The organism is Nonomuraea sp. NPDC051191, assembly GCF_044455665.1.
Taxonomy (GTDB): Bacteria; Actinomycetota; Actinomycetes; order Streptosporangiales; family Streptosporangiaceae; genus Nonomuraea.
Window position 1 is genome coordinate 1 of record NZ_JBITEZ010000010.1, and the last position, 56,761, is coordinate 56,761.

Sequence of the window (56,761 nt, forward strand, 5' to 3'; positions counted from 1 at the left end):
AACGACAGCTGGTCGACCATGCCGTTGAACACCGAGGCGATCTCACCGAGCAGCCCGTCGGCGTCCTCGGGCAGACGGGTGCGGAAGTCGCCGTCACGGACCGCCGTCAGCCCGCCGAGCAGCTGACGCAGCTCCGTCTCACCCACCTCCGACGGGCCCCGGACGCGTTTGCCGCGCCCGCCCGAACGTGCGGTGCCGACCGTGGGGTCGCTCATGTCGTGTTCCTCGTTCCGTGCTCGCCCGGCATGGAAGAACTTCAACCCTGGGTAGCGGAAGAGTAGCCGCCTGCGCCCAGACGCGCGCTAGCCCCGAAGTTAGCCAAGAATGCCCCCGCGCGCCCGCCGGTCACCCGGAACGTTCCGCGGCGGCCCTGGCGGCGGCCACCGCCTCCTCGACGGTGTCGTGCACCGGGACGTGCGCGAGCACCCCGGTGATGTCCAGCAACCGCGCGGGAAGGGGCTGCACCGCGGCCAGGCGCACCGCGCCCGACCTCCCGAGCTGGTCGGTGGCGAAGGCCAGCAGGACGTGCAGGCCCGAGCTGTCCACGAACGGCACCCGCGCCAGGTCGAACACGACGTGGCCGGGCTCGGGACGTTCCCTGAGGAAGCTCTCGAACTGGCCCCGGTTGGTGGCGTCGAGTTCGCCGGACACCACGATCACGGTCACGCCCGGCCGCTCCCGGCGCAGGAGCGTCAGCGGTGGCATCGCCGTGGCCCGCCGCGCGTCCGGCGGGACGCCGCCGGCGGAGGAGGCGCGCCGCCCGGCGCCAGGCCATGACCGGCCCCGGCGGAGGCCGGAGGTGTCGAGAAGCCGCGTCCCGCGGGGGGCGGAGCAGTCACGCAAGCAGAATAGCCTCCCGGAGTCGCCGGGGACATCCCGTCGGTGACCGCGCCAGTGCCCAGTGGCCGTGCTGGTGACCGTGCTGGTGACCGTGCTAGTGACCGTGACCGTGGCCGTGGCCGACGAACGCGCCCGCCGGCTTGCCGGGCGGCACGAGGCCCAGCGAGATCACGGCCGCCACCCCCGCGACGACCGCGCACAGCACGAGCCCCGAGGTGAAGCCGCCGACGCCCGCGCCCGGCCCCAGGCTGGACGCGGCGACCGTGGACACCACCGCCACCCCGATCGAGCCGCCCAGCTCGTGGAAGGTGTTGATCACCCCGGAGGCGACGCCGTTCTCGCCGGGCGGGACGTTGGCCATCGTCGTCGTGGTGGCGGTCACGAACGCCGGCCCGATCCCCACGGCGGCCAGCACGAACCCCGGCACCAGAGTGGTGAACGCCCCCGCCTCGGGGGAGACCCGCGTCATCAGCGCCGCCCCCACGGCGGTCAGCGCGAACGACGCCACGGCCACCGGCCGGCCGCCGACCTTGCCGATGAGCCGGCCGCCGAGGTGCGCGCCGAGCGTGATGGCGACGGCGACGGGCAGGAACGTGAGCCCCGTCCGCAGCGGGCTGAAGCCCAGGACGTGCTGGAGGTAGAGGGAGCTGAGGAAGAACAGGCCCAGCATCAGGCCGGTCGCGACCAGCATGACGAACGCACCCGAGACGACGGGCCGCCTGGCCAGGGTCTCCACCCGCATGAGCGGCGCCCGCACGGACCGCTCGACCAGCACGAACGCCACGTACGAGAGCGCGGCCCCGGCCAGCGGCAGCACGGTTCCCACGGCGCCCCAGCCGCCGTCGCCGGCCGCGACGAGCCCGTAGATCAACAAGGCGGTCGCCAGGGTGACGAGCAGGGCGCCCACGACGTCCACGCGCCCGCCACCGTGAGCCCCCGGGACGTGGCGGGCGGTCGGGACCACGGCCGGGACGGCGGCCAGGACCAGCAGACCCACGGGCACGTTCACGAAGAACGCCCACATCCAGCCGGGCCCGTCGGTGAGGACGCCGCCGAGGAGCACGCCGATGGCCGCGCCCGAGCCGCCGACGGCCGCCCAGACGGCGAGCGCGCGGGCCCGGCGTTCGCCCTGGAAGACGGTGGTGACGACGGCCAGGGCCGCGGGGGACAGCAGCGCCGCGCCGACCCCCTGGAGGGCCCGTCCGGCGATGAGCGTGGTGCCGTCGCCGGCCAGGCCGCAGGCCAGCGAGGCCGCGGTGAACAGCGTCAGCCCGGCCAGCAGCGTGCGGCGGGGGCCGACCGCGTCGGCGAGCCGCCCGCCGAGCACCATCAGGCCGCCGAAGCACAACGTGTACGTGGTCACCACCCAGGTGAGCGCCTCACGTCCGAGCGCGAGGTCGGCGCCGATGGTGGGCAGCGCCACCTGCACGACGGTGATGTCGATGATCAGCATGAACTGCGCCAGGCACAACAGCACCAGCACCGCCCAGCCCTTGCTCCGAACGGGCGCGGCAGCCCGCGTCCCGACGTGATGACTCATCCGTGACTCCTTAACTCGAACACTGATGTTCAAGTTAAGCACAACAAAACGGTACGCCGGTAGGGTGTCCCGGCGGCCGGGGACGTGCGGGGAGCCGGAAGGGCGGGAGGTTATGCCGAAGCGGGCGCGGCGAGGAGGGAGAGCATGGTGCGGGTCAGGACCGGCTCGACCTGCTCGGCGGCCAGGCGCCCGGCCTCCCGCTCCTGGGCCGCGCTGTGGATGATCGCGAAGAACGTCGTCACCAGCCACTCCAGCGGCAGGTCCGTACGGAAGTCGCCGTCGTCCTGGCCGCGGGCGATCAGTCGCTCCACCCGGCGCAGCGGGCGGTCGTGGTGCTCGCGGATGCGTTCGGTGGGCAGCACCCGGTCGGCGGCCACGAAGAGGCGGCGGTGGCGGTTGAGGATCTCCCACGACGAGTGCAGCAGCCCGGCCATCGCCTCGGGGGCGGGGGCCGTGTCGAGGGACTCGTCCGCCAGCACGGCGTCCGCCAGCCCGACGGTGTGATCGAGGACGGCGTCCACCAGGGCCTCGCGGGAGGGGAAGTGGCCGTACAGGGTGACCCGGCCGACGCCGGCGGCCTTGGCGATCTCGGCCACGCTCGCGCCCGGGTCGTCGCTGAGCAGCCGCGTCCCGGCTTCCAGGATGGCGGCGATGTTGCGTTCGGCGTCGGCGCGCCGGGCAGGGACGGGCTGTCGGGCGGCGGTCTTCCCCATGCACCCAGCCTACGACGCCCGAGGCCGGAGATCGGCGGCGCCCTCCGGCGCGTCACCGGCCACAGACCGGCCTCTTACCGGCCACGGACCGGCCGGTCAGAGGGTGAGGGCGTGGTCCAGGAGGGACTGGAGCGTGACGGCTCCGGCCACGCGGCCGCCGTCCACGATCGCCACCAGGGGGCTGCGGGTGCGGGCCATGAGCGCCGACAGTTCGAGCACCGTCGCCTTCATGTCGGCCACCGGCAGCTCGCGCGGCCGCTCCGGAAGGCACTCGCGGACGGTACGCGTGCCGAGCCGGTGCAGGAACCGGTCGGCGTGGGCCTCGTCCACCACCCGGGCCAGCGCCGGGTCGTCCTGGCAGTAGGGCGGCACGGCCAGCCGCAGCACCTGCGTGCCGGGGAGGATGCTGTGGGGGCGGCCGTCGTCGTCGATCACGATGAGGCCGGGCAGGTCGCGCTCGGCCAGCAGCCGGGCGGCGTCGAGCGCCGACGTGTCGAGCGTGACCGTCGGGAAGTCCGCGACGAGATCGCGTGCGCGCATGGGTGATCGTTCCTCCGGCCCACAGCCTAGCCAACCCCCCCTCCCACTGTCGTGGGGGCCGGGGTCAGGAAGGGAGACGCAGGTAGCCGGGCGGGACGTGGACGGTCAGCCAGACGCCGTTGGCGCTGCGCAGGTTTGTGTCCGTACGAGTGCGTCGCCGAGCTCCGTACGGTGGTACAGGACCGAACGGCCGGTCCGGACGCGGCCGACCAGCCCCGCGTCGAGCAGCACCTTGAGATGGCGGCCGACCGAGCCCAGGCCCTGGCCGGTGAGCGCGACGAGCTGCGTGGTGCTCATAGGCGTCTCCAGCAGCACCAGCACGCCCGCCCGCGCCCCGCCCAGCAGCCTGCCCAGCGCGTCCGGCGCGGGCGGGGGGCCGACGTCGGCCAGCGGCCCCGAGCAGGGGTAGACGATCGCGCAGCGGCGGGAGCCGTGCCAGCTCACCCAGCCCTGGCGCGGCGTCACCGGCACGAACATCAGCCGGGCGCCCGGCAGGTCGCGCGGCGGGTTGTCGTGGACGCTGACCCGCAACCGGCCGTCGCCGAGCCAGCGCAGGCCGGGACGCATGCCGTCCAGGGCCGCCGCCCAGCCGCCCCGGCCCAGCCGCGCGGTGCGGGCCGTGACGTCGGCCTCGATGATCCGGCGGCGCCGCGCCCAGGTGGGCAGCACCGTCTCCCGCCACACCCACTCCAGCCGGGCGGCCATGCGCTCGGGCAGGTCGTCGCGGCGCAGCGCGGCGGGCACGGGGCCGCCCAGCGACTCGGTCAGGTCTTCGCGCGCCCGCTCGGGCGGGGTCTCGCGGACGCTCGCCACCTCCTCCTCGAAGGCGGCCTCACCCTCCCCTTCGGGCGTCGGCGTGAGGAACGTCGCGTTCCACGTACGGCCCAGCGCGGCGCGGACGAGCAGCGCCGTGACCGGGTCGGCGGCCTGCTCCGCGCGGTAGGCGGGCAGGTGGGCGGCCAGCCAGGCGTCCTCACCGGGGTGGGCGGCGACGCCGCGGTCCAGCGTCTTCAGCGCGGCGATCGTCTCGGCCAGCGGCGACAGGACGAACCGGCCGCCCGCGAGGGTGTCGGCGTCCACCTGCCAGAAATCCACGTCATCCCCTCCTTTCGCCGCCTGCCGGACGTTGTTTCGCGGGTGCGCGAAACAGTATCGCCCGTCGCCGCCGGTCACGGAGACTGCCGTTCCATGCGTACGTACCGGGATCTGTTCGGCAGGTCCGGATTCACCCCGCTCTTCCTGGTCTCGTCCGGGCAGGTGGCGGGACAGACGGTGAGCGGGCTCGCCCTCGGCACCCTCGTCTACGCCGACACCGGATCGCCGCTGCTGTCGGGGCTGGCCATGTTCGGCCCGGCGCTGGCCCAGGTGGCGGGGGCGGCGACGCTGCTGTCGGCGGCCGACCGGCTGCCGCCGCGCGCCGCCCTGTCCGGGCTGGCGCTGGTGTCCGCGCTCGCCGCCGCCGTGCTGGCCGTCCCCGGGCTGCCCGTGTGGGGGATGCTCGCCGTCGTGCTGGCGCTCGGCGCGCTGTCCGCGCTCGGCGGGGGCGTCCGGTACGGGCTGCTCAACGAGCTGCTCGACCAGGACGGATACCTGCTCGGCCGGTCGCTGCTCAACATGTCCTCCGGCATCGTGCAGATCGCCGGGTTCGGCGCGGGCGGCGTGCTCGTGACCGTCCTGTCGCCACGCGGGACGCTGCTCGCCGCGGCTGCCCTCCACCTGGCCGCCGCCCTGGCCGGGCTCGGGCTCGGACGGCGGCGCCCGCGCGCGGCCGGACGGCCCTCGCCCGCCGAGACCTGGCGCGACAACGCCCGCCTGTGGTCCTCCCGCCCGCGCAGGAGCGTCTACCTCGCCCTCTGGCTGCCGAACGGCCTGATCGTCGGCTGCGAGTCGCTGTTCGTGCCGCTCGCGCCCGAACGGGCCGGGCTGCTGTTCGCCTGCGCCGCCACCGGGATGCTCGCCGGCGACGTGCTGGCCGGCCGGTACGTGCCGGCGCGCTGGCGGGCACGGCTGGTCACGCCGCTGTACCTGCTGCTCGCGCTGCCGTACCTGGCGTTCGTGGCCTACCCGTCGCCGGTGCTGGTCGCGCTCGCCTCGGCCGGGTTCGCCGCCACCCTGCTGCTCCAGGACCGGCTGATGGCGCTCACGCCCCCGGAGCTGAGCGGGCACGCGCTCGGGCTGCACTCCTCCGGCATGATCGCCACGCAGGGGGTGGCCGCCGCGCTCGCCGGCGCCCTGGCCGAGCGCACCTCGCCGGGGACGGCCATGGCCGTGCTGGCGGCGGCCTCGGCGGCGATCACCCTCGCGCTGGCGCCCCGCCTGCGGTCCGCCCGTGTCGCAACCTCTGGGGAAGGTCCGGCGAAGATACCGTTGACCAGGGGAAATCGCCGGGGGAAGGACACATCATGACGCAGACGGACGACTTCGTGCTCGACGTCACCAGGATCCGCGAGCAGGTGCGCCAGAAGATGGACGAAGGGCCGATCACGCAGACCTTCGGCCGCGACCCGGCGAAGGTCATCGAGATCCTCAACGACGTGATCGCCACCGAGGTGGTGTGCTGGCTCAGGTACACCAGGCACGCCATCTCGGCCAAGGGCATCGACCGCGCGCAGGTGGCGGCGGAGTTCACCGAGCACGCCAAGGAGGAGCTCGACCACGCGCTGCGCGCCGCCGAACGCGTCAGTCAGCTCGGCGGCGAGCCCGACTTCGACCCGGCCAAGCTCGTCCAGCGCTCGCACACCGACTACCAGGTGCCCGCCGACACCGACCTCAAGGCGCTGCTGGAGGCCAACCTGTGGGCCGAGCGCATCGTCATCTCCACCTACCAGGAGATCATCCGCTGGCTCGGCGAGGGCGACCCCACCACCCGCCGGCTCATGGAGTCGATCCTGGAAGAGGAGGAGGAGCACGCCGACGACCTCACCGACCTGCTCGGGGTCTAGAACCTGGCTTGGGCGGCCGTTGGGCGGCCCGTGAGCCGGCCAGGGTAAGGGCCGGGCATGAAGAGCCTGGTCAACGCGCCCGTCACGCACACGCCGCCGTCCCGTGAGATCGACGTCGAGACGCTGAGCCGCCGCCTCGCCGAGGCCGTGGACGGCGAGGTGCGCTTCGACGCGGGCAGCCGCGCCGCCTACGCGCGCGACGGCTCCAACTACCGGCAGGTCCCGATCGGCGTCGTCGTGCCGCGCCACCTGGACGCCGGGGTCGCGGCGGTGGCCGTGTGCCGGTCCAGGGACGTCCCCGTGCTCTCGCGCGGCGGCGGCACCAGCCTGGCCGGGCAGTGCTGCAACGCGGCGGTGGTGATCGACTGGTCCAAGCACTGCGGCGCGGTCGAGTCCGTCGACGTGGCGGCCCGCCGGATCGTCGTCCAGGCCGGGGCCGTGCTCGACCAGGTGGACCACGAGCTGGAGCCGCACGGGCTGATGGTCGGGCCCAGGCCGTCCAGCCATCGGGCCTGCACGATCGGCGGCATGATCGGCAACAACTCGTGCGGGGCCTCCGCGCAGGCGTACGGGAAGATGTCGCAGTCGGTGCTCCGCCTGGAGATCCTCACCTACGACGGCGTGCGCGCCTGGGTGGGGCCGACCAGCGACGCCGAGTACGACCGCATCCAGGCCCAGGGCGGCCGCCTGGCCGAGATCTACCGCCAGGTGCGTGACCTGCGCGACGAGACCATGGAACTGGTCCGCACCCGCTATCCCCGGCTGGAACGCCGCATCTCCGGCTACAACCTCGACCGGCTGCTGCCCGAGAACGGGTTCGACCTGGCCCGCGCCCTGGTCGGCAGCGAGGGCACGCTGGTGACCGTGCTGCGCGCCGAGCTGAGCGTCGTGCCGTCCCCGCCCGCCAGGGCGCTGGCCGTGCTCGGGTTCGAGGACGTCTTCACCGCCGCCGACGCCGTCCCCGCCGTGGCCCGGCACGCGCCGATCGCGCTGGAGGCCATGGACGAGACCATGTACCGGCTGGCCAAGCTGGAGCACCCCGGCGACGCGGCGCTCCAGGACCTGCCCGAGGGCGGCGGCTGGCTGCTGGTGCAGTTCGGCGGGGACACGCCCGAGCAGGCGCGCGAGCGGGCCGAGACGATGATGCGCGACGTGGGGGAGCGGGCCGAGGCGCCCACGCCCACGCACGCCTTCCTCGGCGACCCGGCCAGGGAGGACCGGTTGTGGCGGTGGCGGGAGTCGGGGCTCGGCGTGGAGGCGTACCCGCCGACCGGGCGGCAGACGTACGAGGGCTGGTCGGACGCGGCCGTGCCGCCCGAGCGGCTGGGCGCCTACCTGCGTGACTACGAGCGGCTGCTGCGCGCGCACGACTACCAGGACTCCGCCCTGTACGGCCACTTCGGCCAGGGCTGCGTGCACGGCCGGCTCCCGCTCGACCTGCACACCGACGACGGCATCGCCAGGTACCGGGCCTTCGCCCGGGAGGCCGCCGAACTGGTCGCCTCCTACGGCGGCTCGCTGTCCGGCGAGCACGGCGACGGCCAGGCGCTGGCCGAGCTGCTGCCCGTCATGTTCGGCGAGCAGGTCGTGGAGGTGTTCGGCCGCTTCAAGGCCATCTTCGACCCGCGCGACCGGATGAACCCGGGCAAGGTCGTCCACCCCCGCCACCTGGACCAGAACCTGGCCCAGCGCCGCTTCTACCCGCTCGAACCACGGCAGACGTTCTTCCAGTACCCCAACGACCACGGACGTTTCGGGCACGCCGCCACGCGCTGCGTCGGCACCGGCACCTGCCGCAAGCACACCTTCGAGGGCGGCGTGATGTGCCCCAGCTACCGGGTGACCCGCGAGGAGGAGCACTCCACGCGCGGGCGCGCCCGGCTGCTGGAGGAGATGGTGCGCGGCGACGTCATCACCGACGGCTGGCGCTCGGCCGCCGTGCGCGACGCGCTCGACCTGTGCCTGTCCTGCAAAGGCTGCCGCTCCGAATGCCCGGTGAACGTGGACATGGCCACCTACAAGGCCGAGTTCCTCGCCCACCACTACCGGCGCCGCGTCCGGCCGCGCTCCCACTACTCGATGGGCTGGCTGCCGGTGTGGGCCGCGCTCGCCTCGGCCGCGCCCGGCCTAGTCAACGCCGCCGGCTCCGCGCCCGGGCTGTCGCGGCTGGTCAAGGCCGTCGCGGGGATCACGCCGGAGCGTGACCTGCCGAGGTTCGCCCGGCAGCGGTTCACCGACTGGTTCCGGCGGCGACCCCGGGGCGGGCCCGGCACGCGGGGGCGGGTGGTGCTGTGGGCCGACACGTTCACCGACCACTTCGACCCGCACATCGGGCGGGCCGCCGTGGACGTGCTGGAGGCGGCCGGGTTCGAGGTGGTGGTGCCGCCCGTGACGCTGTGCTGCGGGCTGACGTGGATCAGCACCGGGCAGCTCGGGATCGCGCGGCGGGTGCTGGCGCGTACGGTGGGGGCGCTCGCGCCGTGGGCCGAGGCCGGGGTGCCGGTGGTGGGCCTGGAGCCGAGCTGCGCGGCCGTGTTCCGCTCCGACGGGCCCGAACTGCTCAACACGCCCGAGACCCGGCTGCTGTCGGAGCGGTTCCTGACCCTGGCCGAGCTGCTGGAGACGCGGGCGGCCGACTGGCGACCCGACACGGCCGGCGGGCAGGCGATCGCGCAGGTGCACTGCCACCAGAGCGCCGTCATGGGGTACGACGCCGACCGGGCCGTGCTCGACCGCTTCGGCATCCGGACCAGCGTGCTCGACTCCGGCTGCTGCGGGCAGGCCGGGAACTTCGGGTTCGAGCGGGGGCATCACGAGGTGGCGCAGGCGTGCGCCGAGCAGGGGCTCTGGCCGGCCGTACGGTCGGCGGAGCCGGACGACGAACTGCTCGCCGACGGCTTCTCCTGCCGCACCCAGATCGCCGCCGCCGGCACCGGACGCCAGGGCCGCCACCTGGCCGAACTCCTCGCCACGGCCCTCGTCCACCGGCCCTGACCCGGCCGGGCACACCCGCCATCAGCCCGCCAGGCCCTGACCCGGCCGGGGACGGCCCGCCGTCAGTCCGCCAGGCTCTGGGACAGGCGGCGGGGCAGGCCGGTGTTGCGGGGGCGGCCCACGCGGTGGACGGCCAGCTCCAGCGCCTCGCGCTGCCCCACCAGCACGACCCACGCCTTGGCCCGCGTCACCAGCGTGTACAGCAGCTTGCGCCGCAACATGATCCCGCCGGCCTCGGCCACGATCGGCGCCACCACGAACGGGTATTCGCTGCCCTGGGAGCGGTGCACGCTGATCGCGTAGGCGTGGGTGAGGTCGTCGAGCTCGCCGAACCCGTACTGGACGGTCTCGCCGTCGTCGGTGCGGACCTCGACCACACGGTCCTGAGGGAGGACGGCGGTGACCGTGGCGGTCTCCCCGTTGAAGACGCCCTTGTCGTAGTTGTTGCGGATGGGCATGACCCGGTCGCCCACCCGGAACACCGACGCCCCCGACCAGTGCTCGGCCTTGTCGTCGGCCGCCGGGTTGAGCCGGTCCTGCAACAGCCGGCCGAGCGTCACCGCGCCCGTCTCGCCCTTGCGCATCGGGCACAGCACCTGCACCTGGTCGGGCGAGACGCCCTGCTTGCGGGGGATCGCCTCCATGGCCAGATGGGCCACTCGCTCGGCGACCCGCGCCGGATCGTCGAGCTCCTCGAACCAGAACCCGCCGCGCCCCGGCGTCGCCGGCATCCGGCCGGCCCGGATCAGGTGGGCGGCCTCGACGATGCCGCTGCCGCCCGCCTGACGGAAGACGTGGGTGAGCCGCACGCGGGGGATGGCCTCCACGCGCAGCAGGTCGGCCAGCACGTCGCCGGCGCCGATGCTGGGCAGCTGGTCGCTGTCGCCGATGAGCAGCAGATGGCTGCCCGGCGGGACGGCCGCCGTGAGCCGCGTGGCCAGGTGGAGGTCGAGCATCGACGCCTCGTCGACCACGATCAGGTCGGCCTGCGCGGGCGCCTCCTCGAACAGCGTCGAGGGATCGGGGTCGGGCTGGTGGGCCAGCATGCGGTGGATGGTCATCGCGGGCAGGCCGGTCAGCTCCGACAGGCGTTTGGCCGCCTTGCCGGTGGGGGCCGTGAGCGTGACCGTGCCGCCCGAGGCCCTGATTGTGGCGGCCACGGCCCTGACCGTGTGGCTCTTGCCGCAGCCGGGCCCGCCGGTGATGATCGAGACCGTGCAGGTCAGCGCCATGTTGACGGCCGCGCGCTGGTCGTCGTGGAGGCTCTCGTCCTCGCGGAAGGGGCGCAGCGGCAGCGTGGAGGGGGCCCGCATGAGCCTGGTGAGCTGCTCGGTGAGCTGCCGCTCGCGGGCGTGGACGTGTTTGGCGTAGGCCACCGCCCGCCCCGGCTGCTCCTCGTCGGCCTCGACCACCACCCGCCGCTCGGCCACCAGGGCGTCGACCATCGGCCCGACCGCCTCGGGATCGAGCTCGATCAGCTCGGCCGCCCGCGCCACCAGATGGGGCACCGGCACGAAGCAGTGGCCGTCGCGGACGGCCGCCGACTCCAGCCGGTCGAGCAGCGCCGCCTTGATCCGCTGGGGGCTGCGCTCGGGCACCCCCCGCTGGAGCGCGATGCGGTCGGCGACGCGGAAGGCGATGCCCCTGACCCGGCCGATCAGCCGGTAGGGATCGGTGGCCAGGACCTCCTCGGCCTCGCCGCCGAACACCTGGTGGATCTTGGCCGCGAGCAGCGGGCTGACGCCCAGCCCCTGCAACGTCACCATCAGCGCGGCGACGGCCTTCTGCTCCTGCCACGCCTGGACGATCTGCGCCTGCCGCAGCGGCCCGATGTTGACGACCTCGGTCAGCCGCCCCGGCTCGGCGTCGATGACCTTGAGGGTCTCCTCGCCGAAGTGGTCGACGATCGCGTACGCCAGCCGCGGCCCGATGCCCCGGATCAGCCCCGACCCCAGGTAGACGCGGATCGCCCGGACCGTCGCCGGCACCACCCGCTCGCAGGAGGCCACCGCGAAGCGCCTGCCGTGGCGCGCGTGGTGGCTCCAGTCGCCGGTGAGCCGGAGTGTCTCGCCCGGCTGCGCGCCCGACAGCGCCCGGCCCGTGGCCACGAAGTCGGGCACGCCCTCGGCGCTCATGCGCGCGACGGTGTATTCGTCGTCCCTGACGTAGACGAGCTGCTCGACCGAGGCCTCCACAGCAGCGATCAAACCACCTGCCACCGACAGTCCGTCACATGGCGCTGGGATAGGTCTCCGGCTCGACGTCGTCCCAGGGCTCGGCGTGCAGCGGGTGCAGGGCCTCGGTGACGTCCAGATAGATGAAGGCGTCGTAGCGGTCGCCGAGCGCGGTGGGCACGTAGTTGCCCCACTTCTCGCGCTCGGGCCGGTAGACCACGCCGATCGCCCGGTGGTCCAGCGGCTGGTCGAACCAGTGCGGACGGGGCCGAGGAGGCGTCACGAACAGGGCGCGCTCGCCTCCGAGCGCGTCGTGCAGCAGCGCCTCCAGCGATCCGGGCCTGGCCGGCGGGACGGGCATGACGTGCGCCCGCGTGCCCCAGCCCGCCCCGGCCACGACCGTCCCCCGGTAGCCGCCGAAGCCGACCAGGACGACGTCCTCGCCGTGCCGCTCGCGGGCCAGCTGCCCGAGGTTGGTCATGCCCGCGGCGGCCATGTCGGTGGCGCGGGCGTCGCCGACGTGCGTGTTGTGCGCCCACACCACGCCCTTGGCCTCGTGGAAGGCGGTCAGCCGGTCCAGGGTGTCGGCCATGTGCACGTCCCTGATGTTCCACGAGTCGGGGCCGCCGCCGACCATGGCGCGGTAGTAGCTCTCCGCCCCGGCGACGACCTCGGCGTTCTGCCGGGCCGCGAAGCCGTCGTCGTCGGCGGGCGCGGCCGCCACGAGCGCCCTGAGCAGCTGCACGACCTCGTTCTCGCAGGAGTCGGGGACCAGGCGGGTCTCCAGGCCGTACCGCTGAGGGTCGTGGCCGTAGGACTCGAAGCAGTACAGGGCCTCCATCACCGTGTCCAGCTGGTCGGGCAGGTTGTCGGCGGCGTAGCGGCGCACGGCGCGCAGGGACTCCCACAGGCTGTAGACGTCGAGGCCGTGGAAGCCGACGCGCTCCGCCGGCGGCAGGGCCGAGTTCCAGCGGCGCAGCCAGCGGCAGAACTCGGCGACCTCCTCGTTGGCCCACATGAACGCGGGCCAGCGCCGGTAGGCGTACAGGGCGTCGAAGGGGTCCTCGCCGTCGCGGGTGACCGCGCGGTCGACGCGCTCGCAGTCGGGCCAGTCGCCCTCGACGGCGACGAACCCGAAGCCCTTCTCGGCGATCAGGCGGCGGGTGAGGGCGGCCCGCCAGGTGTAGAAGTCGTGCGTGCCGTGACTGGCCTCGCCGATCAGCACGAGACCGGCCTCGCCGACGCGGTCCAGCAGCGGGTCGAGGTCCTGTTCGCCCGACAGCCGCAGCGCCGAGCGGGTGACGTCATCCATAGCCGTCCTCCTCTGCCGGCCGGAAGACGCCCAGGCATTCGCGGGCGAGCTCCAGCTCCTCGCGCACCTGGACGACCAGGACGGGCACGGCGGCGTCCGGCCCGCTGACCGGGCCGTCGTCGTGCCGGTTGCCGAGCTCGGGCGGCCGCACGCCGAGCAGCCCGAGACGGCGGCAGACCGCCTCGCGCACCTCGGGCTGGTCCCACCCGATCTCGCCGGTGAACACCAGCGCGTCGATCCTGGGCAGCGACGTGGCGGCGGCGGCGATCTCCCGGCTCACGCGGTGGCAGAACACCTCCAGGGCCAGGGCGGCCTCGGCGTCGCCGGCGCGTTCCGCCTCGACCAGCTCGCGGGTGTCGCCCGACCGGCCGCCGGACAGCCCGAGCAGCCCGGAACGGCGTTGCAGGCCCTCGCCCAGCTCGTCGGCCGACAGGTGGCCCTGCGACAGCAGCCACATCAGCATCCCGGGATCGACGCTGCCCGAGCGCTTGCTCATGGGGACGCCGTCCAGCGGGGTGAACCCCATCGAGGTGTCCAGGCTGCGCCCGCCCGACACCGCGCACACCGACGAGCCGCCGCCCAGGTGGGCCAGCACCAGCTCCAGCTCGGCGAGCGGCCGGCCGAGCAGCTCGGCCACCCGGTCGGCGGTCCAGGCGTAGGACAGGCCGTGGAAGCCGTAGCGGCGCAGGCCGTACCGGTCGCGCCACTCGCGCGGCAGGGCGTAGACCGCGGCGGCGTCGGGCAGGCCGGCGTGGAAGGCGGTGTCGGGGCAGAGCACGTGCGGCACGGCGGGAAGCTGCTCGCGGGCCGCCTCCAGCAGCGCCAGCGCGGGCGGCAGGTGCAGCGGCGCCAGGCTCACGACGCCCCGCAGCGCCTCCACGGTCTCGTCGTCGGCGAGGGTGGGCGCGCGTACGACGTCGCCGCCGTGCACCAGTCGGTGCGCCACCGCCCGGATGTCGCGGTCGAAGTGGCCGCCGAGGAAGGCCGCCAGCTCCTCGCGCGCCGAGCCCGGGTCGGCGGCCCGCTCGGCGTGCGCGCTGTCCAGCACGCAACCGCCCTGCACGAGGTCGAGACGCAGGCTCGACGACCCCGCGTTGACGGTGAGCACCGCCTCGGACTCCGCCACCTGCTCGTCGAACTCGTCGAACGCTCGCCCCATGCACCCCTCCGCGGCCCGACTCCTCCTCCCGGCTACCCGCCGCCGGGGGGCCGACACCTGGACACCGTCACCTTTACCGCCACATGTCCGAGCCCGTGATTGTCCGGGGCGGTGGCCGGGTAGGCGAGCGCCTATGGACATCACCGAGCAGGTAGGCGTGCAGGTAGACGTGCAGGTCAACGGCGTGCCGCACACCGTGGCCGTCGATCCCAGGATCTCCCTGCTCGACCTGCTGCGCGAGCGGCTCGGCCTGACCGGCTCCAAGAAGGGCTGCGACCACGGCCAGTGCGGCGCGTGCACGGTGCTCATCGACGGACGCCGGGCCAACTCCTGCCTGGCGCTGGCCGTGGCGGTGGACGGCTGCGAGATCACCACCGTCGAGGGGCTGGCCTCGGGCGAGGAGCTGCACCCGCTGCAGGCCGCGTTCATCGAGCACGACGCCTTCCAATGCGGCTACTGCACGCCGGGCCAGCTCTGCTCGGCGGTCGGCATGCTGGGCGAGCCGGGGCCGAGCGCCGTCACCGCCGACCTGCTCCTCGATCCCGGCCTGACACCCGAGGAGATCAGGGAACGCATGAGCGGAAACCTGTGCAGGTGCGGCGCCTACCCCGGCATCGTGGCCGCGATCGGCGAGGTGGCCCCGTGAAGCCGTTCGACTACGCCCGCGCCCAGAGCCCGTCGGACGCGGTCAGCAGGTACGGCCCCGGCACGATGTACCTGGGCGGCGGCACCAACCTGGTCGACCTCATGCGCCTGGGCGTGGCCGCGCCCGACCACCTCGTGGACGTCAGCCGCCTGCCGCTGGACGCCATCGAGCCCGTACGCGACCGGCTGCGGATCGGCGCGGCCGTGCGCAACAGCGACCTGGCGGCCGACCCGCTCGTCCGCAGCCGCTACCCGATGCTCTCCCGGGCCGTGCTGACCGGCGCCTCCGGCCAGGTCAGGAACATGGCCACGGTGGCCGGCAACCTGCTGCAACGCACCCGCTGCCCCTACTTCCAGGACGTGACCAGGCCGTGCAACAAGCGTGAGCCCGGCACCGGCTGCCCCGCGATCGAGGGCGACCACGCCAACCTGGCCGTCCTCGGCGCCTCCGACGCCTGCGTGGCCACCCACCCCTCCGACATGGCCGTGGCGCTGGCCGCGCTCGACGCCGAGGTGCACGTCACCGGCCCGGCCGGCGACCGGATCATCCCCATGCCCGGCCTGCACCGCCTGCCCGGCGACGCGCCCGAGCGCGACACCGTGCTCGACCCCGGCATGCTGATCACCGCCGTCGAGCTGCCCGCGCCGCCCCCGGGCGCCTCCCTCTACCGCAAGGTCCGCGAGCGGGCCTCGTTCGCGTTCGCGCTGGTGTCCATCGCCGCCGTGCTCGACGTGCGCTGGGACGGCGTGGTGACCGAGTGCCGCATCGCGCTCGGCGGCGTGGCCCACGCGCCCTGGCGGGCCGAACGCGCCGAACGGGCGATCATCGGCGGCCCGGCCACCGGCGAGGCGTACCTGCGGGCCGCCGAGGCCGAGCTCGACCAGGCCCGCCCGCTGCCGCGCAACGCGTTCAAGCTGCCGCTGGCGCGCAACCTGATCGTCCGCACGCTGGAGGAGCTGACGCCGTGAACCGCATCGAGGGGCGCGTCAAGGTCACGGGGCTGGCCACGTACGCCGCCGAGTACCCGGTCGAGGGGGTCGCCCACTGCTACCCGGTGCAGGCCACGATCGCCAGGGGCCGGGTGGCGCGGGTGGACGCGGACGCGGCGCTGGCCATGCCGGGCGTGCTCACCGTGCTGTCCGTCGAGGACCCGCCCGGCCTGTCCGGGGACGCCGACCCCGAGCTGGCGCTGTTCCGCGGCCGGGACGTCGTCTACCGGGGCCAGCTCGTGGCCGCCGTCGTCGCCGGCACCTACGACGAGGCCCGCGCCGCCGCCGACGCCGTACGCGTGACCTACGAGCCGCAGGCCCACGACGTACGGCTGCGCGCCGACCATCCGGACTTGTACCGGCCGGACGTCGTCAACCCGAACCTCGCACCGGACACCGAGAAGGGCGACGTGGACGCCGGGCTGGCCGCCGCCGCGGCGACCGTCGACGTGACGTACACGACGCCGCCCCTGCACAACAACCCGATGGAGCCGCACGCCGCGGTGGCCCTGTGGGCCGAGGACGGCCGGCTCCTGGTCTACGACGCCACCCAGGGCACCAGCGGCGACCGGGACACCATCGCCGCCACCTTCGGCCTGCCCGCCGAGCGGGTGCGGGTGGTGTCCAGGCACGTCGGCGGCGGCTTCGGCTCCAAGGGCACCACCAGGCCGAACGCCGTGCTCGCCGCCCTGGCCGCCAGGGCCGCCGGCCGCCCGGTCAAGGTCGCCTTCACCCGGCAGCAGATGTTCGACCTCACCGGCTACCGCACGCCCACCGTCCAGCGGCTGCGGCTCGGCGCGGACGCCGACGGCCGGCTCACCGCGGTCGAGCACACGGCGTACGTGCAGACCAGCAGGCTCGTGGAGTTCGCCGAGCAGGCCGCCGCCCCCGCCCGCGTCATGTACGCCACGCCCGCGCTGCGCACCGCCCACCGGGTCGTCCGCCTCGACGTGGCCACCCCGTCCTGGATGCGCGCCCCCGGCGAGTGCCCCGGCATGTACGCCCTGGAGTCGGCGATGGACGAGCTGGCCGAGGCGGCCGGGATCGACCCCGTCGAGCTGCGGATCGTCAACGAGCCCACGACCGAGCCGGAGAGCGGGCTGCCGTTCAGCTCCCGCAGCCTGGTGACCTGCCTGCGCGAGGGCGCCCGCCGTTTCGGCTGGGACCGCCGCGACCCGGCGCCCGGCGTCAGGCGCGAGGGGGAGTGGCTGGTCGGCACCGGCGTGGCCGCCTCCACCTACCCGGCCAGACGCGGGCCGTCGCGGGCCACCGCGACCGTGCGCGACGGCGACTTCGTCATCCGCGTGGCCGCCGCCGACATCGGCACCGGCGCCAGGACCGTGCTCACCAGGATCGCCGCCGACTGCCTCGGCGTCGCCCCTGACCGGGTGCACGTCGAGCTCGGCGACAGCGACCTGCCCCAGGCCCCCGTCGCGGGCGGGTCGATGGGCACGGCGTCGTGGGGGTCGGCCGTCGTCCGGGCCTGCGAGGCGCTGCGGGCCGACGGCGGCGAGGGGACCGCCGACACCGCCAAGGAGGTCAAGGCCGACGAGGAACTGGCCCGGCACGCCTTCGGCGCCCAGTTCGCCGAGGTCAGGGTCAGCTCCGTGACCGGCGAGATCCGCCTCTCGCGGCTGCTCGGCGTGTTCGCCGCCGGACGCATCCTGGACGCCAAGCTGGCCAGGTCGCAGTTCGTCGGCGGCATGACCATGGGCATGGGGATGGCCCTGCTGGAGGAGACGCTGACCGACGACGAGTTCGGCGGCTTCCTGCACCGCGACCTGGCCCAGTACCACGTGCCGGCCTGCGCCGACGTGCCGGAGATCGAGGCGGTCTGGATCGACGAGCAGGACGGCCTGCTCAACCCGATGGGCTCCAAGGGCATCGGCGAGATCGGCATCGTGGGCACCGCCGCCGCGATCGGCAACGCCGTTCACCACGCCACCGGCAGGCGGGTGCGCGACCTGCCCATCACGCCCGCCAAAATCCTGGCCTGACCGTCGGGCAGCAGGTTTCGACCGGCCTCCGCCAAGGAAGAGGAGAACATCCAACGAGGAGGCCGAGTGAAGAACGAGTCGCACGAGGAGCGCGCCGACCGCAACTTCGTCGAGCTGCTGCAGGGCGCCCGCGTCGCGGTGACCGGCGTGCAGGTGCTGTTCGCGTTCCTGCTGACCGTGCCCTTCTCACCCGGCTTCGTCAAGCTCGACCAGACCGACCGCTGGCTCTACTTCGCCGCGCTGGTCAGCGCCGCGATCGCGTCGATCTGCTACATCGCGCCGACCGCCCAGCACCGCGTGCTGTTCCGGCAGGGCCACAAGGAGACCCTGGTACGCCGGTCCAACACCTACGGCCTGTTAGGCGCGCTCGCCCTGGTCGTGTCGATGACCACGGCCACCATGCTGGTGATCGACTACCTGTTCCACTCCACCCTGGCCTGGATCACCGCCGGCATCCTGGCCGGGCTGGCCGCCTGGACCTGGTTCGGCCAGCCCGCCCTCGACCGCAGGAACGATCAGTCCTCCTCCGAGGGCGGCATCTCGGTCTCGTCCCGCGACGACTGACGCGAATAGGCCGCCCGCGCCACCATGTACGCCGCCACCGACACGGTGATCACCTGCGAGGCCCCCACGATCAGCAGCGGCCCGGCGTTCCACCAGGTGGGCCGGTGCAGCCACATCGCGACCAGCACCAGCAGCACGCTGAGCACCTGCGGCTTGGTCCCGGCGTGCATGCGGTCGAGCGTCGTGCGGAAGCGCACCAGCCCGGCGCCCGCCGACAGCGCCAGCCCGGCCCCGAGCACCAGGCAGGCCGCCGCCGCGACGTCCATCCCGCTCACCGCGACCGCCCCGGGAAGAACCGGGCCAGCGACACCGACCCCACGAACCCCAGCAACGACAGCACCTGCAACACCGGCAGGTCCGAGTAGTCGTCCCTGACCACCGCGAACAGGCCCACCGCGCACATCGACAAGGACGTCAGCACGTCCAGGGCGACCGCGCGGTCCAGCATCGAGGGCCCGCGTCCCACCCGCCACAACGCGGCCGCCGCCCCGCAGGCCAGCAGCGCCATCGTCACCAGGTACACCGCCGTCACAGCAGCTCCTCCCGGTCGGCGCGGGTCCCGAACGCGGCCACGATGCGCGACTCCAGCCCGGCCACGTCCCTGCGGACCGCGTCCGGGACGCCCTCGCCGGCCAGCCCGAGCACGTGCAGCATCAGCTCTCTCCTGTCCATGTACGCCTCCACCACCAGGCTCCCCGGCACCGTGGACAGCGCCACCATGATCATCACGGTCATCGACTCCGACGACGTGCGCAGCGGCACCAGGACCAGCCGCGTGGGCGGCTCGCCCGGACGCACCACCCACAGCACCACCCGCGCGGTCGAGAGCACCAGGTCCCATCCGAACCACAGCAGGAACCGCACCAGCGGCAGCGGCCGCACCCTGATCCCCGGGTCCAGGACGGGCAGCGGCAGCAGCCAGGCCACCACCAGCGCGGTCGCCAGCCCGCCCAGCACGTTGCCGGCCGACACCTCGCCCCACAACGTCACCCACACCAGCGTCAGCCACGCCACCAGCGGCAGCGGCACCCGGCGGCCGAACAGCCGCGGCGCGAGCGGGTTCGCGCTCACCACGGCGTCCCCAGCACCGCGGCGATGTACGTCTGCCGCTCGCTCAGCTCCGCGGCCACCCGCTGCGTCAGCGCCGCCAGCGGCCCGGCCAGCACCGTGAACGACAGCCCGAACGCCACCAGCGCCGCCGTCGCGCCCAGCAGCACGGGCGGCAGCGCGGTCGTCGTCACCACCGGCTCCTCACCCGTCGCCTCCTCGCTCTCCATCACCTGGCCGGCCCGCTCCTCGCGCGGCGCCCGCCAGAACGCCTTGCCCCACGTCTTGGCGATCGCGTACAGCGTCAGCAGGCTCGTGACCAGGCCGCCCGCCACCAGGACGACCGCCGCCGGCCCGCCCTTGGCCAGGCCCGCCTGCACCAGCAGCAGCTTGCCCAGGAACCCCGACATGGGCGGGATGCCCGACAGGTTCATCGCGGGCACGAAGAACAGCACCCCCAGCAGCGGCGCGGTCCTCATCAGCCCGCCGAGCCGGTTGACCGACGTGGTGCCGGTGCGCCGCTCGATCAGCCCCGTCACCAGGAACAGGCTCGTCTGCACGGTGATGTGGTGGACGATGTAGAACACCGCGCCCGCCAGGCCCGCCACCGTCGACAGCGCCACCCCGAACACCATGTAGCCGATGTGGCTGACCAGCGTGAAGGACAACATGCGTTTGATGTCGGTCTGCGCCACCGCGCCCAGCACCCCGGCCAGCATCGTGGCCAGCGCCACGCACATCAGCAGCGTGGAGACCGGCCCGCCGGGGAACAGCAGCGCCTCCAGCCGGATGATCGAGTACACGCCGACCTTCGTGAGCAGCCCGGCGAACACGGCCGTGGCCGGCGCGGGCGCGGTCGGGTAGGAGTCCGGCAGCCACGCCGACACCGGGAAGATCGCCGCCTTGATCGCGAACGCCAGCAGCAGTGTCAGCTCGACCAGCAGCTTGACCTGCGGGGGCAGCGTGCCGAAGCGCTCGGCGAGCTGCGCCAGCGACAGCGTGCCCGTCGCGCCGTAGGCCACCGCCAGCGCGATGAGGAACAACATCGACGACGCCAGCGCCATCAGCGTGTACGTGGCCCCCGCCCGCATCCTGGACTCGGTCCCGCCGAAGGTCAGCAGCACGTACGAGCCGCTCAGCAGCATCTCGAACGCCACGAACAGGTTGAACAGGTCACCGGCCAGGAACGCGTCCGCGACGCCCGCCACCATCACCAGGAACGCCGGATGGAAGATCGCCATCGGCGCGTCGTGCTCCGCCTCGTCGTAGGCGTTGGCGATCGAGTACACCATCACGCACAACGTCACCGCCGACGACACCACCAGCACCAGCGTCGAGAGCCGGTCGGCCACCAGGCAGATCCCGACCGGCGAGGGCCAGCCGCCGAGCTGGGTCACCAGCGGGCCGTGCGCGTCGGCGTGCGCCAGCAGCAGCACCGACACCGCCAGCGAGATCCCCAGCGTGGTCACGCTGATGGCGGACTGCAGGTGCCGCAGCCGCCCGCCGATCGCCAGCTTGATCCCGGCGGCCAGCAGCGGCAGCAGCACCGGCACGCACACCAGCCCGCGCAGCTCGACCAGGTCACCCATGGGCTCCGCCCCTGCCCGTCACTAGTCGTCGCCCTCCAGTTCGGGGTCGTTCGCGAGCGCCTGGCGGGCCCGCTCCGCGCGCATCGCCGAGCGCATCTGCCTGCGGGCGTCGCGCTGCCTGGCCCTGATGCGCTGCCGCAGCTCCTTCTCGCCGGCCGCCTGCTCGGCCCGCCGCCGGGTGTGCTGGCGCCGCAGCTCCTCGATGCGCTCGGCGTTGTCCCCGGCCGAGGCCTCCTCGCGCAGCCCGGCCTCCTCGAAGCCGCGCTGCAGCTCCTCCTCCGACAGCCCTTCGGCCATCCGGGTGCGCATCCACTCCTCCAGCTCGGTGTGCACCCGGGCGATCCGCCGCTCCAGGTCGGCCTCCTGGAGCCGCTCCCGCTCGGCCTGCTCGGCCTCCAGCCGGGCCAGCTCGGCCCGCTGCTCCACGACCAGCCGCCGGTAGTCGTCCTGGCGGGTGCGCAGGGCGTGGCTCAGCTCGCCGCGCCTGGCCCGCAATCGCACGCGCCGGTCCTCGGTGTCGTCCTGGACCTCGTCGCTGCCGGTGAGCTGCCACGACCGGTGCACCATGGCCAGCACGAATGCCGTCACGCCCAGGGTGATCACGATGGCGGTGAGCACCATCGCCTGCGGCAGCGGGTCGGCCATGGCCCGCACCGGCGTGCTGCCGAGGATGGGCGGCCCGCCCGCGTTGCCGCCCGCGGTGATGATCAGCAGGTTCACGCCGTTGCCCAGCACGACGACCCCGGCCAGCACCCGCACCAGGCTCCGTTCGAGCAGCAGCGTCACGCCCGTCGTGATCATCACACAGCAGCACAGCAGCGGCGCCAGGGAGATCGTCACGAGCTCTCCTCCGCCTCGATCTGCCGGTCCAGCTCGGCGCCGAGACCGCGCAGCACGTCCTGGACCATGCCGGTGACCGAGACGTACACGCCGAGGTCGAAAACCAGGCCCGTGGACACGTGCAGGGTGCCGACCAGCGGCAGGTGCACATCGGTCGCCAGCATGTCCAGCGCGGCCCGTCCGAACAGCAGCCCGGCCAGCGCCGTGCCGGTCGACATGGTCAGCCCGACGCCCATCAGCACGCCCGCGTGCACCGGGAGCGCCGCGGCCAGCTCGTACCGGCCGCCCGCCAGGTAGCGCACGGTGATCGCCAGCCCGGCCACGATGCCGCCGGCGAACCCGCCGCCGACCCCACTGTGCCCGACGAACAGCAGGAACACCGAGAGCACCAGCACCGTGTGGAAGGTCAGCCGGGCCACCACCTCGAAGGCGACGGCCCGCTGCCCGCGCGGCAGCGTCGAGGACAGCCAGCGGGTGCGCTCGGCGGGCACCCGGCCGCGGTCGTCCCGCTCGATCTCGTACGTCCTGCGCCGCAGGAACACCAGGCTCGTCACGCCCAGCGTCAGCACGACCAGCACCGTGCTCTCGCCCAGCGTGTCCCAGGCCCGGATGTCGAGGATGATCGCGCTGACGATGTTGCGCGCCCCGGCCTCGCGCGCCGCGGCGGGCATCAGCGACCCGACGGCCCAGGTGCCGCGCGCGCTGGTGGCCAGCAGGCCCGCCCCCGTGACCACCACCCCGACGGCCAGACCGAGCCCGAACCGGAACAGGCGCGGCAGCCGGGCCCTGACCGGCCTGACCGGCAGCCGCCGCAGCACCAGCGCGAACACCACCAGGACCAGCGTCTCGGCGAGGAACTGGGTCAGCGCCAGGTCGGGCGAGCCGTGCGCGAGGAACAGCAGCGCGGTGCCGTACCCGATGACGCCGACGACCGCGGCCAGCAGGATGTAGGCGCGGGCGAACAGCGCCAGCGCCGCCGCCGCGGTGATCAGCACCGCGAGCACCGGCTGCTCCACGCGTTCCCAGGCGACGACGGGCACGGTCAGGTGCGGCATGCCGCCGTACGTGACGGCGAACAGCCCGACGCCGACCGTGGCGACCAGCGTGAGCACCAGGTAGTCGGGCAGCGAGCCCCGCTGGACGAAACCGGTCGCCTGGATGGCGAAGCGGTCCAGCCGCCGCACGACGGCCCAGTAGATCTGCGTCGAGTCCAGCACGTGCAGCGCCGCGCCCGCCCTGGCCACCGGCTCCCTGGCCAGGAACAGCAGCACGCCGGCCGCCAGAGCCACGGCCGACAGCAGCAGCGCGGGGGAGAACCCGGCCCACATCGCCAGGTGCGCGGCGTGGCCGGGGTCGCGGAAGGTGCCGGTGTAGCCCGACATCGCGCCGCCGTACCAGGGGGCGAAGGGCGCCAGCGCGAGGCCGAGCACCGACAGCAGCGCGGCGGGCCCGAACATGGCCGCCGCCGTCCGGTGCACCGGCGTGGCCGGCACGCCCGGCTTGGCGGCGAAGGCCCCCCACAGGAACCGCAGCGTGTACGCCGCCGTCAGCGCCGACCCCGCCACCACCCCCGCCAGCACGAGCGGCCGGTCCAGCAGCGCCTCCAGCGCCGCCTCCTTGCCGGCGAACCCCGCCAACGGCGGCAGCCCCGCCATCGACGCCCCCGCCAGCACCGCGACCGCGCACACCCACGGCATCGACCGGCCGACCCCGCTCAGCTCGCGCAGCTCGCGGGTGCCGGTCGAATGGTCCACGACGCCCACGACGAGGAACAGCGCGGCCTTGAACAGCGCGTGCGCCGCCAGCATGCCCACCCCGGCCAGCGCCGCGCCCTGGGTGCCCGAGCCGAACAGCGTCATCAGGAAGCCGAGCTGGCTGACCGTGCCGAAGGCCAGCAGCCGCTTCAGGTCCGTCTCGCGCAGCGCCCGCCAGCCGCCCAGCAGCATGGTCAGCACCCCGAGCGGCACCGCGACGGCCCGCCACAGCGGCACGTCCCCGAACGCCGGCCCGAGCCTGGCCACCAGGTACACCCCTGCCTTGACCATGGCCGCCGCGTGCAGGTACGCCGAAACCGGCGTCGGCGCGGCCATCGCGGCCGGCAGCCACGTGCTGAACGGGAAGATCGCCGACTTCGCCAGCGCCCCGGTCAGGACCAGCACCAGCCCGGCGGCCAGCGGGCCGGCCTGCGGCGGCCGGGCGACGACCCCCGACAGCTCGTACGTGCCCGCCGCCTGCCCGATCACCACGAACCCGGCCAGCATCGCCAGCCCGCCCAGCGTGGTCACCGTCAGGGCCTTCATCGCGGCCCGGCGGGCGGCCCGGCTCTCCGGGTGGTAGCCGATCAGCAGGTAGGAGAAGACGGTGGTCAGCTCCCAGAACACGTACAGCAGGAGCAGGTTGTCGGCTGTGACGAGCCCCAGCATCGACCCGGCGAAGGCGGTCATCGCGCCGCCGTAGCGGCCCAGCCCCTCCTCGTCCGCCGGGAAGTAGCGCGAGCTGTAGACCAGGACCAGCACGCCCACGCCGGTGACCAGCGCCATCATCAGCACGGTCAGCGTGTCGGCCCGGAAGGACAGCTCCAGCCCGAGCGCGGGCGCCCAGGAGGTGTCCTCCCGCGCCGGCAGCCCCCGCACGCCCAGCCACACCGTGTACGCGAAACCGGCGCCGGGCGCCACGGCCAGCAGCAGGAGGGAGGCCCGTCCCATGCGCCGGGCCAGCCAGGGAGCGCAGACCGCCGCGAGCGCGTGCAGGATCAGCAGCGACTCCATGGGCTCCTCGGGCGGGAATTTCCGGCTACGTCCGCCCAATCTCTCCCGCTCGGCCGTGCCCGGCCGCGCAGGCGCGGCCAGGGTTGACCCGAACGTCACCAGTCCCACACCCGCCCATGAGCGGGTGGAGGACTCAGACCTTCGCGCAGGCGCCGGGGCGCGGCGCGCGGGCGGTGATCACGTACCGGTCGATCTGCCGGTCCAGGCAGGATGAGCTGCCCTTGTACGCTGTGTGCCCGTCGCCGTCGTGGGTCAGCAGCACGCCGTGCTCCAGCTGCCCGGCCAGCCGCCTGGCCAGCTCGTACGGCGTCGCCGGGTCACGCGTCGTGCCCACCACCACGATCGGCGGCGACCCGTGGGCGCGCACCTTCCTGGTGAACCGCCTGCCCTTGACCGGCCAGTACGCGCAGCGCTGCTCGGGATGGTCCAGGCAGTTGACGGCCGCCAGCGCCTCGGTGCTGTTGTCGTAGCTCCCGTCGGGACGGCGTCCGTGGTTGACGTCGGCCAGGGCGAGCATGGCCGTGCCGTCGCCCTTGAAGGCGAGGGTGAGCGCCTGGCGCAGGTAGGGCCAGCTGTCCTTGGCGTACATGGCCTGGGTGACGCCGGCGCGCAGGATGGCCTCGTTGACCTGCCTGCTGTCGCCGTCGTTGCGCAGCGGCGCGCGGTCGGCCCGCTTGTAGAGCGCCTCCAGCCGCCTGGTCGCGGCGGCGACGGTGTGCCGGGGGAACGGGCAGTCCGCGGCCCTGAAGCAGTCGCGCAGGAACGACTCGCGCGCCACCTGGAACCCGCGCTCCTGCGCCGCGCCGAACTCGGCGAGCGTCTGGCCGGGGTCCTCGGCGCCGTCGAGCACCATGGCGCGGATCCGGGTGGGGAACAGGTCGGCGTAGCGGGCGCCCAGGTAGGTGCCGTAGGAGAAGCCGAAGTAGGTCAGCCGGGCCTCGCCCAGGGCGGCCCGCATCACGTCCAGGTCGCGGGCGACCTCGCCGGTGCCGACGTGCGCCAGGAGCTGCTTGCCCGAGTTGGCCGCGCAACCCTGGGCGAAGATCTTCGCCCACGCCTTGGCCCGCTTGACCTCGGCCGCGTTGTCGGGGGTGGGGTCGGCGGCGAAGTAGGCGTCCAGGCCGAGGGGGGACAGGCAGCGCACGGGGGCCGAGGCGCCCACGCCGCGCGGGTCGAAGCTCACCACGTCGAAGTGCTGCCGGACGGCGGCCGACATGACGGTCTTGTCGGACTTCAAGATGGTCGTTCCGGCGCCGCCCGGCCCGCCGAAGTTCAGCACGATCGAGCCGATCTTCCGGCCGGTCGCCGGCAGCCGGACCATGGCGATGCTGATCCGCCTGCCGCCGGGCCTGGCGTAGTCCAGCGGGACCGCCAGCTTCGCACACTGGAACCCGCTGCCGCACCCCGACCAGGCCAGGCGCTGACCGTAGTAGGCGTTGACCCCGCCGGGCGTGGCCGCGTCCGCGGTGCCCGCCAGGCCGGCGGCGGCGATCAGACCGGCGAGGACGGGCGAGAGAATCGTGATTAAACGTCGCATAATCAAAAATTGACGGGAATACCTTGCGAGCCCCTTTAAGCAGGGTGGAACAGATCATTTGCAAGAAGCGCGCCGGGCTGGGTATCGAGCAGGTCATCCGCACGACTACCAGGGGGAACAGGCCGCCATGTCGCAGCAGAACCGTCCCGTCGAGGGCGAGCACACGTACGAGCAGCACGTCACCTCGACCGACGAGCACGAAGAGCGGCCCGGCCGCAGCCTCGTCACCACCGACCACGACGTGATCCGCGAATGGGCGCACGAGCGCGGCGCCAGGCCCGCGACCGTGCCCGGCACCGAGCACCAGGGGAGGGCGGGCGTGCTGCGCTTCGACTTCCCCGGCTACGGCGGGGGCGACCTGGCGGAGATCACCTGGGAGGAGTGGCTGGAGACCTTCGACCAGCGGAAGCTGAACTTCATCTACCAGGAGCACAAGAAGGACGGCCGGCAGAGCAACTTCTTCCGGCTGGAGAACCCGGACCGCCAGGACGCCTGACGCCGGAGGGCGGGCCCGCCCCCGCCCTTGGAGGAGCCCGCCGTTCAGCCGCCCTCGGAGACGCGGCGGGTCACCTCGTCGGCCAGCCGGTCGAGCGAGCGGCCGAGCAGCTCGCGCACCTCGTCGGACCTGGCGCTCGTGCCGGGCTCGTCGAGCAGCGACAGGTGGACGGTCACCTCGCTCGTGCCGGCCGCCGAATCGCTCACCTGCAGCCAGCCCGCGTAGTCGGGGTGGTCACGGCCGCCCCACTCCACCCGGAGCTGGTCCTCCTGGGCGCGGAACAGCCCTTCGTGCCGCCCGCTGCCGGGGACCAGGTCGCCGCCCGCCTCGACGGTGCCGGCCCCGCTGTCGTTGACCCACAGCCCCCGAGGCAGCCACCGGTCCATCAGCTCGACGTCGGACGCCACCCCGAACACGATCATGCTGTCGGCCGGCATCCCGCGCGTCGCCTCGAACTCCGCCATCACAGGCCCCCGTTCCCCCCGAATGCCGCCGTACCGGGCGCGGACCGCGCCGCCTGCCGCCGGCAGCCGAACGCGGCGACCATACCCGTGGCATCCGCTCGCAAACAGGCCCTCGCGGGGCCCGTCTCTCCAGCTACGGTGGCTCCGGTGAAACCGTGGCGAGAGGGGAGAACGGCGCGATGACGGAGCTGCCACGAGTGCCGCCGGAGTTGTTCCGGTTCGCCACCACGGAACGGGCGGATCTGCACACGGCCCTCCTCGACGTCCTCGGCACGGCGGCCGAGAACCTGGAGCCCGCGCCGACCGCCGACGAGGTCCGCGACCGCCTGCGCGTCCGCGGCTGGTACGCCCCCGTCGGCGACCACGACCTCACCGGCGCGCTCGGGCAGCTCGCCGGCTGGGGGCTGGTCGAGGTGGTCTTCGACCACGCCGGCGCGTTCGCGACCGCCGAGGAGTACGAACGCCGGAACCTGCGGTACGCGCTGACCGCCCAGGGCGAGGCCGCCCACGCCGGGCTGCGGCAGGCGTCGTCGGCGCCGGCCTCGGCGGGAGCCTTCCACACCGCCGTGCTCGACGCCGTCGCCGACCGGCTGGAGGAGCTGGAGGCGCTGCTGGCCGACCCTGACCCCGGCCGGGACCGGCGGATCTTCACCTGCCTGCGGGAGCTGGAGTGCCACCTCGACGGGCTGCGCCGGGACACCGTTCGGCTCAACGGCGAGCTGCGCGGGCTGCTGCGCGCCGACGGCGCCGACCTTGGCACGTTCCACGAGGCCCAGGCGGCCACGGTGGCCTACCTCCAGGAGTTGGTGACCGGGCTGGAGCAGCGCGGCGAGACCGTGGCGCGGGCGCTGCGCGGCGTGGCCGGGCGCGGTGTCGGCGTCCTGCACACCCGCGCGCTGGCCGGCGCCGACCTGCCCCGGGTCCCCGGCGCCGACCTGGCCACCCCCTGGCTGGCCGCCCGCGCCGCCGCCTGGGCCGACCTGCGCCAATGGTTCGACCCGACCGCCCCGGGCACCCCTGAGAGCGGCGCGGGGAGTGGCGTCGGGCCCCGGCTGCGGCGGTTGCACGACGTGGCCAGTGAGGCCATCGCCACCCTGCTCGGGCTGCTCGACCGCGTCACCGCCGCCCGGCTCCCCTCCTCCGGCGCCGCCGCCGACTTCCGCGCGCTGGCCCGCTGGTTCGCCACCGCGCCGGGCGAGGACGACGCCCACCGGCTCTGGGACGCCGCCTTCGGCCTCGGCCCGTCCCGGCACGCCCATCTCGGGCACGCCGACGCCGAGCTCGTCCCGGCCGGGACACCGTGGGCGGAGGCCGGGCCGGTGGCGGTCTCGGCGCTGCTGCGCTCGCGGGGCAGGACCGAGCGCATGGGCCGCACCGGGCGGGTCCGGGACGTGGCCGCCCTGCGCGCCGAGCGCCGCGCCCGCGCCGAGAAGGAGCACGCCGGGCTGGAGGCGGCATGGCAGGCGCTGGCCACCACCGGCTCGGTACGCCTGTCCCAGCTCGGCGCGCTCGACCACGACACCCTGGGCAGGCTGCTCGACCTGCTGGGCCGCGCCCTGGCCGCCCGCCCCGACGCCACCGGCCTGCGCCGGGCCGTCACCTCCGACGGCCGGGTCGAGGTCGTGCTGCGGGCCCCCGGCGACGGCGCGGTCGCGGTGCTGCGCACGTCCGAGGGCTGGTTCCGCGGCCCCGACTACCTGCTCGACGTGCGCTCCCCGGGCGTACCCGGCCACGGGAGGGCGGAAGGGGCATGAGCCGCCTGGCCAACCAGCTCGTCAGGGCGGAGAAGGAGGAGATCGCCCGCGCGATCAGGACCCTCCTGGCCCGGCCGTTCCTGTCGGCGGACGACGAGCCCGCCGCCTTCGCGGTGATCAGGAAACGGCGGGAGCCGCTGACCCGGTGGTTCGACTACTTCTGCGGCTGGCGGCTGGTCGTCGAGCCCCGCGAGGGCTACGCCCGCCTGGTCAAGGTCGGGTCGCGGCCGACGGCCACCCGTCCGGCCCGCCGACGCCGCGCGGGCGGGGCGCCGTTCGACCGCCGCCGCTACACGCTGCTGTGCCTGTGCGCGGCCGAGCTGCTCGCCGCGCCGGTCACCACGATCGGCATGCTGGCCAGGCGGGTGGCGCGGGCGGCGGCGGTCGAGGCGGGCGTGCCGGCGTTCGACCCCGTCGGCGCCGACGAGCGGGCCGCCTTCGTCGACGCGCTCAAGCTGCTCGAACAGCACGGCGCGATCACCCCCACGGACGGCGCGACCGACGCCTACCTCGGCGACGAGGAGGCCAAGGTGCTCTACCGCGTGGACACCACCCGCGTGATCAGGCTCCTCGCCGCCCCCGTCCCGCCCTCCCGCATGCCCGGGGCGGACACGACCGCTCTCACCCTTGAGGTCCGTTACGGCGGTGACGAGCCCACGGAGACCCAGCGTGCCCTGTGGGTCCGCCACTCCCTCGTCCGCCGCCTGCTGGACGAGCCCGTCGTCTACCGCGACGAGCTGACCCCGGCCCAGGCCGCCTACGCCGCCTCGCCCACCGGCCGCCGGATGATCCGCAGGGCCGCCGAGGAGGCCGGGTTCGTGCTGGAGGAGCGCGCCGAGGGCTTCCTGCTGGTCGACACCGAGGCCACCGCCACCGACACGCGGTTCCCCGACGACGGCAGCCACGCCAAGGTCGCCGCCCTGCTCCTGCTCGACCTGCTGGTCACCGCCGGGCCGCTGGCCGCCGCCCGGCTCGACGAGGAGGCCGCCGAGCTGCTGCGGCGCTTCCCCCACTGGGCCAAGGCGTACCGGTCGGAGGGGGGCGCGGCCCGGCTGGCGGCCGACGCGCTGGAGGTTCTCGCGCTGTTCGGGCTGGCCCGCCGTACCGGCGACCGGGTGGCCGCCCTGCCCGCCGGAGCCCGCTACCGGGTCGATCGCGGCCCGGCCGACACGGAGGACGCATGACCCTCACCGAGCCCACGCCCGCGCGCACCGCCCCGGGCACGGAACGGCGCTGGATCCCCGTACGCGCCGGGATCCTCAACGTGTGGCGCTACTACGACGAGGTGTTCGAGTTCCACCGGGGCAGGCTGCTGCTGCGCGGGCCCAACGGCAGCGGCAAGTCCAAGGTGCTCGAACTGCTGCTGCCGTACGTGCTGGACGCCAGCCTCAAGCCCAGCAGGCTGTCCACGTTCGGCGGCACCGAGCGGACCATGCACTGGAACCTCATGGGCGACGGCGCGAACGGCGTCACCCGCGTCGGCTACGTGTGGCTGGAGTTCCAGCACTCCGACGGCCGCTGGTTCACCTGCGGCGCGCGCCTCCAGGCCACCGCCCACACCAAGAACGTCACCGCCGCCTACTTCACCACCGGCTCCCGCGTCGGCCTGCCCGGCGGCGTCCGGCTCACCGGCGACGGCGGCCAGCCGCTGACCAGGGCCCAGCTCACCGACGAGCTGGGCGAGACGGGAACGGTCCACGAGTCCGCCGAGGTCTACCGCGCCGTCGTCCGCCACACGCTCTACGCCGGGCTCAACGAGCAGCGCTACGACTGCCTGCTCACCGCGCTGCGCCAGCTGCGCACCCCCAAGCTCTCCGAACGCCTCGACCCCGGCCTGCTGTCCGACCTGCTGTCCAGCGCCCTGCCGCCGCTCGGCGAGGGCGAGCTCCACGAGATCGCCGACGGGTTCGAGCGGCTCGACCGGCGGCGCGAGGAGCTGCGCCTGCTCGACCGCGACGTGGAGGAGGCCGACCGGCTCGCCGGCGTCCAGCGCGGCTACGCCCAGAAGGTGCTGCGGGCGGCCGCCGCCGCGGCCCTGTCCGCCGGGCAGGCCGTCGACGCCCTCGCCGCCGAGGCCAAGGCCGGACGCGAGGCGCTGCGGCAGGCCGACGACGAGCTGGCCGCCGCCGCCGTCCGGCTGTCGGAGGAGGAGGCCCAGGAGCTGGCCCTGGCCGCGCAGATCGACGGGCTCAAGGAGAGCGAGGCGTACCGGGCGGGGCGCGACCTGCACCGGCTGCGCACGCAGGCGCAGGAGGCGCACGAGTCGGCGGCCCGGCTGCGCGACCAGGCCGGGGCGGCGGCCCGCGCCGCGTCGGGCAGGCAGGAGCTGTCGCTGCGCGCGGCGGCCGTCGCCCGCGCCGCCACCGGCCTGGCCGACCGCTCCCGCGCCGAGGCCCGCCGGGCCGCCGAACGCGCCGGGCTGCTCGCGGTCCACCTGGAGTGCGAGCGCCCGGTCCCCGAGCCCCAGGGCGGCGGCGTCCTGGCGGAGGGGGAGCGGGGCGACGACGGCGAGGAGGCCGTACGCCGCGCCCGTGAGCTGCTGCGCGCCGCCGTCACCAGCCGCGCCGGCCAGATCCGCGAGGTCAGCGTGGCGGCCGTCGAGCACGAGGAGGCGATCGGCCGCCGCACCACCGCCGAGCACGACCGCGACCGCGCCCGCGACGACCTGGCGGCGGCGAGCGCTGCCCACGACCTGGCCGGCGCCACCCGCGACGAGCGCGCCCGCGACCTGGCCGCCGCCCTGGAGGAGTGGGCCCGCGGCTGCGTCCAGCTCCGGCTCGACCCCGAGGAGCTGGCGGCCCTCGCCGACCGGCCGGAGCAGGCCGACGAGCTGGTCGGCGCGGCCCGTACGGCGGCCGAGGTCCGGCTGGCCGCCCGCGAGCACCACCTGACCGGCCTGCGCGACCGGCTGCACGCCGAACGCGCCGAGCCGGCCCGCGAACGCGAACGCCTGGCCGAGCTGACCGCGCTGGAGCCGCCCCCCTCGCCCGCCCGCCCCGCCTCCCGGTCGGGACGGCCCGGCATGCCGCTGTGGCGGGCGCTGGCCTTCCGGTCCGGCGTCGACCCCGTCACCCAGGCGGGCGTCGAGGCGGCGCTCGAAGCCTCGGGCCTGCTCGACGTGTGGCTGCTGCCCGACGGCGGCATGGATCCCGGCGAGCACGACGCCTTCGCCGCCTCCGCGCTGGCCCGGCCCGCGCCCGGCCAGAGCCTGGCCGACGTGCTGTCGGCGGAGCCGGGCGCGCCCGTCTCGGCCGGCCGGGTGCTCGCGGGCGTCGCCTTCGCCCCCACGGCGCTCGGCCTCGACCACCCCGCGGCCGTCGGCGCCGACGGCACCTGGCGGCTCGGCCCGGCCGCCGGGCGCTGGGTCAAGCCGGAGCCCTCCTACATCGGCGACGCCGCCCGCGAGCGCGCCCTGCGCCGCCGCGTCGCCGAGCTGGACGACCGGCTGTCCGACCTGGCCGGCACGATCGCCGAGTGCGACCACCTGTTCAGGGTGCTGGCCGGCGACCGCGACACGCTCGCGGCCGAGCTGCGGCGGCGGCCGGACCGCGGGCCGTACGCCGGGGCCGCGCGGGCCCTCGACGAGGCCGTGGGCAAGGTCGCCCTGCTGGAGGACCAGCTGCGCGCGCACGAGCGGCGCCTGCACGAGCGCGAGAAGGAGGCGGCCAGGTCGCTGCGCCGGCTGACCGAACTGGCCGCCCGGCACGCCCTGCCCGCCGCCCGGCCCGCGCTCGACCAGCTGGAGGCGGCCCTGCGCGCCGCCGAGTCCACCGGCGGCGTCTGGCACGACCGGCGCGGCGACGCGCGCGCGGCCAGGGAACGCGCCGGGCAGGCGGCCGAGACCGCCCGCGAGTACCAGGACCTCGCCGTGCGCGCGATGGAACGGGCCGAGGAGGCGGCCGACGCGGCCGTGGTGCTGGCCGAGAAGCTGGCCATCGTCGAGTCCACGGCGGGCGCGGGGGACCTGGACGTGCTCGGCCGGCTCCAGGACGTCCAGACCGCCTACCAGGGCTGCCGCCGCCTCATCCGGACGGTCCACGACGACACGGCCCGGCTCAACGCCCGCCTCGGACGGCTCAAGGGCGAGCTCGGCCGGGCCGAGGAGAAGCACGCGGAGGCCGGACGCGCCCGCGAGGCGGTCTGCGCGCGCTTCCGCCGCCTGATGACCGGCCACCTGCCCGCCGACGCCGGAGTGCCGGCCGGGCTCGCCCCCGACGCCGGGGTGCGGGCGGTGCTGGAGGCCGCCGGGGACGTGGCCGGGCGGCTGGCGGCGGTGCCGTACGAGCGGCGCGACGTCAGGGAGGCCGAGGCGCGCCTGCGGGACGCCTTCCACCACGCCAGGGAGGTCCTGGCCGGCCGGGCCGAGCTGGAGCTGGTCCCCGACGAGGACGCCCAGGTGCTGACCGCCACCGCCGGCGGCGTGCGGGCGGGCGCGGCGGCGCTCGACAGGGCGCTGCGCGACGAGCGCGACGATCGGCGCGGCGACATCACCGAGGCCGAGCGCGACCTGTTCGACCGCACGCTGGCCGGTGACACGCGGCGGCACCTGGCTGACCGCATCCGCCAGGCCGCCGCGCTGGTCGAGGGCATGAACCAGCGGCTCGAACGCGTTCGCACGGCCTCGCGGGTCGCGGTGCGCCTGGTCTGGCAGGTCGACCCCACCCAGTCGCCGGCCACCCGCGCGGCCCGCGACCTGCTGCTGCGCGACCCGGCCGGGCTGGGCGAGGCCGACCGCGAGGCCCTGTACGCCTTCTTCAGGGACCGCGTCGAGGAGGCCCGCGCCGACGACTCCTCGGCCGGCTGGGAGGACCAGCTCATGAAGGTGCTCGACTACACGGCCTGGCACCGGTTCGTGGTGCGCCTCGACCGCGGCGACGGCCAGGGCTGGCAGGACCTGACCAGGAAGCTGCACGGCGCCCTGTCCGGCGGCGAGAAGGCCATCGCCCTGCACCTGCCGCTGTTCGCCGCCGTGGCCGCCCACTACCGGACCGACCCCGGCTGCCCCCGGTTCATCCTGCTGGACGAGGTGTTCGTGGGCGTCGACCGGACCAACCGCGGCCAGGTCTTCGACCTGCTGGTGAACCTCGGCCTCGACCTCGTGCTCACCTCCGACCACGAGTGGTGCGAATACCGCGAGCTTGACGGCATCGCCATCCACCAGCTCATCACCGGCGACGGCGACGACGCCGTGACCACGGCCCGCTTCGTGTGGAACGGCTACCGGACGGTCCCCACCGAGACCTTTGATTAGAAAGGTTCTTTACTACCAGGGGACGCGTCCGTATGGTGGGGGCAACCCTCGGGAGGCGGTCATGAAGATCCGCACCGCTGCGGTCGTGCTGACGACCCTGCTCGCCACTTCGGTCTCGGCGTCGGTAACCGTCTCGCCCAGCGCGACGGCGGCGGCCGCCGTCGCCTTCGGGACGATCGTGCCCGCCCCGGTGAGCGCGGTCCCGGCGGCGGGGGTGACGTACCCGATCACCGCCGCGACGGCCCTGTACTCCGACGTGCCCGAGCTGGGCGAGCAGCTCGCGGGGCGGTTGCGCCGGTCCACCGGCTACCCCGTCCCGACCGTGTCCGCCCCGCCGGCGGACGGGATCGCGCTGCGGCTGGGCACGGTGGCCGGCGGGGACGAGGCGTACCAGCTCGACGTGACCGCCACCGGGATCGTCGTGCTGGCCAACCGGGCCGCCGGGCTGTTCAACGGGGTGCAGACGCTCCGGCAGCTGCTCCCGTACGCGGCCGAGGCCGCCACCGTGCAGCCGGGGCCGTGGCCGGTGCCGGGCGGGCGGGTCGTGGACCGGCCGCGCTACCCGTACCGGGGCGCGATGCTCGACGTGGCCAGGCACTTCTTCCCGGTGGACGCGGTCGAGCGTTACCTCGACCAGATCGCGCTCTACAAGATCAACTACTTGCACCTGCACCTGTCCGACGACCAGGGCTGGCGCATCGCGATCGACTCCTGGCCCCGGCTGGCCTCCTACGGCGGCGGCACGGCGGTCGGGGGCGATCCCGGCGGCTTCTACACCAAGGCCCAGTACCAGGAGATCGTCGCCTACGCCGCCGCCCGAAATATCACCATCGTTCCGGAAATCGACACGCCGGGGCACACCAATGCCGCTCTCGCCTCCTACGGCGAGCTGACCTGCGACGGCGTCGCCCCGCCGCTCTACACCGGCACCGAGGTCGGGTTCAGCACGCTGTGCACGTCCAAGGAGATCACCTACACCTTCCTCGACCAGGTGGTCGGCGAGCTGGCCGCGCTCACCCCCGGCCCGTACCTGCACATCGGCGGGGACGAGGCGTCCTCCACGACGCCCGCCGACTACAAGGCGTTCGTCGACCGGGCGCAGGGCATCGTGGCCGCCCACGGCAAGACCGTGATCGGCTGGCACGACGTCGTCAACGCCACCCCGCTGCCCTCCACGGTCGTCCAGTACTGGGGCAGCGACCCCACCGAGACGGCGGTCTCGACGGCCGGCCGGAAGGTCGTCATGTCCCCGGCCAGTCGTGCGTACCTGGACATGAAGTACAACCGGCGCACCCCGCTCGGGCAGACCTGGGCGGGCCTGATCGAGGTCAAGGACGCCTACGGCTGGAACCCCGGCGCCTACCTCCGGAGGCTGCCGCCCGAGCAGGTGCTCGGCGTCGAGGCGCCGCTGTGGACCGAGACGCTCAGGACGTCGGCCGACCTTGAGTACATGGCCTTCCCCCGCCTGCCCGCGCTCGCCGAGCTGGCCTGGTCCCCGGACGCCACGCACGACTGGACCGCGTTCCGGCAGCGGCTGGGCGCGCAGGGCCCGCGCTGGCGCGTCATGGGGATCGCCTACTACCGCTCCACCCAGATCGCCTGGCCCTCCGGTTCGTAGGAGCCCCCTCAGGAGCTGCGCATGTCACGATCGATCAGATGCGTCCTCGCCGTGCTCGTCCTGCTGCTCGCCTCGGGGGTGGTGAGCGCCGGCAGCGCCGTCGCGGCGGCCGGTTCGACCGAGCTGGCCTCGGGCTGGGCGCTGCGCCCGGCCACCGGCCTCGCCGACACCGGCGCGGCGATCTCCACGCCCGGGTACGCCACCACCGGCTGGAACCCGGTCACCCTGCCCTCGACCGTCCTGGCCGGCCTGGTCGCCAACGGCGTCTACCAGGATGTCTACTTCGGCCAGAACCTCAAGAACGTGCCCGACCTGACCACCCAGGACTGGTGGTTCCGCGGCGAGTTCACCGCCCCGGCCACGGCCCCCGGGCAGGTCTACTGGCTGCGGTTCAAGGGCCTCAGCTACCGCGCCCAGATCTGGCTGAACGGCGTGCAGCTCGACGCCGCGGCGGTGGGCACGTTCGTCGGCCACGAGTACGACGCGACCGCCGCGATCAGGCCCGGCGCGGCCAACGCGCTGGCCGTCCGGGTCACCCCGCCGCGCCACGACTGCAAGGACCTGTCCGCCTGCACGGTCGACTGGAACCCCGAGGCCCCCGACATGAACGCGGGCATCTGGAACACGACCCTGCTGGACACCACGGGCCCGGTGGCCCTGCGCGACCCGTACGTGCGCACGACCCTGTCGGGCACCGCCGCCGACCTGAACGTCTACGTGGACGCCGTCAACGCCACGAACGCCCCCGTCACCACCACGGTCAGCGGCACGATCACCAAGGCGGGCCGGCCCGACCTCACCTTCTCCCAGGACGTCACGCTGGCCGCCCGCGAGCGCAAGGAGGTCGCCTTCGCGCCCCTCCACGTGAGCGATCCGGTGCTGTGGTGGCCCTACCAGTTCGGCAGCCCCGAGCTGTACCGGCTGACGGTCGCCGCGGGCGCCTCCGACAGCAAGTCGATCGACTTCGGCATCCGCCAGGTCACCGACTACCGCACCACCGTCAACGGCACCTCGTTCGCCGGATACAAGATCAACGGCCGGCCGATCCTGCTGCGCGGCGGCGGGTATGTGTGGGACCTGATGCAGCGCTGGGACACCAGGACGAACGCCGCCCACATCAACTACGTCAAGGACATGGGCCTGAACACCATCAGGTTGGAGGGCACCCTCGGAAACGAGGAACTGTACGACCTGGCCGACAAGGCGGGCATCCTGGTCATGCCGGGCTTCGTCTGCTGCAGCGCCTGGGAGGACGACAGCGCCTGGACCGCCGAGCAGGAGCAGGTCGCCCGCGCGTCGCTGGACAGCCAGCTGCGCTCGCTGCGCCACCACGCGTCGGTGTTCCTGTGGACCTACGGCAGCGACCAGCCGCCGACGGCCGCGCACCTGGCGGCGTACAAAGGCGTGGCCGCCGCCCTGCACTGGCAGAACCCGACCCTGGACAACGTCGCCACCTGGTCCAACGCCGACGCCGGCATGAAGATGGACGGCCCGTACGTGTGGGAGCCGCCGGTGCTGTGGTGGGACGAGAGCCGCAGCGGCGGCGCGTTCGGCAGCACGGGGGAGGAGGGCACCGAGGCGCCGCCGCCCCTGGAGACCCTCCAGCGGTTCCTGGCGCCCGCCGACATCTGGCCCATCGGCACGGCGTACAACTACCACGCCGGCAAGCCGGGCAGCGTGTTCGACACCGTCGCCCCCTACACCACCGGCCTGACCAAGCGTTACGGCACCCCGACCTCCGCCGCCGACCAGTCGCGCAAGTCCGAGGCGCAGAACTACGAGAACGCCCGCGCCTTCTTCGAGGCGTGGAGCGCCAGGCAGCACGTCCGCTCGTTCGGCTCGATCTTCTGGATGCTGAACAACGCCTGGCCGTCGGTCCACTGGAACCTCTACGACTACTACCTCAAGCCCGGCGGCGGCTACTTCGGGACCAAGAAGGCCACCGAGCCCGTGCACATCGCCTACGACTACCTCACCCGGGCCGTCCACGTGGTCAACTCCACCCTCGCCACCAGGTCCGGGCTGACCGCCACGGTCTCCGTGCACAACCTGCCGGACCTGGCCCAGAAGTACACGGCCTCGGCGCCGGTCACCGCGACCGCCAACGCCGGCGTCCAGGTCCTGACCGTCCCGGCGCTGACCGGGCTGTCAGGGACGTACCTGATCAGGCTCCAGCTCAAGGACGCGGCCGGCGCGAAGGTCAGCGACAACGTCTACTGGTACTCCACCTCGCCCGACACGCTCGGCAACAAGAGCAACTGGTACCGCACCACGCCGAAGACGTACGCCGACCTCACCGGCCTGAACGCCCTGCCCACGGCCAATGTCACGGCCACCGCCGTCCGCGCCGTCTCCGCCGGGACCGAGACCGTCACGATCACCCTGACCAACCCCTCCGGCCTGGCCTTCCTCGTACGCCCGGAGGTGGTCGCGGACGGGCGCGAGGTCGTCCCGGTCACCTACACCGACAACTACGTCACGCTGTGGCCGGGGGAGTCCACGACGATCACCGCCACGTACCGGACGTCCGACCTCACCGGCCACCAGCCGTCGGTACGGGTACGCGGCTACAACGTCCCCACCACCACGATCCCTCTTTCCTGACCCGGGCCCCGTCAGGGGCCGGTCAGCGCGTGTGCCCAGGGCGGGTTCGCGCCCGCCACCGAGCACGTCAGCGCCGACACCCGGGCCGCGAACGACGCGGCGGCCACGGCCGTGTCCAGGTCGAGGCCGTCGAGCCGCCCGCCGAGCAGGCCGCGCGCGCCCAGATCATGCAGGAGCCCGGCGGTGAAGGAGTCGCCCGCGCCGACCGTGTCGACGACGTCGACCTCCGGCGCGGGCACCTCCGCCCGTTCCCCGTCGAGGGACACCAGCGCCCCCGCCGCTCCGCGCGTCACCACCACGAGCCGGGCGCCGGCCGCGTGCCAGGTGTCGCAGGCCCGTTCCACCGACGCGCCGGGCAGCAGGAAGCGCAGGTCGTCGTCGCTGAGCTTGAGCACGTCGGCCCACCCGCACCAGCGTTCGACCCGGTAGTCCTCGCGGGCGGCGAGGGTGGGACGCACGTTGGGGTCGATCGAGACCGTGGCCCGCGCGGCGGCCTCGCGCGCGAACTCCTCGACCGCCGCCCGGCCCGGCTCCCTGACCAGCGCCAGCGACCCGGTGTGCAGGCAGGCGGCCGGGCCGAGCCTGGCCGGGGCCAGCTCGTCCGGGCTCCACTGCCAGTCGGCGGTGCCGCCCGCGTAGAAGGTGTAGGCGGCCCGGCCGTCGCGGTCGAGCGCGGCGACCGAGAGCGTGCTCGGCTCGGCGGCCTCGACGGCCGCCGACAGGTCCACGCCCGAGGACGCCAGACGCTCACGGAACAGCGTCCCGAACACGTCGCCGGAGATGCGCCCGAGGAAACGGGCCGGCGTGCCGAGCCGGGCCAGCGCCACCGCCGTGTTGGCCGGGCCGCCTCCCGGCAGCACCCGCAACCCCAGCTCGCCCCGCCCGGCCGCGCCCTCGGAGGCGGTGAAGCCGTCGGCGACGCACTCGCCCAGAACAGCGATCATCGAGCCTGCCTTCCTGGCGCGCGCCGCCGATGTCGTACGCCCGAGGCGGCATCGACGTCTCCGAATGGGAGCTCATCATCGCAGCCCGCGATCACGCCCGCACTCACCCTCCGTCCTGGGCTCGCGTCAGGCGGTGCCGTTCCCGTCCTTCAGGTGGCGGGGCAGGCCGGTGTCCGGGACGCCGAGCCTTCGCGCGTACCGGTCGTTCAGCTCCGACCAGCCGAAGTCGACCGCCGCGGCGCCCCGGATCGGCGGGATCGGCCGCCCGTCGAGCAGCTTCTCGGCCACGTCGAGGCAGATGTGCCAGCCGGCCGCCGCCTTCGGCAGCATGTCGCGGTCCTGGACGGTGTGCCGCAACGTCAGACGGGTGCCGCCGCCGGTCGCCGCCAGCTCCCAGCGCAGCAGGTCGGTGCCGAACGTGTGCTCCAGCAGCGTCGGCGGCTCGGCGCGGACGACCTCGGCCGCCATGTCCAGGGGGTTCTCGTCGTCGATCATCGTGAGCGTCACGCCGCCCGTCTCGGACAGATCCCGGCCGGCGGTGTACGGGGCCCAGGCGGAGAGCTGCCCCGGCTCGGTCAGCGCCCGCCACACCTTCTCCGGCGGGTGACGCAGGTCGCGGACGAAGACGAGGGTCCAGCGATCTCCCGTCGCCTCGCCGCCGACCTGGGCCGGCGGGCTCGGGCGGTACACGTCAGAGGTCATCACTGCTCCAGGTTGTCGAGATGCCGCTCAAGAGCGTCGAGATGCCCGTCCCACAGGGCCCGGTACGGCTGAAGCCAGTCGTCCAGCGCCCGCAGGGGGCCCGCGTGGATGCGGTAGATCCGCCGCTGCGCCGCGGTGCGGCAGGTGACGAAACCCGCCTCCCTGAGCACCTTCAGCTGCTTGGACACCGTGGGCTGGCTGACGTCGAGCGCCTCGACCAGCTCGTTCACGCTGCTCTCGGACACCCGGAGCCGATCGAGGATGCGACGCCGGGTCGGCTCGGAGAGCACGGAGAACGCGTCGACGGACATGCCTCTATATTCCGCTGAAGGTATATGCCTGTCAAGGAATATAGCCGCCTGCTCCTTCAGCGCCGGATGATGATCTCCGTGAGCCGTTCCGGCGCACGCAGCGGCAGATAGTGATCGGCCGCGGCGACGATCTCCAGGCGCGCGCCGGGAATGCCCTCGGCGAGCCGGCGGGCGATCACGTCGATCTCCGGATGGTCGTGATCGCCGACGACGACGGTGGTGGGCACCGCGACCCGCTCAAGCAGCTCGACGGCGCCCACCTCGGAGAAGCGGACGTGGTCCTTCTCCGAGGCCACCCGCACCTTGGCGTTCTCGGTGACCATGCCCTCGATCGCCGCCCATCCCGGCGCCCGGTCACCCAGCGAGGCCCACACCGTCAGCTCCGTCTCGGCCAGGCGGCCGGCGTCGTTCCCGCGGTCCGCCGCCATGTAGGCGTCCATCTCCGGAGAGTCCGGCCAGTCGTGGCCACTGGCCGACGCCGCGACCAGGACCAGGGAGCGCACCCGTTCCGGGTGCTCCAAGGTGAAGTCGAGCGCGACCTCGCCGCCCATGCTCAGCCCGACCAGCGCGGTGCGCTCGATGCCGAAGTGGTCGAGCACCGCGAGCAGGTCGTCCTCGTAGCGGAACGGCGCGGTCGGCGGCGTCGAACGGCCCAGGCCCCGCGCGTCGTACCGGATCACGGTGTGGTGGCGCGCGAGTGCGGGGAGAACGCCGTCCCAGAGGCGGCTGTCGTGCACGGAGCCGTGCAGCAGGACCATGGGGGCTCCGCCGCCGGTCTTCTCGGCCCACAGGCTGCCGCCGCCGGAGACGGGGATGTACTCGATGGTCATGGGACCGATTCCATCACGCTTGTCCTGTTCTGCCGTTGACCCTGGCGGGAGGGCCATTCAGGGGGCTCGCCTCGGCGGATGCCCCGGGGTGGGGATTCCGGTCGGTCATGTGGTTTTTTCGTGTCCGTCCGAGGGCTCGCTAATGTTATCTCTTCGTGATGTGCGTCGCTGGCGGGTGATTTGTACGGAGAGAGCGTGTGTAGAGGAGATTGGCTACCCGATTTTTCGTCTTTATCAGGAAATTTGGGGCCAGCGCTGCCCGATCATCCTTGTGGTTACGATTCCTTCGTCCAGTCGTTCTGCGGAGCGAAGGGGAAGAAGGGCGCCATCGATTCCCACGATCTGGCCGAACTCGAAAAGCGCCGGAATGATCCCGACTTCGCCGTGGCGTTCGCCTCCGTGATGCCGCCACGGCAGCTCAAAAGCCTTCTGGCCGGTCTGCGCCGCGCGCATGCCATCCAGTCCACCAGCCTCGACCGGCTGGCCAGAGCGCTGAGCACGCTGCTCGGCACCGCCTCCCGCGCCCCCTGCGCGGCCAGGATCTCGACCCCTTACGCCCACCGCCTGCTCGAAAACCTCGACGACCCGGAAACCGGTTTCGCGCTCGGGCAGTTGTTGCGGTACGGGCGTTTCGCCGACACATTCCTGCGCGACCTGGCCTTCAAGGTCTACGACCATGAACGAAGCCAGCCGCCCGGGTCTCCGTACTGGCGGAACCTTCGTCCGGACTCGCTGCCGATGTGCGCCATCCCCCTGGACGAACGGGACCCCATGGCAGCCGTCATGGCCGCCCTGGCCAACCATCCCCGTGCGGCCCGCGAATTCCTGACGGACGGGCGCCGGGACCCACTGGACTACCTCACCTGCGAACGCTTCTGGCCCGGCCAGACCGAGACACACCTCGACCGGGCCATCGACATCGCGGGCCTCTAGCAACCCGGTGGGGCGTTGCCGCGGTGACGGGTCAGGGGCGGAGGCCGGTGAAGAGGTCTTCCTCGTGGGCGGGGGCGTCGACCTTGTTCAGCTTCCGCTCGAAGGCCTCGTGGGAGAACGCCTGGTGCTGGGCCTCCTCGGGCATGCGGAGGAGGAAGATGTTCTCGCCCTGGCTCTCGTGGGCCTGGAGGGCCTTGAGCTTGCGTTCGACGTAGGGGGTGACGTCGACGACCGCGGTGACCTGCTCGTCGGGGGTGCCGAAGTCGTCGGACGGCTCGAAGCCGCCCAGGTCGACGCCGCTGTCGCGCATCAGCTCGAACATGCGCTTGATCGCGGCCCTGGGGATCGCCGTGTAGTAGAACTTGTCGGGGATGCCGGTCGCCTCGACGGCGGCCACCGTGATGCGGTGGGCCTGCACGTGGTCGGGGTGGCCGTAACCGCCGCCGCCGGTCTCGTCGTAGGTGATGACCACCTGCGGGCGGTAGCGCTCCATCAGCTCGCCCAGCTTGGCGGCGGCCACCTCGACCGGGACGTTGGCGAACGCGTTGGGGTGATGGTTGGTGTCCCAGCCGTCCATGCCGGAGTCGCGGTAGCCGAGCAGCTCCACGTGGTCGATGCCCAGGTGCGCGACGGACTCGCGCAGCTCGCCCAGGCGCTTCTCGGCCACCCTGGCGGCGTCGTGACCCTCCTCGCCCGGTTTGACGCCGCCCGCGTCGTCACCCTGCTCGCCGTTGGTGCAGGTGACCAGCACGGTGCGGATGCCCTCGTCGGTGTAGCGGGCGAGGATGCCGCCGGTGCTCAGGCACTCGTCGTCGGGGTGGGCGTGGACGACCATCAAGGTGAGTTCCCGATCCATGAAGGGAACCCTACTCGGCGCGCCCGACACTTCGGCCCCCGCGTGCGCGGCGACGGCGGACGATGGACGGGGCGGGGGACGGGGCGGGGGACGGGCGCGTCAGGCGGTGGTGGTCAAGGTCGTGGCGCGTCGGCGGGCGGCGGCGGCCGTGGCGCGGTCGCCCAGGGCGTCGGCCAGCGCGGCCTGCTTGAGCCAGTTGAACGGGCTGCACGGCCGTACGCCGATCCGCTCGCTCACCAGCGCCCGCGCCACCTCGTGCCGCCCGCCCCGCAGCGCCGCCTCCAGCAGCGTCTTCTGCACGGCGTCCCGCTGGGCGTGGCTGCCGCCGAACTCGTTGACCCGGTGCCGGATCGGGTACAGCAGGTCGACGACGGCCCCGAAGTCGCCCCGCCCGTACGCCACCAGGGCCCGGCACACCGGCAACCCCACCCGCGACGTCATCGCGACGTTGGTGACCCCGGGACGGGACTCCAGCGCGTACGCCTCCCGCGAGGCGACCAGCTTCTCCGCCTCCCCGATCCGCCCGGCCCCCACGTACGCCATGACCGCGTGCACGTCGTTGAAGGCGTAGAACGGCTCGGCCACCAGCGGCGGCCACGCGTCGGCCAGGGCCCGCCAGCGTCCGGGCTGGTCGGACCCCTCCAGTAGGAGCCGCCAGAGCAGCGCGGCGGCGTCCAGCAGCTCCATGGACGTGCGCCCGCCGGCCAGCGCCGCGTCGTACACCCCGAGCGCCCGAGACGTGTCGCCGGTCTCCAGGGCGTAGAGGGCGTAGTGCCACCAGGTGTGGACGTTGAAGAACGTGCCGGTGGACCAGTCGTCCAGGCGGGCGTCGAGGTAGCGCACGCCCTCGCCGAAGCGGCCCTGCATCTCGTAGGTGTGCACGACCGCGTGGATGCCCCACACGTCGCGCCGGTTCAGCTCGACGGCCCGCAGGCCGACCTCCTCGGAGCGGTCGTAGTGGCCGGCCTCCTCCAGGCCGAAGGCGTACATGCCGAGCAGGTGGCCGTAGTGCCGGTCGTCGTCGTGCCAGGCGGTGAGCGCGCCGCCGACCCGGTCGCGCAGCGAGCGGGCGTCGCCGGTGAAGAAGTCGATCTGGTGCCCGGCGGCCAGGGCCAGCGCGTCGCGCGGGTGGGCGACGGTGATCTCGGCCAGCAGCGCGCCGCAGGCGGTCAGGTCGCCGTCGAGCAGCGCCTGGACGGCCGCCAGGTGCGCGCGCTCGCGGGGCAGCAGCGACGACTCGTCGGCCTGGCGGCGGAAGGCGTCGAACCGGGTGCGCGCGCTACGGGCGTCCGCCGCCTCGGTGGTCAGCAGGTCGAGGTAGGCGGCCAGGACGTTGCCCATGGGGAAGCCTGGGGAGTCGGCCAGCGCGGCGGTCGCCTCGGCGTCGACCTCGGCCCGGAAGTGCAGCAGCTCGTCGATCGCCCGGTCGTAGTGGCGGGCGGCGGCGGCGCTCGCGCCGGTCATGGCCAGGCCGTGCTCGTCGGTGGTCACCCGATCACTGTAACCACGCCGCCGGTCCCGATTCAGGACGACCGCCTGACGCGCGGCCCGTCATTAGGGGCCATACGAACGACGAGAACACTTGTCGCCCCCAACCCGCATACGTAATGTTTGATGCCGAACGACCGATGAGGAGAGTCCATGCGCCTGGCCGACGTCGATCTCGCGGACCCCGGCAGGTTCACCGACGGCGTGACCCCGTGGCGGATGTTCGACGTGCTGCGCGAGCGGTCACCCGTCCACTGGCAGGACGAGCACGGGCACGGCAAGGGCTTCTGGGCGGTCACCCGGCACGCCGACATCGTGGCCGTCGGCCGCGACCCGGAGACGTTCACCTCCGAAGGCTTCACCAACCTGGAGGAGGTGGACGAGCGGCAGGCCGCGATCCGGCGTTCCATGCTGGAGACCGACGGCCCCCGCCACCACGCGCTGCGGCGGCTGCTGCTGCGCGACTTCTCGGCCAGGGCGGTGGCCGGCTACGAGGTCTTCCTGCGCGGCCTGACCGCCACGACCCTGGACGCCGCCCTGCCCAAGGGCGAGTTCGACTTCGTCAAGGAGGTCGCCGCCGACTTCCCGATCAACGTGCTGGCCCGCATGCTCGACGTTCCCGACACCCAGCGGCTCATCGACTGGGGCAACCAGATCATCGAGAACACCGACCCGGACCGGCTGCGCGAGAGCGAGAAGTACAAGGACCTGCCCTTCCGCAGCCCCGCCTCCCTGGAGGTCTTCGAGTACGGCCGGGAGCTGGCCGCCCGCCGGCGCGGCGGCGACGGCACGGACCTGGTCAGCCGGCTCGTCAACCAGGCCCCCGCGGACGGCCTGCCGCTGTCGGACCGCGACTTCGACAACTACTTCCTGCTGCTGGTCGTGGCCGGGAACGAGACCACCCGGCACGCCATCTCGCACACCATGCTCGCCCTCATGGAGCACCCCGCCCAGCTCGACCGCCTGCGCGCCGACCCGGCGCTGATGCCGCGAGCCGTGGACGAGTTCCTGCGCTGGGCCTCACCCGTCTACCACTTCCGCCGTACCGCGACCCGCGACGTCACCCTGAACGGCCGCCGCGTCGCCGCCGGCGACAAGGTCGTCATGTGGTACGCCTCGGGCAACAGGGACGAGCGCGTCTTCCCCGACCCGTACCGGTTCGACGTGGGCAGGGACGCCGACGAGCACCTGACGTTCGGCAGGGGAGGCCCGCACTACTGCCTCGGCGGCGCGCTGGCCAGGCTGGAGATCCGGGTGCTGTTCGAGGAGCTGCTGCCGCGCCTGTCGTCGATCGAGCTCGCCGGCGAGGTGCGCAGGATACGCTCGAACTTCGTCAACGGCATCAAGGAGCTGCCGGTCAGATGCTCTCCAGGTGCTCCATGACGCGCTTGAGCGAGGCGGCCAGCTCGCGCCGCTGATCGCTGTCGAGCTCCTTGACCACGAACGCCTCCTGCCGGTTGAACTCCGGGAACAGCTCGCGCATCAGCCGCTCGCCGGTGGCGGTGAGCGCCAGCATGACCCGGCGGCCGTCCGTGGGATGCGGGTAGCGCCGCAGGTGGCGGTAGGACTCCAGGGTCTTGACCACGCCCGTGAGGGTGCCCTTGGAGATGCCCGCCTCGGCGGCGACGTGGCGGGTCTCGCTCTCGCCCCAGATCCACACCACCCACATCACCACGAACCCCGTCCAGGTCAGGCCGGTGTCGCGCAGGACGGTCTGCTCCAGGTGGTTGCGGATGGCCGAGGAGGCGCGGTAGACGTTGGACACCGCCCACATGGCCTCGAAGTCGATGTTGAGGTCGCCCAGCCGCTGGCCGATGGCCTCCTCGGTCTGGCGCAGCGTGTGGTGTCCCGTCATGGCACGAAAGTATATTCGGTACCTAACAATCTTCGCGCTGGCGATTCACGAACGGGCCCAAACGACCCGGCCGCCGAACACCGTCAGGTCCACCGGGGCCGCCACGACGTCCTCGTCCGCCGTCGCCGCGCTGAGGCACAGGTCGGCGACCTTGCCCGGGGTGAGCGTGCCCTTCCAGCCCTCGGCGAAGTCCTGCCGTGCTCCGGCGATCGTATAGGTGGCCAGGGCCTCCTCCAGCGAGATGCCCTCGCCGTCGCGGTCGACCAGCGCCGCCACGCCCGCCCGCCAGTCCGGCGCGGTCACCGGGGCGTCGGAGCTGCACGCGGTCAGCACGCCCGCGTCGAGCGCCGAGCGCGCCGGCCACTCCCGCTCGGCCGCCCGCGCGCCGAACAGCTCGCGCGTGGTGCCCGACTCGACGCGCTGGAGCACCGGCTGCAGGTTGATGCCGTAGCCCAGCTCGCCGAGCGTGGCCAGCGCCTGCTTGGAGGCGAACTGGCCGTGGATCACGTAGTGGCGGGGGTCGGCCCTCGGGTGCTCGCGGGAGATCGCGGCCAGCGCGTCCGCCACGGCGTCGATGCCCCGGCTGCCCACCACGTGCACGCCCGCCTGGAGGCCGGCGACGTGCACCAGGCGCAGGATCTCGTCCAGCTCGGCGACCCGCTCGGCGTCCGTGCCGCCGTGCGTGCACAGCGAGCCGTGCCCGCCCGACGGGTACGCCTCCCGCATCCAGGCCGTCTCCGACGGCGGGATCCCGTCGGCGAACACCTTCACGCCCAGCAGCCGGACCAGCCGCTCGTCCACGCCGTCCAGGTCGTCCGGCAGGCGGTCGAGGTAGGCGGCGGTGTCGGCGACCGAGGCGCCCGACATCGGGCTCGGCAGGCCCAGGACGCTCACCCGCGCGGTCAGCCCGCCCGCCCGCGCCAGCTCCCCGTACGCGCCCAGCACCCCCGGCCCCATGCCGCCCGCGAACGCCTCCCCGCCACCCGGCCCGAGGCCCGGCTCGGTGAAGCTGGTGATCCCGGCCCGGTTCAGCTCGGCCACCACCTCGCGCAGCACCCGGGTCAGGCCGCCCGGCGGAGGGGGCACCAGGCGCTGGACGACGCCCTGGTCCCCGTGGTGCAGCAGGCCGTCGCCGTCCTCGGGCAGCCCGGCCAGGCGCAGCGCGGCGGAGTTCGTCCACGTCGTGTGGCCGGAGAAGTCCTGGAGGAGGATGGGATGGTGGGGGGCGACGTCGTCCAGGTCCGCCTTCGAGGGCAGGCGGCCCTCGGCCAGCCGGCCGGGGTTCCAGCCGATCCCGCGCACCCACTCGCCGGGCCCTGCGGCGCGCACCGCGGCGGCGACCCGGTCCCGCACCTCGGCGATCGACCCCACCGCCACGTCCAGGCAGAACGGCGGGCGGGTCAGGCCGTAGCCGCAGGCGTGCAGGTGGGAATCGTTGATCCCGGGCAGCAGGACGCGGCCCCGCAGGTCCACGACCTCGGCCGCGGTCCAGCCGGCGGCGTCGCCGACGTGCGCGATCACGCCGTCGCGCACCGCCACGCCCGTCGCGTACGGCCGCGCCGGGTCCATCGTGAGCACCCGCCCGTTGACCAGCAGAAGATCGGCGTCAGTCATGAATCGTCTCCAAGGTAGGCGCGCTTGAGCGCGGCATCCGACTCGCGCAGCGGCGTGGGGTCGCCGCCGTAGGTGATCGTGCCGTGGGACAGCACGTACGCGCTGTCGGCCAGGGCCAGGGCCGCGTGCGCGAACTGCTCGACCAGCAGCACCGCGCAACCGTCGTCGGCCAGCCGCCGGATCACCGGCAGCAGCCGGCGGACGACGCCCGGCGCCAGGCCGAGCGACATCTCGTCGAGCAGCAGCGCCACGGGACCGGTCCCGATGGCCCTGGCCAGGACGAGCATCTGCTGCTCGCCGCCGGACAGCAGCCCGGCCCGCACGTCGAGCCGCCGTTCCAGCTCGGGGAACAGCCCCAGGCCGCGCCGGGGGTCGCCGGCCAGGGACAGGTTCTCGCGGGTGGTGAGCGTGCCGAACACGGCGCGGCCCTGCTCCACGTGCGCCAGGCCGTGCCTGGCCCGGTGGGTGCGCGGCCGGCCGGTCAGCGCGGCCCCGCCCAGGACGATCTCGCCCCCGGCGACCGGCACCACGCCCGAGACCGCTTCGAGCAGCGTCGTCTTGCCCGCGCCGTTCGGGCCGAGCAGGACGGTGACCTGCCCCCGCGCGGCGGTCAGCGTCACGTCCCTGACCACCGGCCGGCCGCCTCTGGCCACGGTCACGTCGCGCAGCACCAGATCCATGGGGTCGCCTCCCGTCCGCCCGCTCACGCGGCGGGCTCCTCGCCCAGGTAGGCCCGCAGGACGCGGGGCTCGGCGAACACCTCGGCGGGCGGGCCCTGGGCGACGACGCGGCCGAAGTCCAGCACGGTCACGCCCGTGCACGCCGCCCGGACCAGGTCCAGGTCGTGCTCGATGAGCAGGACGGCGGCGCTGTACCGGGCGGGGACCCGGCGCAGCCAGGTGCCCAGCCGTTCGCTCTCGGCGTGGCCGAGGCCGGCGGCGGGCTCGTCCAGCACCGCGATCGCCGGACGGGCCAGCAGCGTGCCGGCCACTTCGAGCAGCCGCCTGGCGCCCACGTCGAGCGCGGCGATCGGGTCGCCGGGCGCGGCCGTCACCAGCCCGGCCAGGCCCTCCTCCAGCTCGGCGTCGCTCAGCGCGCGGCGCGCGGCGAACCGCAGGTACTCGCGCACCGACAGGCCCACCGGCACCCGGTCCTGCTGGAACGTGCGGCGCAGCCCGGCCCTGGCGCGCCGGTGGACCGCCGCGCCGCCCCGGGCGCCCGCGACGGCGACGCCGCCGACCTCGACCAGGCCGCCTCCGGCGGGGACGAACCCGCTGATCGCGTCGACCAGGGACGACTTGCCCGCGCCGTTCGGGCCGACCAGCCCGTGCACCTCGCCGGCGAGCACGGTGAGGCCGACGTCGTCCACGGCGACGACCTGGCCGTACCGCACGCTCACCCGCTCGATCCGCAGCGCCGCGCGCCGCCCGTCCGCGGCGAGGGCCGGAGCCTCGGGTCCGGCCACCGCGGACACGCCCGATCCGGTGTCGGCGTGACGGGCGTCGGAGCGGCGGGCGCGGCGGGCGCGCAGGGCGGCGCGGAGGCCGTCGCTCATGCCCGACCCCTGCGTCATCGCCTGCACCGCGCCCACCGCGAACACGACGTTCGCCCACTGCTGCGGTACGCCGAGCCGCCGCAGCAGCTCGCTCACCAGCACGCCCAGCGCCCCGCCGACGAGCGCGCCCTCCGCGTGGTGGGCGCCCGCCATCACGGCCACCGCGTAGGCCACCAGCGACTGCCCGGGGTCGAAGTTGCGCGACACCACCATGGCGAGCTGCCCGGCCAGCAACGCCCCGGACACGCCCGCGATGAACGCGCTCACCGCGAAGGCGCTCAACTTGGCGCCGGGCACGCTGGTCCCGGCCGCCGCCGTGGCCCGTTCCGACTCCTTCAGCGCCCGCCACGACGCCCCGAGCCGGGTCCGCCGCACCAGCGCCAGCGCCACCGCCACCAGCGCGAAGACGCCGCAGCACAGCAGGAAGTACTGGCGGTCCGAGGTCAGCCCCGCCGGACGGCCCACCACGACGCCCTGGCTCACGCCGGGGAAGGAGTTGGCGGCCATGACGACGTCCACGGTCGCGGCGAAGCCCAGCGTGATGATCGCCAGGTGCACGCCGCGCAGCCGCAGCGCGGGCAGGCCGATGAGCAGCCCGAACGGCACGGCGGCCAGGCCCGCGAGCGGCAGCCAGACGTACAGGCCGCCGGGGACGCCCCAGACGTTGAGCTGGGCGGTGGTCCAGGCGCCGATGGCGGCGAAGGCCATCTGGCACAGGGAGACCATCCCGGCCTGCCCGGCCACCACCCCGAGGCTCTGCAGCAGCACCCCGGAGATGACCGCCGACATCGCCAGGAACACCCAGTACGCCGGCAGCCCGGCGGCGAGACCGTAGGCGGCCGCCGCCGCCAGGACGCCCGCGACCGCCCACCGCGCCACCGGCCCGTCCAGCGGGACGCCCGCGACCGTCCGCCGCGCCACCGGCCCGTCAGCGCGACGCATCCCACACCTCCCTGCGCCGGCTCCACATCAGGATCAGCAGGATGGCCGCGAACGGCACCACGTCCCGGTACTGCTGCACCACCGCCGACCCCGCGAGCACCCCCTCCAGCAGCCCGAGCGCGAGCCCGCCGGCCAGCGCCCCGGCCAGCCGCCGCAGCCCGCCCAGCAGCGCCGCCGCGCAGGCGGGCACGATGAGCATGCTCAGCGACAGGATGTCGCTCGACCGCACAGGCGCCACCACCAGCAGCACCAGCGACGACAGCGCGCCGGCCAGGGCCCACACGGTCACGGTGAGCGCGCGGGTGCCGATGCCCAGCAGCTCGGTGGTGACCGGCCGCTCGGCCATGGCACGCAGGCGCAGGCCCAGCGGCGTCCGGGTGAGCAGCAGCGAGGTGCCCGCGCCGATCACGACGGCCAGGGCGAGCAGCACGACCGCCCCCTGCGTCACCACGACCCCGGCCAGCGTGGCGACGCGGCCCGCGGCCGGGTTCGGCAGCACCCGCGGCTCGTCGCCGAAGGCGATGTAGGCCAGCGCGATGATCCCGATGAGCTGCGCGATCGACACCGCCGTACGGGTCTGCGGCCCGCTCTCGGCGAACCACCGCGTCATCACCAGGCCGCACCCGGCCGACACCAGTGCCCCGGCCGCCACCCCGGCCAGGGCCGCCGCCCAGTACGGCCACCCCGTCCCGGCGAGCGCGGCCATCACGTACACCCCGGCCACGCCGGTCGCGGCGACGGCCAGGTTCACCGTCGCGGTCAGCCGGTACATGGCGGTGAGCAGGAGGCCGAGGGCGGCGAACGTGCCGCCCGCGGCCAGCCCGGAGACCAGGCCCTGGAACATCAGCCGAGCGTCCCGGGGTAGCGCACCCACTCGGGCGTGACCACGTGCCAGGCGCCGTCCTTGAGCCGGACGATCTTCCCGGCCCGGTTGGAGAAGTGCCGGGCGGCCTGCCCGAACTCGTACGGGGTGCCGGTCATCGGGGTCTGGACGGGCTTGAGCGCCCTGAACGCCGCCGCCACCGACTCCCGGGTGATCGGCCCCTTGATCGTCCTCAGCGTGTCCACGAAGTAGGTGGCCGCCAGGTAGCCGCCCTGCCCGAAGGAGGTGAGCGGCACGTTCTTCGCGGTCATCAGCTCGCGCCAGTCCTTCAGCGCGGGCGAGTCCGCCTCGGTGAACGGCTCGAACTCGGCGTTGGCGTACATGCCGTCCCCGTCGGGGCCGAGGGCCTTGGCGACGGCCTCGGTGTAGGGCGCGGTGGTCATCAGCCAGTCGATGCCGGTGACGTCCTGCTGCTTGACGACCTTCATCCAGGCGATCGCCATCGGCTCGGTGCCGTTGTACAGGACCGCCTGGCAGCCCTCCCGCCGGGCCCGCAGCACGAACGGCGTGGGGTCGGAGTCCGGCTTGACCGTGCGGTCGTCCAGGGTGAGCTTCTTGCCGGTCAGGGCGGTCCAGCTCTTCACGGCCCCGCCGTAGGCGTCGTTGGTGTTGCCGAGGATCGCCAGGAACATGCAGACCTTGTCCCGTTTGAGGACCTCGGAGGCGTAGTAGAGGTTGATCGCCATGTTGAGGTACGGGCCGGTGTTCACCGGGGAGACCGCCGGGGACTCGAAGCAGGTCGGGTCGACGCCGGTGCCCTGGACGGAGACGATCCCCGACTGCTGGTAGAAGGGGGCGTTCACGGCGCAGTCGAGCAGGCTGGCCGAGCCGGCCAGCGCCACGACGCCCTGGTTGGTGACGACGTCCCTGGCGGCCTGGGCGGCGGCGGCCGGGTCGCCCTTGTCGTCGGCGCTGACGTACTCGATCTTGTGGCCGTTCACGCCGCCCTGCTCGTTGACCCGGTCGAAGACGGCCTTGGCCGCGGCCGAGGAGTCGGGGAAGGTGACCGCGCCGCTCAGCGAGCTGACGCCGCCCACCTTGATGACGTTCCCGGCGCCGCCGGACGAGGCGGACGGCGGCTCGTCGGACAGGCCGCACCCGGCGACCGACAGCGGGAAGGCGAGCAGGACGGCGAGCGGGACGGCGCGTGCCCTCATGGGGATCATGGGCGACCTCTCTGCGGATTGTGGAGGGATCGTAAGGTGCCAAACGAGCTGGTTCAAGAGCTAGCTTGTTTAAGATCGTTCGGGTATGAAAGAAAAATGAAGCAACCGCGCATGCAACTCGTGCTGTCCGAGAACTGGACGATGACCTCGGCCCGCGACCTGCCGGTGCTGGTCCGGTGGGCACGCGAGGCCGAGGACGCCGGGTTCGACTCGGTCATGGTCAGCGAGCACCTGGCGCTCGGCCCCGACGCCGGCGCCCGGGGCCGCATGGCCAACCCCCGCGAGTACGCGCTGCCCGGCAACCAGGACCCGTTCACGCCGTGGCCGTACTCGCTGGGCCTGCTGGCCGCCGTCGCCTCGGTCACCACCCGGCTGCGCCTGGCCGCCGCCGCGGTGCTCGCCCCGCTGCGCCACCCGCTGGCGCTGGCCCGCGAGCTCGGCACGCTCGACCTGCTCTCGGAGGGCCGGCTGATCGTGCTGCCCACCGTGAGCTGGAGCCGCGACGAGTACGCCGCGCTCGGCGTGCCCTTCGAGCGGCGCGGGCAACTGCTCGACGAGCACCTGGAGATCTGGGAGCTGCTCTGGCGGGACTCGCCGGTCACCTACCGCGGACGGCACTACCGGTTCGACGAGGTGTACTTCGAGCCGAAGGCGTACCGGGAGAGCGGGCCGGCGCTGTGGTTCGGCGGCGCGCGGATGAGCGCCCACCTGCTGCGCCGGATGACCCGGTGGGGCAGCGGGTTCAACCCGCTCGGCTACCCGCCCGCCGAGGACATGAAGGCGCTGGCCGACGGCATGAAGGCGGCCGGTCGCGACATCGGCGAGCTGGAGCTGGCCGGCGGCACGCGGGCCGTCTTCCCCGACGCCGTCTCCTGCGCGCCGCTCGGCCCGGCCCTGGAGCACATCCCGGCCCGGATGGCCGAGGGTTACACCACCTTCTGCATCAAGCCGTCGCAGTTCGTCGACGACCCGGACGGCGTGGGCGCGTTCTGCCGCGAGGTCATGCGGCGGGTGGGCGAGCTGACCAGGTGAGGACGTCGCGCGGCCGGCCCTCATCCGGCCGCGCGACGGGATCACGGGGCCAGCGCCTCCCGCACCAGGGCGGTGTCGGTGAACTGCTCGAAACGGGTGGCCACGCCGTCCTCCAGGTGCCAGACGTGGGTGAAGCGCACCTTCATCGACTTGCCGGTGGCCCGGTAGGTGCCGCTGTAGTGGCCGATCGCCACGACCACGTCGCCGCCGTCGACGAACTCCTCCGGCTCGGCCTGGTAGCCGTCCCACTCGCTGCCCAGCTTGGCGAACACCTCCGACAGCACCTGCTCCGGCCCCACGTACGTGCCCCCGTACGGGAAGCCGGCCATCTCCGTCCACCGGGCCTGCGGGCCCAGCAGGGACACGATGCCGTTCACGTCGCCGGCCGCCGAGGCCGCGTAGGAGGCGCGTACGGCGTCGAGATTGTCGCTCATCTGTGTTTCTCCTCAGACCGGTTCCTCACCGGCCGGATAGGTGACCTGACCCAGCGGCTCGATGTACGCGCCGCCGGGGGAGTGGTGGATCTCGCCCTCGCCCGACAGGCCGAAGAACGTGCCGACGGTGCGCAGGGCGGTCCAGTCGTAGAGCCAGGTGGCCGCCACCGGGATGCGGAACTCCCGGAAGGTGAACACGTACAGGTCGTCGGCGATCTTCCAGGCGGTGGCCAGGTCGACGTCGCCGTGGCCACGCTGCGCGCCGGCCAGGCACTGCCAGGCGTAGCGCTCGGAGCTGAGGTAGACGTGCTCGTAGAGGTGCTCGGGGCTGTAGCGGTACAGGGCCCGCCGGCCGATCAGCTCGCGGGTCGGCGCGGGCGGCTCGCCGGTGACCTCCCGGCCCTCGATCACGCCGGGCGTGAACGTCTGCGACACCCGCGGCTGCCCCGGGACCGGCTCGGACGCGATGACCGAGACGACGCGCAGCGCCCGGCCCGTGGTCGTGTGCAGGACGGTGACCGTGTACTCGCGGGGCCGCCCGGTGTGGGCGCGGCCGACGTAGAACAGGTCCTCGCGCATGGCCACGGCCTCGTACGCCTCGGCGGGCCCGCCGTCGGCGTGCACCTTGTAACGGCTCGCGAAGGCCAAAGACGTCTTGCTGCCGTCGTCGAAGGTGAGGTCCACCTCGGTGCCCGCGAGCGCGTAGGTGGCCGGAAGGCGGTTCGTGGCGATCCCGGGCGCGAAATCGTCCATGTTCTTCCAACCGGCAGGGCGATCGGTCATGAACGGGCTCCTTCCTCCACGAATTCGTCTATGAAATCATATAGCTTCCCGTTGTAAAGGAGTAGGCGATGAGGCTCAAGGGAAAGGTCGCGCTGATCACCGGGGCGGGCACCGGCATCGGCGCGGCGACCGCCCGCAGGTTCGCCGCCGAGGGTGCCTCGGTGATGCTGACCGGCCGCCGTCCCGGGCCGCTGGCCGAGGTGGCCGCGGACCTGGGCGACGCGGCGGCCGTGGCCTGCGCGGACATGTCCGACACCGTCCAGGCGCGGGAGGCGGTCGAGGCGTGCCTGGGCCGCTTCGGCGGGCTCGACGTGCTGGTGGCCAACGCGGGCGGCCACGGGGGAGGGCCGGTCGGCGAGACCGACGACGCGTCCTGGCGGCTCAGCCTCGACGCCAACCTCAACACCTGCTTCGTGACCTGCCGGGAGGCGCTGCCGGCGCTGGTGCGGTCGAAGGGGGCGATCGTCGTCGTGTCGTCGATCGCGGGCCTGGCCGCCGGCCCGGCCGTTTCCGGATATGTCACTACGAAACACGCGCTCATCGGCCTGACCCGCTCGATCGCCCGCGACTACGGGCCCCAGGGCGTCCGGGCCAACTGCCTGTGCCCCGGCTGGGTCCGCACGCCGATGGCCGACGAGGAGATGGACGTGCTGGTCGGCCGGGACGGCATCACCCGCGACGCGGCGTACGAGCTGGTCACCAAGGACGTGCCGCTGCGCCGTCCGGCCACCGCCGACGAGATCGCCGCGATCTGCCTGTTCCTCGCCTCGTCCGACAGTGCCGTCATGACCGGCAGCGTCGTCGTGGCCGACGGCGGCGCGACCGCCGTTGACCTGCCCACCCTCGCCTTCGACTGATCATCGACGCCTAGGCCGCCAGTTCCTGGGCAAAGGGGAGTTCTTCCGCAAACCCCCAGGAGGAACGGTGAGCACCGCACATAGCGCGGGCCGCGGGGCCATGGACGCGGGCCGCGAAGCCAAGGACGCGGCCCGCAGAGCGGCCGACAGCCCGGCGATGACCACGCTGGCCCGCGTGGGCCTGGCCTGCCGCGGCGTGCTGTACGCGCTGATCGGCGTGCTGGCGTTGCAGATCGCCTTCGGTGACGGCTCGCGTCAGGCCGACAAGTCGGGCGCCATCACCACCATCGCCGGACTGCCCTTCGGCCAGGTGCTGTTGTGGATCATGACGGTCGGCTTCGCCGGGCTGGCGCTGTGGCAGGCGTCGGAGGCGCTGTTCAGCCACCGCAAGGCCACCGACCGGGCCCAGTCGGGCTTCCGCACCGGCGTGTACGTCCTGATCTGCGTGACCCTGCTGAGCGTGCTGCTGGCCGGCCAGGCCAAGTCCGACGACAAGCAGTCGCAGAACCTGACGAGCAAGCTGCTCGACCTGCCCGGCGGCCAGGTCATCGTCGGCCTGATCGGGCTCGGCATCGTCGCCCTCGGCATCTACTGGATCTACGAGGGCGCCACCAAGAAGTTCGAGCGCGAGCTCGACCTCGGGCGCATGTCGCCCAAGGCCCGCAAGGTGATGGAACGGCTCGGCCAGGCCGGCTACATCGCCCGCGGCGTGATCACCGGCGGCGCCGGCGTCTTCGTCGGCTACGCGGCGATCACCTTCGATCCCGACAAGGCGGGCGGCATCGACGCCACCCTGCGGCGCTTCGCCGACACACCGGCGGGGCCGTGGCTGCTCGCGGCGGTGGCGCTCGGGCTGCTGCTGTTCGCGGGCTACTGCTTCGGCGAGTCCCGCTGGCGCCGCACCTGACGCCACCCGGCCGCGCGCCCGGACGGCGCACCTGGCGGCACCCTCGTCGCGTGCGCGAGCGGCGGGTCCCCGGGCGGGGCCCGCCGCTCGGGTGTGTCCGAGGGGGCGGTCCGGTCAGGCCGGGCGGCCGGCGACCACCGCGCGTCCCATCGCCGGGTCGTCGCAGAACGCGCCGTCGACGCCGAGCTCGATGAGCCTGGCCAGCCAGCCGGCCACGTCACCGGTGGCCCGCCCGTAGACCGGGCTGGCCGGGTCCCCCCTGCGGTAGTCGGCCGGGAGCTGGGAGTTCTC

At 73.8% G+C, this 56,761-nt stretch carries 50 protein-coding genes (1 of these 50 cut by a window edge); 18 read left to right on the plus strand and 32 right to left on the minus strand.

The window, feature by feature from the left end:
* The 6 genes from ACIA8R_RS27675 to ACIA8R_RS27700 all read right to left on the minus strand — a co-directional run.
* Window positions 1–215 (minus strand): HAMP domain-containing protein (locus tag ACIA8R_RS27675; protein ID WP_397041156.1); only part of this gene is annotated, 215 nt, incomplete at its 3' end.
* A 130-nt stretch (window positions 216–345) separates the two neighbouring features.
* The gene (locus ACIA8R_RS27680) at window positions 346–843 is read right to left on the minus strand and encodes an STAS domain-containing protein (protein ID WP_397041158.1); all 498 of its coding nucleotides are present in this window, start codon (window positions 841–843) and stop codon (window positions 346–348) included.
* 91 nt (window positions 844–934) lie between these two features.
* On the minus strand, window positions 935–2,380 hold the full coding sequence (locus ACIA8R_RS27685; RefSeq protein ID WP_397041159.1) for an MFS transporter: 1,446 nt from the start codon (window positions 2,378–2,380) through the stop codon (window positions 935–937).
* Between the two features lie 110 nt (window positions 2,381–2,490).
* Window positions 2,491–3,093, minus strand: coding sequence for a TetR family transcriptional regulator (locus tag ACIA8R_RS27690; protein ID WP_364102439.1), 603 nt, complete (start codon window positions 3,091–3,093; stop codon window positions 2,491–2,493).
* 96 nt (window positions 3,094–3,189) lie between these two features.
* Window positions 3,190–3,633, minus strand: a complete 444-nt coding sequence (locus ACIA8R_RS27695; protein WP_357707488.1) for a CBS domain-containing protein — start codon at window positions 3,631–3,633, stop codon at window positions 3,190–3,192.
* 105 nt (window positions 3,634–3,738) lie between these two features.
* Entirely contained in the window at window positions 3,739–4,728 is a 990-nt protein-coding gene (locus ACIA8R_RS27700; protein WP_397041161.1) for a winged helix-turn-helix domain-containing protein, read from the minus strand.
* Between the two features lie 93 nt (window positions 4,729–4,821).
* Between ACIA8R_RS27700 and ACIA8R_RS27705 the strand changes: the two genes are divergently transcribed.
* Genes ACIA8R_RS27705 through ACIA8R_RS27715 form a run of 3 tightly spaced genes read left to right on the plus strand, consistent with a single transcriptional unit; the run spans window position 4,822 to window position 9,569 of the window.
* Window positions 4,822–6,039, plus strand: a complete 1,218-nt coding sequence (locus ACIA8R_RS27705) for an MFS transporter (protein WP_397041162.1) — start codon at window positions 4,822–4,824, stop codon at window positions 6,037–6,039.
* Window positions 6,036–6,575, plus strand: a complete 540-nt coding sequence (locus ACIA8R_RS27710; RefSeq protein ID WP_357707494.1) for a DUF892 family protein — start codon at window positions 6,036–6,038, stop codon at window positions 6,573–6,575. The genes ACIA8R_RS27705 and ACIA8R_RS27710 overlap by 4 nt, the downstream gene beginning before the upstream one ends.
* 57 nt (window positions 6,576–6,632) lie before the next feature.
* Entirely contained in the window at window positions 6,633–9,569 is a 2,937-nt protein-coding gene (locus ACIA8R_RS27715; protein ID WP_397041164.1) for an FAD-linked oxidase C-terminal domain-containing protein, read from the plus strand.
* Window positions 9,570–9,631: 62 nt separating this feature from the next.
* On the opposite strand, the gene ACIA8R_RS27720 is transcribed toward ACIA8R_RS27715, so the two are convergent.
* Genes ACIA8R_RS27720 through ACIA8R_RS27730 form a run of 3 tightly spaced genes read right to left on the minus strand, consistent with a single transcriptional unit; the run spans window position 9,632 to window position 14,214 of the window.
* On the minus strand, window positions 9,632–11,764 hold the full coding sequence (locus tag ACIA8R_RS27720) for an ATP-dependent RecD-like DNA helicase (protein ID WP_397041166.1): 2,133 nt from the start codon (window positions 11,762–11,764) through the stop codon (window positions 9,632–9,634).
* Between the two features lie 34 nt (window positions 11,765–11,798).
* Window positions 11,799–13,055, minus strand: coding sequence for an erythromycin esterase family protein (locus ACIA8R_RS27725; RefSeq protein WP_364102454.1), 1,257 nt, complete (start codon window positions 13,053–13,055; stop codon window positions 11,799–11,801).
* Window positions 13,048–14,214 carry an acetate/propionate family kinase gene (locus ACIA8R_RS27730; protein WP_357707503.1) on the minus strand — a complete coding sequence of 389 codons (1,167 nt, stop codon included), beginning with the start codon at window positions 14,212–14,214 and terminating at the stop codon, window positions 13,048–13,050. Before ACIA8R_RS27730 ends, ACIA8R_RS27725 begins: the two co-directional genes overlap by 8 nt.
* Window positions 14,215–14,347: 133 nt before the next feature.
* Here ACIA8R_RS27730 and ACIA8R_RS27735 point away from each other — a divergent pair, with 133 nt between their 5' ends.
* The 4 genes from ACIA8R_RS27735 (at window position 14,348) to ACIA8R_RS27750 (ending at window position 18,410) form a co-directional block, all read left to right on the plus strand.
* A complete protein-coding gene (locus ACIA8R_RS27735) occupies window positions 14,348–14,860 on the plus strand; it encodes a 2Fe-2S iron-sulfur cluster-binding protein (protein ID WP_357707504.1) in 513 nt (170 codons plus the stop codon).
* Window positions 14,857–15,828 (plus strand): xanthine dehydrogenase family protein subunit M, encoded by a 972-nt coding sequence (locus ACIA8R_RS27740; RefSeq protein ID WP_364102458.1) that lies wholly within the window; start codon window positions 14,857–14,859, stop codon window positions 15,826–15,828. Before ACIA8R_RS27735 ends, ACIA8R_RS27740 begins: the two co-directional genes overlap by 4 nt.
* The gene (locus ACIA8R_RS27745) at window positions 15,825–17,846 is read left to right on the plus strand and encodes a xanthine dehydrogenase family protein molybdopterin-binding subunit (protein WP_364102461.1); all 2,022 of its coding nucleotides are present in this window, start codon (window positions 15,825–15,827) and stop codon (window positions 17,844–17,846) included. The genes ACIA8R_RS27740 and ACIA8R_RS27745 overlap by 4 nt, the downstream gene beginning before the upstream one ends.
* 66 nt (window positions 17,847–17,912) lie before the next feature.
* Window positions 17,913–18,410, plus strand: coding sequence for a DUF6328 family protein (locus tag ACIA8R_RS27750; protein WP_357707512.1), 498 nt, complete (start codon window positions 17,913–17,915; stop codon window positions 18,408–18,410).
* Here the strand turns inward: ACIA8R_RS27750 and ACIA8R_RS27755 are convergent.
* The 7 genes from ACIA8R_RS27755 to ACIA8R_RS27785 form a co-directional block, all read right to left on the minus strand.
* The gene (locus tag ACIA8R_RS27755) at window positions 18,362–18,676 is read right to left on the minus strand and encodes a monovalent cation/H(+) antiporter subunit G (RefSeq protein ID WP_357707629.1); all 315 of its coding nucleotides are present in this window, start codon (window positions 18,674–18,676) and stop codon (window positions 18,362–18,364) included. The genes ACIA8R_RS27750 and ACIA8R_RS27755 overlap by 49 nt on opposite strands.
* 5 nt (window positions 18,677–18,681) lie before the next feature.
* A complete protein-coding gene (locus tag ACIA8R_RS27760; protein ID WP_357707514.1) occupies window positions 18,682–18,942 on the minus strand; it encodes a monovalent cation/H+ antiporter complex subunit F in 261 nt (86 codons plus the stop codon).
* Window positions 18,939–19,481, minus strand: a complete 543-nt coding sequence (locus ACIA8R_RS27765) for a Na+/H+ antiporter subunit E (protein WP_357707515.1) — start codon at window positions 19,479–19,481, stop codon at window positions 18,939–18,941. Before ACIA8R_RS27765 ends, ACIA8R_RS27760 begins: the two co-directional genes overlap by 4 nt.
* Window positions 19,478–21,046, minus strand: coding sequence for a Na+/H+ antiporter subunit D (locus tag ACIA8R_RS27770; protein ID WP_397041168.1), 1,569 nt, complete (start codon window positions 21,044–21,046; stop codon window positions 19,478–19,480). Before ACIA8R_RS27770 ends, ACIA8R_RS27765 begins: the two co-directional genes overlap by 4 nt.
* 21 nt (window positions 21,047–21,067) lie before the next feature.
* Window positions 21,068–21,886 carry a Na(+)/H(+) antiporter subunit C gene (locus tag ACIA8R_RS27775; protein WP_364102466.1) on the minus strand — a complete coding sequence of 273 codons (819 nt, stop codon included), beginning with the start codon at window positions 21,884–21,886 and terminating at the stop codon, window positions 21,068–21,070.
* Window positions 21,883–24,654 (minus strand): Na+/H+ antiporter subunit A, encoded by a 2,772-nt coding sequence (locus ACIA8R_RS27780; protein ID WP_397041170.1) that lies wholly within the window; start codon window positions 24,652–24,654, stop codon window positions 21,883–21,885. The genes ACIA8R_RS27775 and ACIA8R_RS27780 overlap by 4 nt, the downstream gene beginning before the upstream one ends.
* Before the next feature lie 133 nt (window positions 24,655–24,787).
* On the minus strand, window positions 24,788–26,191 hold the full coding sequence (locus ACIA8R_RS27785; protein WP_364102472.1) for an alpha/beta hydrolase: 1,404 nt from the start codon (window positions 26,189–26,191) through the stop codon (window positions 24,788–24,790).
* Between the two features lie 127 nt (window positions 26,192–26,318).
* Here ACIA8R_RS27785 and ACIA8R_RS27790 point away from each other — a divergent pair, with 127 nt between their 5' ends.
* Entirely contained in the window at window positions 26,319–26,687 is a 369-nt protein-coding gene (locus ACIA8R_RS27790; RefSeq protein ID WP_364102475.1) for a hypothetical protein, read from the plus strand.
* Between the two features lie 44 nt (window positions 26,688–26,731).
* Here ACIA8R_RS27790 and ACIA8R_RS27795 read toward each other — a convergent pair whose 3' ends face one another.
* Entirely contained in the window at window positions 26,732–27,151 is a 420-nt protein-coding gene (locus ACIA8R_RS27795; protein ID WP_357707529.1) for an SRPBCC family protein, read from the minus strand.
* Between the two features lie 179 nt (window positions 27,152–27,330).
* Here ACIA8R_RS27795 and ACIA8R_RS27800 point away from each other — a divergent pair, with 179 nt between their 5' ends.
* From ACIA8R_RS27800 to ACIA8R_RS27820, 5 genes are all read left to right on the plus strand, one after another.
* Window positions 27,331–28,905, plus strand: coding sequence for a TIGR02677 family protein (locus ACIA8R_RS27800; RefSeq protein ID WP_397041172.1), 1,575 nt, complete (start codon window positions 27,331–27,333; stop codon window positions 28,903–28,905).
* Window positions 28,902–30,089 (plus strand): TIGR02678 family protein, encoded by a 1,188-nt coding sequence (locus tag ACIA8R_RS27805; RefSeq protein WP_397041173.1) that lies wholly within the window; start codon window positions 28,902–28,904, stop codon window positions 30,087–30,089. The genes ACIA8R_RS27800 and ACIA8R_RS27805 overlap by 4 nt, the downstream gene beginning before the upstream one ends.
* Window positions 30,086–34,156 (plus strand): TIGR02680 family protein, encoded by a 4,071-nt coding sequence (locus ACIA8R_RS27810; RefSeq protein WP_397041175.1) that lies wholly within the window; start codon window positions 30,086–30,088, stop codon window positions 34,154–34,156. The genes ACIA8R_RS27805 and ACIA8R_RS27810 overlap by 4 nt, the downstream gene beginning before the upstream one ends.
* Before the next feature lie 61 nt (window positions 34,157–34,217).
* Window positions 34,218–35,774: a beta-N-acetylhexosaminidase gene (locus ACIA8R_RS27815; protein ID WP_397041176.1), complete on the plus strand. Its 1,557-nt coding sequence runs from the start codon at window positions 34,218–34,220 to the stop codon at window positions 35,772–35,774.
* Between the two features lie 21 nt (window positions 35,775–35,795).
* Window positions 35,796–38,378: a glycosyl hydrolase 2 galactose-binding domain-containing protein gene (locus tag ACIA8R_RS27820; protein WP_397041178.1), complete on the plus strand. Its 2,583-nt coding sequence runs from the start codon at window positions 35,796–35,798 to the stop codon at window positions 38,376–38,378.
* Between the two features lie 11 nt (window positions 38,379–38,389).
* Here the strand turns inward: ACIA8R_RS27820 and ACIA8R_RS27825 are convergent, their stop codons facing one another.
* The 4 genes from ACIA8R_RS27825 to ACIA8R_RS27840 form a co-directional block, all read right to left on the minus strand.
* A complete protein-coding gene (locus ACIA8R_RS27825) occupies window positions 38,390–39,322 on the minus strand; it encodes a carbohydrate kinase (protein ID WP_397041180.1) in 933 nt (310 codons plus the stop codon).
* 126 nt (window positions 39,323–39,448) lie between these two features.
* A complete protein-coding gene (locus tag ACIA8R_RS27830; RefSeq protein ID WP_397041181.1) occupies window positions 39,449–40,024 on the minus strand; it encodes an SRPBCC family protein in 576 nt (191 codons plus the stop codon).
* Window positions 40,024–40,335, minus strand: coding sequence for a metalloregulator ArsR/SmtB family transcription factor (locus ACIA8R_RS27835; protein WP_357707549.1), 312 nt, complete (start codon window positions 40,333–40,335; stop codon window positions 40,024–40,026). Before ACIA8R_RS27835 ends, ACIA8R_RS27830 begins: the two co-directional genes overlap by 1 nt.
* Before the next feature lie 56 nt (window positions 40,336–40,391).
* Entirely contained in the window at window positions 40,392–41,165 is a 774-nt protein-coding gene (locus ACIA8R_RS27840; RefSeq protein ID WP_397041183.1) for an alpha/beta fold hydrolase, read from the minus strand.
* 243 nt (window positions 41,166–41,408) lie between these two features.
* Here ACIA8R_RS27840 and ACIA8R_RS27845 point away from each other — a divergent pair, with 243 nt between their 5' ends.
* Entirely contained in the window at window positions 41,409–42,098 is a 690-nt protein-coding gene (locus ACIA8R_RS27845; RefSeq protein ID WP_357707554.1) for a hypothetical protein, read from the plus strand.
* A 31-nt stretch (window positions 42,099–42,129) separates the two neighbouring features.
* On the opposite strand, the gene ACIA8R_RS27850 is transcribed toward ACIA8R_RS27845, so the two are convergent.
* Window positions 42,130–42,954, minus strand: coding sequence for a PIG-L family deacetylase (locus ACIA8R_RS27850; protein WP_364102505.1), 825 nt, complete (start codon window positions 42,952–42,954; stop codon window positions 42,130–42,132).
* Between the two features lie 99 nt (window positions 42,955–43,053).
* Window positions 43,054–44,445 (minus strand): tetratricopeptide repeat protein, encoded by a 1,392-nt coding sequence (locus ACIA8R_RS27855; protein WP_397041184.1) that lies wholly within the window; start codon window positions 44,443–44,445, stop codon window positions 43,054–43,056.
* A 150-nt stretch (window positions 44,446–44,595) separates the two neighbouring features.
* Here ACIA8R_RS27855 and ACIA8R_RS27860 point away from each other — a divergent pair, with 150 nt between their 5' ends.
* Window positions 44,596–45,825, plus strand: a complete 1,230-nt coding sequence (locus tag ACIA8R_RS27860) for a cytochrome P450 (RefSeq protein WP_397041186.1) — start codon at window positions 44,596–44,598, stop codon at window positions 45,823–45,825.
* On the opposite strand, the gene ACIA8R_RS27865 is transcribed toward ACIA8R_RS27860, so the two are convergent.
* From ACIA8R_RS27865 to ACIA8R_RS27890, 6 genes are read right to left on the minus strand one after another with little or no spacing between them, the layout of a single operon-like run.
* Entirely contained in the window at window positions 45,800–46,297 is a 498-nt protein-coding gene (locus ACIA8R_RS27865; RefSeq protein ID WP_397041187.1) for a MarR family winged helix-turn-helix transcriptional regulator, read from the minus strand. The genes ACIA8R_RS27860 and ACIA8R_RS27865 overlap by 26 nt on opposite strands.
* 45 nt (window positions 46,298–46,342) lie before the next feature.
* Complete coding sequence (locus ACIA8R_RS27870) at window positions 46,343–47,911, minus strand: amidohydrolase (RefSeq protein ID WP_397041189.1); 1,569 nt, start codon at window positions 47,909–47,911, stop codon at window positions 46,343–46,345.
* Window positions 47,908–48,618: an ABC transporter ATP-binding protein gene (locus tag ACIA8R_RS27875; protein WP_364102518.1), complete on the minus strand. Its 711-nt coding sequence runs from the start codon at window positions 48,616–48,618 to the stop codon at window positions 47,908–47,910. The genes ACIA8R_RS27870 and ACIA8R_RS27875 overlap by 4 nt, the downstream gene beginning before the upstream one ends.
* Complete coding sequence (locus tag ACIA8R_RS27880; RefSeq protein WP_397041190.1) at window positions 48,615–50,408, minus strand: ATP-binding cassette domain-containing protein; 1,794 nt, start codon at window positions 50,406–50,408, stop codon at window positions 48,615–48,617. Before ACIA8R_RS27880 ends, ACIA8R_RS27875 begins: the two co-directional genes overlap by 4 nt.
* Complete coding sequence (locus tag ACIA8R_RS27885) at window positions 50,395–51,252, minus strand: branched-chain amino acid ABC transporter permease (protein WP_397041192.1); 858 nt, start codon at window positions 51,250–51,252, stop codon at window positions 50,395–50,397. Before ACIA8R_RS27885 ends, ACIA8R_RS27880 begins: the two co-directional genes overlap by 14 nt.
* Complete coding sequence (locus ACIA8R_RS27890; RefSeq protein ID WP_397041193.1) at window positions 51,252–52,457, minus strand: ABC transporter substrate-binding protein; 1,206 nt, start codon at window positions 52,455–52,457, stop codon at window positions 51,252–51,254. Before ACIA8R_RS27890 ends, ACIA8R_RS27885 begins: the two co-directional genes overlap by 1 nt.
* A gap of 96 nt (window positions 52,458–52,553) precedes the next feature.
* Here ACIA8R_RS27890 and ACIA8R_RS27895 point away from each other — a divergent pair, with 96 nt between their 5' ends.
* Window positions 52,554–53,489, plus strand: coding sequence for a TIGR03619 family F420-dependent LLM class oxidoreductase (locus tag ACIA8R_RS27895; RefSeq protein ID WP_397041195.1), 936 nt, complete (start codon window positions 52,554–52,556; stop codon window positions 53,487–53,489).
* 41 nt (window positions 53,490–53,530) lie between these two features.
* Here ACIA8R_RS27895 and ACIA8R_RS27900 read toward each other — a convergent pair whose 3' ends face one another.
* Together ACIA8R_RS27900 and ACIA8R_RS27905 are read right to left on the minus strand one after the other, a co-directional pair.
* Entirely contained in the window at window positions 53,531–53,923 is a 393-nt protein-coding gene (locus tag ACIA8R_RS27900; protein WP_357707576.1) for a nuclear transport factor 2 family protein, read from the minus strand.
* Window positions 53,924–53,935: 12 nt separating this feature from the next.
* Entirely contained in the window at window positions 53,936–54,706 is a 771-nt protein-coding gene (locus ACIA8R_RS27905) for a MoaF C-terminal domain-containing protein (protein WP_397041196.1), read from the minus strand.
* Window positions 54,707–54,774: 68 nt separating this feature from the next.
* Between ACIA8R_RS27905 and ACIA8R_RS27910 the strand changes: the two genes are divergently transcribed.
* Both ACIA8R_RS27910 and ACIA8R_RS27915 read left to right on the plus strand, forming a co-directional pair.
* Window positions 54,775–55,563: an SDR family NAD(P)-dependent oxidoreductase gene (locus ACIA8R_RS27910; RefSeq protein ID WP_357707581.1), complete on the plus strand. Its 789-nt coding sequence runs from the start codon at window positions 54,775–54,777 to the stop codon at window positions 55,561–55,563.
* 67 nt (window positions 55,564–55,630) lie between these two features.
* Window positions 55,631–56,470: a DUF1206 domain-containing protein gene (locus ACIA8R_RS27915; RefSeq protein WP_397041198.1), complete on the plus strand. Its 840-nt coding sequence runs from the start codon at window positions 55,631–55,633 to the stop codon at window positions 56,468–56,470.
* 114 nt (window positions 56,471–56,584) lie between these two features.
* Here the strand turns inward: ACIA8R_RS27915 and ACIA8R_RS27920 are convergent, their stop codons facing one another.
* Window positions 56,585–56,761, minus strand: the 3' end of a protein-coding gene (locus ACIA8R_RS27920) for a glycerophosphodiester phosphodiesterase (RefSeq protein ID WP_397041199.1). Its footprint extends 918 nt past the window's final position; 177 of the gene's 1,095 nt are visible here — the last part of the coding sequence; its start codon lies off the right edge, out of view; it ends in the stop codon at window positions 56,585–56,587.

Coding starts and splice junctions, on each gene's coding strand:
- ACIA8R_RS27870 (WP_397041189.1), bottom strand. CDS start 47,911: ATGACTGACGCCGATCTTCTGCTGGTCAACGGGCGGGTGCTCACGATG.
- ACIA8R_RS27810 (WP_397041175.1), top strand. CDS start 30,086: ATGACCCTCACCGAGCCCACGCCCGCGCGCACCGCCCCGGGCACGGAA.
- ACIA8R_RS27705 (WP_397041162.1), top strand. CDS start 4,822: ATGCGTACGTACCGGGATCTGTTCGGCAGGTCCGGATTCACCCCGCTC.
- ACIA8R_RS27885 (WP_397041192.1), bottom strand. CDS start 51,252: ATGTTCCAGGGCCTGGTCTCCGGGCTGGCCGCGGGCGGCACGTTCGCC.
- ACIA8R_RS27755 (WP_357707629.1), bottom strand. CDS start 18,676: ATGGACGTCGCGGCGGCGGCCTGCCTGGTGCTCGGGGCCGGGCTGGCG.
- ACIA8R_RS27790 (WP_364102475.1), top strand. CDS start 26,319: ATGTCGCAGCAGAACCGTCCCGTCGAGGGCGAGCACACGTACGAGCAG.
- ACIA8R_RS27735 (WP_357707504.1), top strand. CDS start 14,348: ATGGACATCACCGAGCAGGTAGGCGTGCAGGTAGACGTGCAGGTCAAC.
- ACIA8R_RS27830 (WP_397041181.1), bottom strand. CDS start 40,024: ATGACCTCTGACGTGTACCGCCCGAGCCCGCCGGCCCAGGTCGGCGGC.
- ACIA8R_RS27825 (WP_397041180.1), bottom strand. CDS start 39,322: ATGATCGCTGTTCTGGGCGAGTGCGTCGCCGACGGCTTCACCGCCTCC.
- ACIA8R_RS27880 (WP_397041190.1), bottom strand. CDS start 50,408: ATGCGTCGCGCTGACGGGCCGGTGGCGCGGCGGACGGTCGCGGGCGTC.
- ACIA8R_RS27725 (WP_364102454.1), bottom strand. CDS start 13,055: ATGGATGACGTCACCCGCTCGGCGCTGCGGCTGTCGGGCGAACAGGAC.
- ACIA8R_RS27905 (WP_397041196.1), bottom strand. CDS start 54,706: ATGACCGATCGCCCTGCCGGTTGGAAGAACATGGACGATTTCGCGCCC.
- ACIA8R_RS27890 (WP_397041193.1), bottom strand. CDS start 52,457: ATGATCCCCATGAGGGCACGCGCCGTCCCGCTCGCCGTCCTGCTCGCC.
- ACIA8R_RS27815 (WP_397041176.1), top strand. CDS start 34,218: ATGAAGATCCGCACCGCTGCGGTCGTGCTGACGACCCTGCTCGCCACT.
- ACIA8R_RS27715 (WP_397041164.1), top strand. CDS start 6,633: ATGAAGAGCCTGGTCAACGCGCCCGTCACGCACACGCCGCCGTCCCGT.
- ACIA8R_RS27785 (WP_364102472.1), bottom strand. CDS start 26,191: ATGCGACGTTTAATCACGATTCTCTCGCCCGTCCTCGCCGGTCTGATC.
- ACIA8R_RS27840 (WP_397041183.1), bottom strand. CDS start 41,165: ATGACCATCGAGTACATCCCCGTCTCCGGCGGCGGCAGCCTGTGGGCC.
- ACIA8R_RS27780 (WP_397041170.1), bottom strand. CDS start 24,654: ATGGAGTCGCTGCTGATCCTGCACGCGCTCGCGGCGGTCTGCGCTCCC.
- ACIA8R_RS27900 (WP_357707576.1), bottom strand. CDS start 53,923: ATGAGCGACAATCTCGACGCCGTACGCGCCTCCTACGCGGCCTCGGCG.
- ACIA8R_RS27710 (WP_357707494.1), top strand. CDS start 6,036: ATGACGCAGACGGACGACTTCGTGCTCGACGTCACCAGGATCCGCGAG.
- ACIA8R_RS27685 (WP_397041159.1), bottom strand. CDS start 2,380: ATGAGTCATCACGTCGGGACGCGGGCTGCCGCGCCCGTTCGGAGCAAG.
- ACIA8R_RS27895 (WP_397041195.1), top strand. CDS start 52,554: ATGAAGCAACCGCGCATGCAACTCGTGCTGTCCGAGAACTGGACGATG.
- ACIA8R_RS27695 (WP_357707488.1), bottom strand. CDS start 3,633: ATGCGCGCACGCGATCTCGTCGCGGACTTCCCGACGGTCACGCTCGAC.
- ACIA8R_RS27800 (WP_397041172.1), top strand. CDS start 27,331: ATGACGGAGCTGCCACGAGTGCCGCCGGAGTTGTTCCGGTTCGCCACC.
- ACIA8R_RS27730 (WP_357707503.1), bottom strand. CDS start 14,214: ATGGGGCGAGCGTTCGACGAGTTCGACGAGCAGGTGGCGGAGTCCGAG.
- ACIA8R_RS27910 (WP_357707581.1), top strand. CDS start 54,775: ATGAGGCTCAAGGGAAAGGTCGCGCTGATCACCGGGGCGGGCACCGGC.
- ACIA8R_RS27835 (WP_357707549.1), bottom strand. CDS start 40,335: ATGTCCGTCGACGCGTTCTCCGTGCTCTCCGAGCCGACCCGGCGTCGC.
- ACIA8R_RS27865 (WP_397041187.1), bottom strand. CDS start 46,297: ATGACGGGACACCACACGCTGCGCCAGACCGAGGAGGCCATCGGCCAG.
- ACIA8R_RS27805 (WP_397041173.1), top strand. CDS start 28,902: ATGAGCCGCCTGGCCAACCAGCTCGTCAGGGCGGAGAAGGAGGAGATC.
- ACIA8R_RS27795 (WP_357707529.1), bottom strand. CDS start 27,151: ATGGCGGAGTTCGAGGCGACGCGCGGGATGCCGGCCGACAGCATGATC.
- ACIA8R_RS27850 (WP_364102505.1), bottom strand. CDS start 42,954: ATGGATCGGGAACTCACCTTGATGGTCGTCCACGCCCACCCCGACGAC.
- ACIA8R_RS27770 (WP_397041168.1), bottom strand. CDS start 21,046: ATGGGTGACCTGGTCGAGCTGCGCGGGCTGGTGTGCGTGCCGGTGCTG.
- ACIA8R_RS27860 (WP_397041186.1), top strand. CDS start 44,596: ATGCGCCTGGCCGACGTCGATCTCGCGGACCCCGGCAGGTTCACCGAC.
- ACIA8R_RS27690 (WP_364102439.1), bottom strand. CDS start 3,093: ATGGGGAAGACCGCCGCCCGACAGCCCGTCCCTGCCCGGCGCGCCGAC.
- ACIA8R_RS27820 (WP_397041178.1), top strand. CDS start 35,796: ATGTCACGATCGATCAGATGCGTCCTCGCCGTGCTCGTCCTGCTGCTC.